Below are 57,671 nucleotides of genomic sequence, written 5' to 3' on the forward strand. Positions count from 1 at the left end.
CGATTTGCCTATGCCAATGGGGGCATCAAAAACGACACATCTGCTGGAACTGTGCCAGCAGAACGCATCATTCCGACCTGTAGCAGCTTTGACTGCGGCGGTAAATGCGATATCCGTGCCCATGTGCAAGACGGTATGGTTACCCGTATCACCACCCTACCTGATGCTGAGTTTGATCCGGAAATGCCGATCATGCGCGCCTGCGTGCGTGGACGCGGCTACCGTAAATTCGTCTATCACCCCGATCGGCTTAAATACCCGATGAAGCGCGTCGGTAAACGCGGCGAAGGTAAGTTTGTCCGTATCACCTGGGATGAAGCGACCACGTTAATTGCCGATAACCTGAAACGGATCACCGAGAAATACGGCCCCGCCTCGCGCTTCGTCCATAACAATACCGCAGTTACCGGCGGCGCGTTCTCAGGCGATAAAATGGCTCGCCGTCTGCTAAGCATGACCGGCGGCTACCTTGAGTATTATCACTCGGTCAGTATGGGTAACACCGGTGCGGCAACCCCCTATACCTACGGGGCCGCGGCCAGTGGCAACACCTTGGATACCCTGAGCGAGACGCCACTGGTGATCCTGTGGGGACATAACCCTACTGAAACTATCTTTGGCCATACCAACCACTATTTTCAGCAGATGAAGCAGAACGGCACCCGCTTTATCGTGGTGGATCCACGTTATTCAGACACCTCGTCTTCGTTGGCGGATCAGTGGATCCCGTTGCGCCCCGCCACGGACAATGCGCTGATGGATGCGATGATGTACGTCATCATCAGTGAAAACCTGCATGATCAGGCGTTTATCACCCGCTACACCTTGGGCTTTGATGAGGGTTCGATGCCGGAAGGCGTGCCAGCCAACGAATCGCTGGTCGCTTATCTGATGGGGGCTAAAGACGGCATCAAGAAAACCCCAGAGTGGGCTGAAGCTATCACCCATGTCCCGGCGCAAACCATTCGTCAGTTGGCGCGTGATTACGCCACGGCCAAACCGGCAGCGCTGATCCAGGGCTGGGGACCGCAGCGGCATAACTGTGGCGAGCGCACCGCCAGAGGTTCGACGCTGTTGGCAACCATCACCGGTAACGTTGGTATCAAAGGCGGTTGGGCTGGCGGCTATGGCGGCATTGGTAACCGTAAATTTACCACAGGCCCAGAAATGCCAGACAACCCGGTAAAAGAAAAAATCTCCATAATGAACTGGGTGCAGGCGGCGGATGATGCCAGCAAGGTCACGCCCGCAGATGGCTTGACCGGTGGCGACCAGCTCAATAGCAATATCCGCCTGCTATTTTCCTTGGCGGGTAACTATCTGGCCAACCAAAACCCGGATATCAACCAGGCCGTCAAGGTGTTGGCCGATGAGTCCAAGATCGAATTTATTGTGCAAAGCGATCTCTATCTGACGCCCAGCGCAAAATATGCCGATGTGTTATTGCCCGAAACCAGCTTTATGGAACGTTGGAATATCGGCGAAACCTGGGGAACGGCGAACTATTTGATCTTGTCTGAAAAACTGATCGAACCTGAATTTGAACGCCGTTCCGATTACGACTGGATCCGTGAAGTGGCCCAGAAACTGGGCGTGGAGCAGGAATTCAGCCTTGGGCGTAGCGAGAAGGAGTGGATCGTGCAGATCTGGGAAAACTCCCGCAAGGCCATGCCAGATGAACATTTGCCGACGTTTGATGAGCTGTTGGTGCAGCGCCGCCACCTGTTCAAAGGCAAGCCGCATATTGCCTTTGCCGATAACATTCGTGACCCACAAAACCATCCGTTCCCGACGCCGTCAGGAAAAATCGAGATTTTCTCCAAACGTCTGTATGACATGCACCACCCGGAAATTCCGGCGTTGTCCCATTACGTTCCCGCGCATGAGGGACCGGAAGACCCACTGGCGGCTAAATACCCGCTGCAGTTGATCACCTGGAAGGGCAAAAATCGGGCTAACTCCACCCAATATGCCAACCCGTGGTTACAGGAGGTGCAGACGCAGAAGCTGTGGATCAACCCCGCAGATGCCAGCCACCGGCACATTGCGCAAGGAGATTACGTTCGTATCCACAACGATCGCGGCGTGACGCTGGTTCCTGCAGAGGTTACCCAGCGAATTATGCCTGGTGTGGTGGCATTGCAAGCGGGATCTTGGTGGCAGCCTGACGCTAACGGCGTCGATCATGGCGGCTGTGCCAACGTGCTTAGCTCTGCGCGGATCACTGCGTTGGCGAAAGGTAACTCTCACCAAACGATGCTTGTGGAGGTTGCCAAAGCATGAGTAAATTTATCGAGTATGCCCCTGTCAGCGATCGCCAGCTTGGGTTCTATATTGACTCCTCTCGCTGTTCCGGCTGTAAAGCCTGCCAAGTCGCCTGTAAAGACAAGAATAACCTGGAGGTCGGGCGACGCTTTCGTCGCATTTATGAGGTCAAAGGCGGCGGTTTTGTCTCCACCGGCCAGGGCGGTTTCCATAACAACGTGTACGCCTATACCCTGTCGATATCCTGTAACCACTGCAAGGATCCGATCTGTACGGTGAACTGCCCAACCACCGCGATGCATAAGCGCCCCGGTGATGGCATCGTGCGCGTCGACACCGATAAGTGCATCGGTTGCGGCTATTGTGCCTGGTCGTGCCCGTACGGCGCACCACAGCTCAATGAGACTACCGGCCAGATGTCCAAGTGCGATTTTTGCATCGATTTACAAGCCGCTGGGGAACAACCCATCTGCGTGGCAACCTGTCCGTTGGGAGCCATCAAGTTTGGCCCTATTGATGAACTGCGGGCGAAATATGGTGATCTTTGTGATGTGCAGGGTCTGCCTGACTCCGCCATTACTCACCCTAATCTGGTCGTCAAACCGCATCAAGGTGCAGAACAGGGGAGTAAATAATCATGCATGAATGGCCTCTTATCATTTTCACCCTGCTGTTGCAGGCTTCCGTCGGTATCACCTTGTTCACCACCTTTAGCTTGGTGCTGGCCAAGCAAGGGCTGGGCAGCCAGGAAAAGCGTCGTTTGGCGCTGCCTTTCATGCTGCTCGCGTTTATCTTCGGGGCACTGGGCCTGATGGTTTCAACTGCCCACCTTGGGTATCCGCTGAATGCATTCCACGCCTTGCGGCATGTGGAAAGCTCCTGGCTGAGCCGTGAAATCATCTTTGCCAGCCTTTATCTGGCGTTTTTAGGGCTGGGGACACTGATTGCCCTGATCTCAAAACGGCTGCCGATCGTTTTACTGCTGATTGCCACGCTACTGGGGATCGTCGACGTCTTCTGTATGAGTGCCATCTATGTTCACAGCTCTGTAGTGACATGGATGCATTTCAACACCTACCTGATGTTCTTTGGTTCGGTACTCAGCCTAGGCGCGGTCGCCAGTCTGTGGTCGCTGGCGATCCGCCCCGATCTGCCCTCGCAGCTCATGAGAAAGCTGGCGGTAACGGCGGTGGCCTTGCTGATTGCCATCACGCTGTGCCGCCTGCTAGTGCAACCCGTGTATATGGAGTACCTGACCTCGGTGTGGAATAGTGACGTTGTCACCTTTCCTCATCAACCGTTGGCAGCGTTTGCTCAGTTGGCCAGCCTGCGTTTAGCCTCGTGGGTCATATTGATCGCTGGTGTGTGCGCACTGGCACTCTGCTGGCGTTCCCAACGTATCAACAAGCGGTTGCTTGCCTTGGGCAGCGGGTTGATTGTGGTCGCTGAAGTGCTGTTGCGCGTTGGCTTCTTCAATATCCAATAACCGCGGACTTCTCTAGTCACATAGGGGGCGCCAGGTGCCCCCTATGAATTACCTCATCGTTTTGACATCGTTATTAGCATACACCTGATGGCGTTTGTGCATTTCCAGCGCGTCATGGTAGTTGTCATATAAGGTCTGATAGCGTTCCGCACAGTAAACGACCAATAACGGCAACAAGGCACAAAGGTATAGCGGGATAAATTGCGGAGTGATCTGCAATGCCGCAAAAATCAGGCAGATCGCAATAGCCCACAGCTGCGAAGCCAGTAACCAGAGCAGACCACGCTGCCAACGCGCCAGCTTGCCGGTGAACGCCCAGGGAGCAACAGGCGCAGAGTTGGCGTCCAGCGTGCCATTGAGTAATTCCCCAAACAACACATAGCGCCGCGTCCGGCCAGCAAACGCCAGCATAAACAGCGTCACCGCCCCCATCAGGATCATAAACGCGACGATAAAGGCAGGATCGGCATAGCCGGGAGCCAGGCTGAATGCGGGCTTACGGGCAATCGGCAAAACCAGGGCGAAATTGGTTAGCAGATTCAATAGCAAATCTTCGGCCACCAACCTTGGCAAGCGACGCTGCCGAGGGTGATAGGCTTCGGGCTCACTATAGGACTTCAAGGCCAGCAGGATATTGAACGGGGTTGATTTGCCCAGCTGGACCACCATCAAGGCTGGCAGCACCAAGACACCAAGCAGCGCAATCAACGGATAATGCCAGTCTGGGCCGCATAGCCATATCAGGCCGCTCAGCGCTGCCGCCAGGCACAGTATGACCAAGGAAGCCCAGCCAGGCTGGTACAGCAATTTCGCCATCCCAGCTGTTTTACGCTCTTTATACTGGCCCGCGACCGCTTGCGGGTTTTTAAACACCCGCAAGGTGAATACGCTGTACGCCCAGTAGCCTTGACCATCGCGCATCATGCTCCAGACAATCGACAGACAGATTGCCCCCAACCCGGCAATCATCTCCGGCAGAGTAATGTCAATGACGTTGCGGATCAGCGACGAGGTCAGAATAGCGGAGACCAACACCACGGGGATCACGGCTCCTCGCATGTATCTTTGGCTGAAAGTAGTCAATGTTGGCATCATATCGCCCTTATCCTGCATGCTTAACACTGCTGCCAACGAGATGGTAATAGTGTTGGATATGGTAATCCTCGTCAGCCCCGTAGTGCTCCGCCAACAGGTGGCTGAGGATTTTTTTGTTGCTGATCTCCAGGTAGCGGCGATGTCCCATCTGTGCCCACCGATCCATACTCTCACGCCAGCGCACGGTATGGATAAGGTGCAGCGCCAGATTTTCCTTGATCTGCACCACGCTATATTCCGCTTTGCCACTGCTGTTCATGATCAGTGGGCAAACCGGCGAAGAGAATGGCAGGTCGGCCAATGCCTGGCGCATCAGTGCCACTCCATCATGCATCAACGGCGTATGCCAGGCACCATTGACGCCCAACTTGATGGTATTTACCCCATCGCGCGCCAGGTGATTAACCAGGGTTTTAACGGCGGTCAGTTCCCCCCCAACCACTTGCTGCTGGTGCCCGTTGTCACAGCACACGTTGAGTACGGTTCCCAGCCCAAGATTGTCGATCTGCTCGCGCAGCGCATCATGACCGTAAGGCTTGACCACATACATCGCCCCTTTACGCTTTTCTGCCAGGTTTTGCATGATCGTCGCGCGCAGCGTGATCGCGCGGAACAGCGTTTCCAGATCCATCACCCCGGCGGCATACAGCGCGGTATATTCACCTGCGCTATGCCCGGCGTAACCGGTTTCCAACACCGGGGTCCGTTCGCGTAACAACGTCAGCATGGCGGCGTTAACGGTGGTGACGGCCAACTGCTGATAAAGGGTTTTGGTCAGGCGTGTCATCGGCCCTTTCTGGCAGAGCTTGCGTACATCCAGCCCGGAAACATCGCTGGCACAATCCCACACCGCCTTGGTACCCGGTGAAACATCACAGACATCGCTGCCCATGCCGATCGCCGGGGATCCTTGTCCTGGGAAAATCATCATCCAACCGGCCGCGACGTTAGTTGCGGCCGATGTATTACCAATTGATTCGCATACCTGCATAGATATTTCCTTTTTCTCCGAAGGTGCCAAACTCACTCTCTTTACTGCCGAAGCTGGCGGCAACGCCAGTGTAAGCCTCAATGTTGTTTTTGAGCGGCGTGCTCAGGTGCAGATTCAGCACGTTGCTGCCATCCACCAGATTGACCATACCGGAGACCGACCAGTCGATACTGCCGACCTGCTCTTTATTGGTGCGTGTATAGAGGGTGAGGTAGTGTTTGCCGAGCAGGTCGCCGCCCCGCCCGACGTTATCGGTTTCTGCCGCCATCAGGCGGGAGTACTGCTGATAGCCGTTACGGATATCCGCCATGAACGATGGCGGTAGCGGTGGCAATGACTGACCGTAACCCCCATTGACGAAGCGAATGGTGTTGACGTTGTCCTGCCACTCACTGCGACTGTAGCCCTGACTCTGACCATAATATTCCGCGCCGTATTCGCTTTGATCGCCAGTGGTGTAACGCAGGCCAACGCCGATATCCGCTTGCGCACCATTGGCGCGTATTTTGTACGGCTCCTGCACATTGGCAAGTTGGCGCATGGCACGCGCGGAAGCCATGTCTAGGTGACGCCAGGTTTGCCCATGGGAAATCGCCCCCTCAACGCTGAGGATCAGCATATCCGTCAGGTTGCCGCTAGTGCCTAGCGCCACGGTTTTCCGATCGCCAACCAGTAGCGAAAAAGTTGGGTTGAACGCTTTCAAACCGGTTGCGGTGTAACTGGTATAATATCTGTCGGTACTGTTGGTACGCAGGATCGCGTCCCACTCTGAGGCGGCTTCCTGGCGTTGGTTGTTGCGCTTGAGGCGCGGAAAGGCCGCTAACGTGAAGGTTCCTTCGTTGCGGTACCATGAGCTGCTGATGCCATACGCCCCTTCATCGTAGAAATTGCGCCCGCTCCCCCCCAGGCCAAACACCCGCACGGTACGCATACTACCGTTGATATTACGCAGTAGGTCGAGCGGCGCGACCGAGAACAGATAACCACTGGTTTTACGTACCTTACCGGCATCGATATACCCACTGTCGCTGACAGCCCAACTGGCAGTGGCCTCGTTGAGTATGCCCAGCCCCTGGAAGCGTTGATCCTCCAGGGTTCCCGGCTGATGTGCCTGGAGAGCATACTCGCCACTGGCCTGCGCCTTGACGCTGAGGGCCTCGGTCAACGTGCAGCGGGCCACACCTGAAAGGTACAAATTGGCAATAGCGTTGTTACGAAATGCTGGATCGTCAAACTGCCATAATGAGTCCGAGGAATGGGACGATATCCCCTCTATACCCGCATAACCGCGTTGGACAAGACAGTCAACCGCCCAACTGCTGCTACTATAGGCGCCCACCAGCAGCAGAACCCCGCTAATCGGGGATCGCTTGCTCGCCATCAACCGTTCAACCTCAGCAGATACTCTTTCTGGAAGTTGCTTTCCGGCAACGACTCCAATCTGATGTCGCTGTAACGCATGGTGGTGTAGTTATCCTTACGCAGCGCGTCTTCCACCACGATAGTGGTTGGCCGCATCTGGCCCAACACCCGTTGATAATCGCGATAATACGAACGCTTGATCGGTACACCGTCGGCGGAAAGGAAATCGGCCCGGCTAGGGAAACCGCTGTCTTTTTCCACCCAATAACTGATCGCTGGATAGGTGACATAGGGCCAACGGCGCTGTAGTGATAGTTTGTAGCAGATCGTCTGGCCACAGGCCTCTTCACCAACCAGCCGGGAGATATAAGAGTAATCAAAGTCTGCGGCAACCACGTCACCGTTGGAAATCTGCCCCACCAGACGTTGCTGGCGGGATATGGGGATAGGGCGTCGCAGGTCTGGTGCGTAATACCACATTTTGTCCAGATCGGAGAGCAAGGCTTTACCTTTATCGCGTACTGGGGAAATAAAACGCACCAGTGCACGCGCATCCCCTTTCTCTACCTGCTCCGAGGGTTTATAGAAGCGCATGGAAATATCCAGCACCTGTTGGTTCTCCGTGATATCACGCCCTCCCTTATGTTCCAGCAGCGTCAGCGTATAGCGGAAAGGCCGATCGGGTGCCCTCACGCGGTCGGCTCGACGGATAATTTCACGGGCCCGCTGATCTTCCTGAGTCAGGCTATTCAGTTGATGACGATCCAACGGTTCTGCCGACTGAGCCACACCCGACAGCCCCAGTAAAACCAGGCATCCAGCTATTTGATATTTCATGGGAACGGTCCTTGTTTGTGGGGCTATATATCCAGCATCATGCCAAGATCGGCAATAAGGGTGCTGCCACGTATCGCGCTCGACTGCTCAGAGACCAGAAATGCGGTAATGTTGGCCACCTCTTCCGGCTCCACCTTCCAGCGGCGCGGCGCGTTATTCCAACGTTCGAACATTGTTGACCACAGCTCGTCCAGGTACGGCAGCATATCGGTATTCACCACCCCGGCGCAGATGCCGTTGACCCGGATATTGCGGTCATACAGTTCCACCTCCAGGTAGCTCACCAGATTTTCCAGTGCCGATTTAGCGATGCCGAGCGGGTATTTCTCCAATACGCGCTGGCTACCTAAACTGGAAATCACGCAGATCGTACTGCCCTGGGGCATCATCGGTACCACTTCCTGTACGCAGGCGGTGTTGCCGATCAGGTTGGTATTGAGCAACAGCTTCCAGTCGCTGCGCGTCATGTCCATAAAGGCTTTGAACGGCGCGGCGGCGGCATTCAGCACCAGATGATCGATACGTTCGATCCCCTGCTGCCTGAGCTTTTTCACCATGTCACTGATATCGCGCGGTTCGGCGATATCCGCTTTGGCCAAGGTCACCTTCACCCGGGTTTCTGCTGCCACAAAGCGTTGCAGATTGGCCGCACTTTTCCCCTGATCCTTGCGGTAGTTGAGGATCAGGTCATAGCCCTCTTGCGCCAGTTTTTCGGCAATCGCCATACCAATGCCACGGCCTGCGCCGGTAATGAGCACGGTTTGTCCCTTTGACATGTCTCTTCTCTCCCTGAGGGGTTAAACAAAGCGGAACGCTTGCGCTATAACCAGTTTCGATGCCCGGCGTGCCGGGATAATGGACGCTATCAATGCCGTCACCAGCGGCAACGCGCAGGAGAACCAGAACAGATTGAAGTCCTGATCCCACAGCACAAAGGCCAGATAGCCCTGGGTATAACCAGGCGAAGGCGGCATCGGTATGCCATTGATATTGATAAGCGCGGCGATAAGAATGCCGAAGCTGACGCTCAGCGCCGAGCCAATAATGCCAATGATGATCCCTTCCAGCACAAACAAACGGCCAATATAGGCTTGGTTAAGGCCGAGAGCGCGCAGCGTAGCGATTTCGCGGGTACGTTCGATGACGTTCATCATCAATGTGTTGCCGATCATGAACACCACGATGACGCTGACGATGGACTTGATAAACAGGAAGATCCCCTCAAACAGATTCACCACCTGATGATAGAAAATGGCCAACTCATCCCAGGAGCGCGCTTCCAGCTTGAACTGATGCTGTTCAATTAGCTGGTTGACCCGCGCCAACACGTCCTCTGTTTGGTCGGTGTCCTGCAGCATGATGATGATTTTACTGACATCCTGGGTCTGCAACAGACGCTGGGCTGTTTGCAGCGGCATCTTGATCGCCGTATCGTCGTATTCTTTGATGCCGGACTGGAACACGCCGCGTACCTGAGAAGAGATGGCGTTTTGCCCGCCTTGCGGGTTGACCACCAACATGTCGACCCAGTCGCCATAGCCCGCCGACAAAGCATTGGCGATACCAGAACCCAGGGTGATGTCCTGCTGCGCAACCCGCGACAGGTCGCTGCCCGAAATGATTTTATCCAGCGAGCCCAGCACCAACGAGGTTAGAGGTTCGATCCCCACGCCGGTAAAGAAAGTGGAAGCTCCCTTGTCATACTGGGAAATGATGCCGGTAAACGCCAGTTGCCCGGTAATGGTGGCGATCTTCGGTGCAATCACCGGATCGGCCAGCAGGAGCGTTTTCACTTCATCATAGTTATCGATGGTGTATTGCAGCGAATTGTTGGCTCCGCTGCTGAGGTAGCCTTGCTGATAAAGTTGAATATGCCCCAGGTTGGTGCGGATGGTTTGTTCACGCAGCGCCCAGAACGAGTAATCGACAAACCCACCGAAGATAAACACCGCCACCCCTCCCAGGGTGATCGCCAGTAGCGTCACCCCGGAACGGCGGCGCTGGCGAAACAGATTCAGGAAGGTGTAACGGATATCGGTAGGTTTACGGATCGCCGTCACGATCACCACCAACAAGGCGTAAATGATAATCATATTGGCAACCCAGAACAGGATATTCATCATAGCGATGCCTCCGTCAGCGGCTGGATGATGGTGTTCAGTTCAGCTGGCGTCCATTCAGGGGCCGTGCTGTGCTCGGACAGACGTTTTCCCTCTGCGCCCTGCTGTGCCAACGCCGCCCTGGCGGCCTTGGCATCGGCCACACGCTGGCAACTGGCCAGCGCATGCGCGGACATCAGCGTGATCATCGGTTGCAAATCAGCGGGCACCGCCGGGTTCTGCTGCAAATAGTCCAGGTCTTTCAAGGCCACGACGCAACGGCCATGGCTGGCGGGAACAAATGCATCCATCCGCACACGCAGAAAGCGCATCTGCCAGTCGTTCTCTTCGCTTTCCGCCGCTTCATCTATGTAGAAAAAACCCAGCTTTGAGGTTTCTGCCGCACGCATGTAATTCTTCTTGGCCAGATAATCCGTGGCCATAAACAGTTGCGCGTAGCCATAAAACATTTTGGCGATGCGGCGATCCGGGTGCTGTTGATACAAGGCTTGCAACTGGCTGGCCGCACTGATCAACGTACTCATTGGCGCTTGGGAATTAACCGCCAGGACCGCTTGTAAGCTGGGGTTGTCCTGCGTGTCCTGCAAACCAGTGGCTTGCGAAAGCCCACTGATCAACACTAATAAAGTGACAGCGTAACGCTTAAGCGATAACAAAATCATTTTCCAGTTCCCCATCCCTGATTTCCAACACCCGTTTGGCCCGATCGCGCAGCGTCAAGGAATGGGTGGAAATAACAAACGTGGTTTTCAATTCCTGATTCATGGTAAGCAGCAGATCGACGATCTCCTGCCCGGTACGAGTATCCAGATTGCCCGTGGGTTCATCGGCAACGATCAAGCGTGGGCGTTTAACCAGCGCACGGGCGATCGCCACGCGCTGCTGCTGCCCGCCGGAAAGCTCGCCGGGCGTGCGTTTATAGTGCGCCGCCAACCCCACTTTTTCGATCATGTCCATCACCTGATCTTGCGCCACGCGGCGGCTGAAGCCGTTAAGCATCAGTGGGTAATAAACGTTATCGAACACGCTCAGTACCGGCAGCAGGTTAAAGAACTGGAATACGAAGCCGATGGCATCAGCACGCAGGCAAGCGGTTTGCTGGTCATTGAGCGTGGAAAGGTCGTTACCTAGCAAATAGACATGGCCACTGGTGGGATAATCGATACCGCCCATCAGATTGAGCAACGTACTTTTACCACTGCCGGATGGCCCACATAACGCGATAAACTCGCCGTCATGGATTTCGGTGGTGATGGTTCCCAGCGCCACAATGGCACCCGGCCCTTTACCAAAGCGTTTGCCTGCCTGTTGCATCGACACCACAGGCAGAGGTTGTGCAATATGTAGGGTGTTCATGATGTTCCCCGATGATTTGACGGTAAGTGACCGGCTTGCGGTACCCAGTTCTCCAGCAACCAGGCTCCACCCTCACCGTCGAGCACACTCAACAAGCTGTGCCCGGTGATATTGCTTTGCAGTAGATACTGCCAAGCCAATGCCGGGTTCATGCAGCCGCTGTCGCCGTAGAGTTCACTGAGCGAGACGCAAGCCAGACCGGTAGGCAACTGTTCAAACGCTTGCCGCTGCACGGCACGAAATGACAGTGCCGGCGGTGTTACGCCCAACACGGCCTGGGTATCCTTAGCCAGATACCGCTTACAGTGGTCAGCCAACTGAAGAGAGCGCCGTTGGGTAGAACCCGACAAGGCTTGATAATCACTCAAATGCAGGGAAACGCCCTGGCCTGGTTGCTTCTTGAGGATCAGGCACCCGACACGCTCAACGCTGAACTGACTGTTGGCGGGGATCGGCCCCCGTTTGCTGGATGAGGGAAAGTGTTCGGCCTCGGAGAAAACCAACACCGGGAAGCTGCGAAATTGGCCACAGATGATGACGTTATCGGCCATATTACTGTTCAGGCAGTCTTGCGCCATCCGCAATGCACTCAGCAAACCATTCCGCTCGCCGCGCAATTTGCAGGTGAAATCCTTGATGCCGTAATCCCGCACGATACCTTTGGGCAGAATATCGACGCTCAACGAGTCTCGCCAGCTGTTGACCCCTTCAAATACCGAGGCCTCCCCCCAGGAATCGCAATAAATCAACGCATTACGCTCATTGCGCAGGCGAAACTCCCCTTTACTCCCCAACTGTGCCACCGCCTCAGCACAGGCTGCACTCATGTCGTTCAGCCAGCCACGATAATTGGCTTTACGCAGCGCCTCTTCAGGCAGCATTTCACTGTCAATGCCGAAACGACGGAACAACCACTGGTCGCTGCCCGCTTTGGCATTGGCCTTTTTATGCAACCAGGCTTCCCACACGTTGTACCAGCTAGGGAAAAACCGTTGCATCGGCGTGCAGGGTTCCAGCAGGGAGAACCCCACCAGATTGATGGCCGCCGCCGGTATCACTTGTTTAACCGTGTTCATCTGCATCCTCACTATTAGCGGAGATCACCATGGCGATGGCTGAACCATCGAGCCCGATGCCAGACTTGAGGATGTGCTGCCGTTTCAGTGCCAACGGTGGGCTATCGGCATGAACATGAATTTGCAGGCTGTCGTTAATCGGGTAACGCGTGGTCAATGCCAGCAGACGACGTTGTTGTAGCGCATCCGCCGCCAACATCAGGTCCAGCAAACCACAGCAGCTCTCCATGTAACCGACCTGTCCCTTGTAACTGACCACCGGAACCCCGCATTTCCCCCAGACTTTTTGCAGCGCCATGGCTTCTGCCTTGTCGCTGGCGATCACCCCATTGGCATGAGGGAAAACGCAGGCGATATCTTGCGCAGTGAGCCCGGCTTCCAGCAACGCCCGCTCAAACGTCTGGGCAATGGTGCGGAAATCCGCCGTAAAGGAACTGCTGCCCCTGGCACCGCTGCTCTGGCAAAACACTGAGCTGCGCAATTTGACAGGCGAAGTAACGTTGCGCTGACGAGCGTGTTGCTCGCTTTCAACGATCAGCGCTACGACACCGTTGGTGGGTAGAATGCAGCTGTTATGGCTGCTAAACGGTTGTGAACCCTCTTCCCCCAGCATGTCCTGGCCGCCCAGGAAGATAATGTCCTGCGTCAGCGTTTCAAACCAGCCAACGACCAGCACCCAATCAACCTCATTGGCAGCAATGGCCGAGTGGGCTAAATGGACCGCCGCTAAAGAAGAGTTGCTGGCGCAATAAAGCGAAACCGGTGGCCAACTTAGCTGATAGATCTGCGTCAGTTGTCGCGCCAGCCGATCCTGACCGTAACTCTTGGCATGCAGCCGTTTGATTTTTGGAAATAACCGCAGCTCTTCCTGATCGTTACGCTCTTGATACCCCATAAAATCAGCGATGTCGGGGCGCTCACCATGGCCTACCAGATAAACTCGAACCCGCTTTCCCTGCAATTGTTCCGTTGTCATCCCCGCGCCGGCAAGCGCCTGATTGATAACCGGCTGCAGGCGGGTCAACATCACGCCGGATGGCTGATGGTCAGCAACATGGTGCGGGTTGCAACTCAAACGCAGATCCTGCCATTCGCTTTCGGTGGCGAACCAGGGCTGTGTGCTGGCCAACCTGTTCTCGCTCAGGCCCTTGATCAGCGCCGGAAAATCCGGCGCATAAGCACTGGTGACGCCCCAACCACTCAGGACGACATTCTGAATCACGCCATGCTCCTCAGCACCACTGCATAGTGATTGCCGCCTTCCGTTGCACCGAGCACCAGAGCGTTACGGACGATTTTCTTCAGCGGTTGGGTGACAAAGGCGATATCTTCCGCACAGAAGTTTTCGGTGTAAGGGATCGGCAGGATTTCACCCCGCTTCATAATCTCCGTGACCACCGCGATATTGAGGATACCGACGCAAGACTCCACCAGACCAAACCAGGCGTTGTAGTTAACAAACGGCAGGTTACGGCGAGCATCGCCGAAGGCGCTACGGATCGCCCCAATCTCAACGGCATCACGGGCGGCAGTGCCATCACTGGTGCCACAGATCAGATCCACCTCTTCCGGCTCCATGTCGGCTTCGTGCAATGCCTGACGAATGGCCACCGCCATGGACTCGATCCGGGCTGGCATATCATCCTTGGCAAAGTAACAGCCATCACTGGATTTGCCATAGCCGACAATCTCGGCGTGAATGTGGGCACCACGATCCTGTGCATGCTGTAAATCTTCAATCAGCAGCATGCCTGCGCCTTCACCTGGGATATAGCCTTTGGCGTCCTTGCTGTAGATCTGGAAATCAGCCGGGTCACGTGTCAGTAACAGATCGCTGTTCAGCGCCTGCAGGCAGATGACGAAGGTGTTCATATTTTCGTCCGCCCCCCCTACAATCATTTGCGGTTGCAGATCTTGGCGGACCAACTCGTAGCCGTAAGTCAATGCGCCCAATCCGGCATTGATACCCGTTGCCAGCGAGGTGTTATAGCCCTTGATCCCTTCGGAAATGGAACAGAAGGTCGAAATGGCATTCATCAGCGCACCTGGAAATTCGGAGGTCCGCACTTTGGTTGGGTTTGGGAACAGGCTTTGCAGGTAGCGATCTACCGTCGAATGTGGCCCTTTGGACATGCCAAGGATCATGCCAATCGTCTGACCGTCCCGTTTGATCTTACGCCCGGCGTCATTCATGGCTTGGGTAAGAGCCAGTAAGGCAAAGGTACTGATGGTATTGGCTTTACGAGGATCAAAGCGGCGTAGTGTCTTACGGGCGTCCAATCCTTGTACCTGATGCACCCCGCCCGGTTTGTTCAGTTCACATTCCACATCCTGTTCACCGAAGCGGTTACCCATGTAGTCCGCCACTCCCTGGTTTCTCAACATGACATTGAGTAATTCACGAAATCCCTGGCGGGTATCGTCATCAAGTGCCGGTGAGAACAGTTGTGGTAGTGGCTCCTGCGCCCACATTTTTTCCAGCATGCTTTGCAAGGTGTGGCCCACGGAGCTGACCGCCCCCATGCCGGTGATCGCGACGCGCTTGGGTTGATAATGCGTTACCGGACTTTGCTCAGGCTTGACGCTGGCAATCACACAGCAGTTGTTACCGCCAAAGGCATAGTTGTTCTTCATGAACACCTTGACTTCGGCTTCCTGGAACTCGTTGGGCACATAGTTGAGATCGCAGTTTGCGCGCGGCGTAGTAAAGTTGAGCGTTGGCAGGATCTTGTTTTCCGGCAAAGTCAGGAAGCAGGCGGTCAGCTCGATGATCCCGGCGGCACCGATATTGTGCCCCACATAAGCCTTGGTTGAACTCACCGGAATATCCATGATATTCGGGAAGACCTTCTTCATGGCCAGCGTTTCGCAACGATCGTTAGCGTCCGTGCCGGTACCGTGGGCGTTGATATAGTCAATATCTTGCGGCCCGATATCTGCGTTCTGCATGGCATGGCGCATCACCTGTACAGCCCCTTCGGCCCGTGGGTCGGGGGCCGTTTCGTGATAGGCATCGCAAGAGGTGGCGTAAGAGACCATCTCACCATAGATCGTCGCACCACGAGCGACAGCATGCTCGTATTCTTCCAGCAACAAAGCGCCTGCACCCTCGCCAACCGACATCCCTGGGCTGCCGGAGAACGGGCTGGACGGCGTACGTTTCATGGCATGGAGCGCGTAAAATCCGGCAAAGGTCGGCAGATAGACAGGCTCGGTGCCAACCACCAGCACCGTGGCGTTCTTGCCGTTCTGGATCAGGTCATAGCCAATCCCCATCGCGTTGGTACTGGCCGTACAGGCGGTAGCGACCAGTTCAAAGCCCCCTTTCAGCCCCAGCAGTGAAGAGACAATGGCGCTACAGGAAGAAAAGCTGCCGGAGACCATGGCCTTCTGCAACGAGAAGCGCTCCGTCTGACGTTCAATCAGCGGCATAAAGGGCTCGGTGCCGGCAGAGGAAACGCCGATGATCAGCCCGGTTTTATCCCGTAGTTCTCCGCGTGGTAACTGGCCTTGCTGCAAAGCTTCATCGCCAACCTTATAGGCCCACAGCGAAGCATTATCCATTGAGGCAACGGTTTCAGGCGGGAGATCGGACCAACTCAAAGGCTGTAATACCTCGGAGGCGTTGGCATCCTCGAACCATTCCAGGTACTTTTTACTTGGCTTGATCCCGCAGGTTTTATTCAGCAGTGCCTGTTTGAACTCGGCAACGTTAGTGGCAATGGAAGAGAGGTGACCCATACCGGTGATCACCACTCGTTTACGCGTGACTGTCATAGTGCCTTCCGTGTCAGCAAACCAGAAATCGAATGTAGGAGCGCCATGTTGCCATGGCGCAAAATAGCGTGATGCTTAAGGGGGTGTTCGGCTTACTCGTTCTCTTCTCTGAGTTTTTGCCATTCAAGCTGTTGCAGCAGATCGCGTGGACGCGAGCTGTCGACATAACTGTGTTCAGAAGGATTAATCAGGAAGCTGTAGTTACGGGCGAAAGGCACCGCCGACGTTGTTACCGCCACCGGGCCATTAGCCGTCACCACGTGATAGCCATCAATGTCTGCCCAAGCCCAGGCGTCGGTCACGAACAAACGGCCCAGACAGGCTTGCAGATCTGCCGAATAGTCGCAGACGATCACTTCACCGATGCAGTTACCGTCAAACATCACTTTGTCGCCGCGTTGCGGGATGGCGTCCGGTTTCCCGGCAATGCTCATCCCTACGATACGGTGGCTGATTCCCTGCGCTACGCGTTCACTCAAACTTGCCAGGCCGGTGAAAGCTTCTTTGTCGTAGCGCACTGCCCATTGCATTTGCAATGCGATCGGGCAGCCGGTGTAGGCGTTGAACATGCCTGGTTCCCAGCAAGGGTTTTCCAGGCGCACTTTCCGCTGGTAGTTCAGCCCGCCGGTACGCATGTCATACCTTTCACCAGCCTCCTGCATCTGGGTCCAAACGTTGGCCAGCAGATCCTGTGGCCCCATCAGTTTGTAAGAGTACTCGCCATGTTTTCCGCTGCGCAGCAGGATCAGATCGTCCTCAACGTGCATGTGTTCCTGGTATGGCAGGCCAATCACGTCCATCCCATAGACTTCAGCCAGCAGTTCCCAGGCGTATGGCCCTTCAAAGTGCAACATGCCCCACTCTGGCGTGAGCGATTCGATAGAGTCGATATCTTCAAACTCGTCTTCATTGCCTGCCAGCTTGGCGCGCAGCATGTCGCACAGCGTTTCACCGCTGACCCACTCCGACAGCAACAGAAAACGTTCATCGTCACAGGCGATATACAGGTCGGTAATGATATTGCCTGCATCATCGAGGATCAGGCTGTACATGGCTTGCTCATCCCGGATCGATGAAACATCGCCGGAAACCAGCTGGTTGAGCAACGACCAGGCGCTGTCACCGTTGATAGCCGCGATGCCAAAATGGGAATAGTCAGACAGCAGAATGTGTTGACGCACCGCCTTGTGCTCCTCATCCGCTGCAAAATAACTCAGGGGAATGGCAACGCCGTTACGCTCCCCCATTACCGCCCCTTGCTGCCGATGAATGTCAGTGAGTTTGGTCATTCCTTGTCCGCTCCTGTTGCTGATCCGTTGGTGGTTTCCCCCTGCTTGCCAATAACAAACGAAGTGAGGGTGTTGACGCTACGCATGTAGGAAGGATCGTCACCTTCTGTCACACGGATGCCGAAGATTTCATCCAGCAACACGACGACCTCGGTGGCATCCACCGAATCCAGCTTCAACCCGCTACCAAACAGCGGTGTGTCATCGTCAATTTGATTGACTCTCTGATAAAGGTTCAGGCGTTCTATTAACCCCGTTTTGATTTTCTCCAGCACAGACTTGCGCTGTTCAATCCTTTCAATAAGCGCGATGTTGCTCATAGCGGCATTACTCCCTGTTAGTTAAACGTACATACCTTTGCCTTCAGCCAGAATGCGATCGGTGCGAAAATTGACAATCCGCCCGACGCACGCCACATTCCGGCCAACCCGCGCCTCCACTTCGTAGTGGTGGAACCCGTTCATATCGGCGAACGCCAGGCGGCTGTTGACTTCAATGGTGTCGCCCGGCGCGACCATGCTTTTGTATTTGACGTCCTGGGAGGCCAGCACGCCTAACACGCGCGCCCGTTCGGCTATCACTCGAGCTGCGCCCTCTGACGTCTGCAGCGCCCGTGAGACCTCATCAAATTTCCTCAATGGCTGCTGGGTTTCACGCTCATGCAACTGGCAGAAATCGTTCAGCAGACTCAGGTATTCACTAGACTGGCCGAAGATCTCGGCGATCATCACGCCAGGCATTACCGGGTTGTCTGGAAAATGCCCAGGAATATAGGATTCATTAAAGGTGACGTGCTTGATCACGGTAATCGAGCCCCTTTCTCCCGGTGAAAAGTCCACGATGCGGTCAACCATAAATATCGGTGCACGCCAGGACCCCATTTTTAGCAGCAGATTGGGCTGGACTAAGCTCTTGTTATAATTAGCCATACAACATTCCTGTCGGTTAACGCATCACCAGGCCGCCATCGGCCACCAAAGTCTGACCAACGATATAGCTGGATGCGTCTGAACTTAAGAAAGCCACCACGTTGGCGATCTCGTCGACGCGACCAAGACGTTTCAACGGGATAGCGGACATTACGTTGCGCACGATCTGACGCGGCACCTTTTTCACCATTCTGGATTCAATCATCCCCGGTGCCACGGCATTGACGCGGATCCCCTTTGAAGCCATTTCGCTGGCCAGGGTGCGGGTGAGGCCAATAATGCCAGCCTTGGCAGCGCTGTAATTACTCTGGCCAAAGCTGGAGGTGATGCCGGATATCGAAGATATATTTACCACCGTTGAATTGCGGGCGTGACGCAATAAGGGCAGCAGCCGTTTAGTCATGGTAAAGGTGCCATACAAATTGACTTTGATAACCTGATCAAACTCTTCATACGTCAGTGCGGAAAATATGTTGTCTTTGTAGATCCCGGCATTATTAATCAGTACATGTACTTCATGAGCCTGTTTCTCAAGCTCATCGGCCAAGTTGGACACCTCGCTGACATCGGCAACATTGCACTGCAGGATATGCAGGTTGTCACCTTGCGGATGGGAGGTTTTTAATTTTTCCAGACCGCTATTATCATGATGGTAAATAGCGAAAACCTTGGCCTGCTGCTCGAGATACTTCTCACAAATGGCCAAGCCAATATCACCACTGGCGCCAGTAATAACCACATTTTTACCCCCGATATCGGGATAGTGAGACATAGATATTCCCTTATTTTATAATTAACCCAATGCCGCTGCGGCAATGGCATGTGACTGACAATGAGAAATGCTCAGCGTGGCATGAGTCAATTTTTTTTCCTGCATCAACCTGGCAAATTCACCGCTAAAGGAATAATAAGGGCAGCCCAACTCATCGTGTCTGATTTCGATGTTGTGGAATAAGATCCCCAGACGGAACCCGGTACCAAGCGCTTTCACCGCCGCCTCTTTGGCCGCCCAGAAACCGGCCAGCCGCTCGACGTTCTCGACCAAATCCCCCAGAGCCTGCTGCTCTGCCGAGGTTAACAAACGCTGTGCCAGCCTATTGCCACTTCGCATTAATGCGGTGTTTACCCGTGCGATCTCAATAATATCCACACCAAGATTCATCCTTTCTGACTCCCATCATCAAATCCATTGAAACAGCTTCGTGTGAAAACGACATAATACGCAGATACAATATGGCAATGATGGCATCCCCTATAAGGAAATAATATTGCAATAGGGTGTTGTCTGCATTGCTTAACGAGAATGTTATCGCGAAATGTTTAAAACAATCAATAAAGCATCAGAAAAAAATACCGCCAACAAATAAAATAGAGCATTATCCTGATTATTAAGTGAAAACACAGAATAAAAACCCATATTGCCACCTTAACCGGTCGGATATGTCATTTTTTCATGAATTAAACGAAATATATTTTTGCAAGAATAATCCCGTAATGCAGGAGCATTCAAAATAGCAAGGGATTTAATTAAGCCTGAATCAAGAAATAACCTAATTTTAAAAATTTACATCTTTTATCCTATTTAAAAATAGAGGTCATTAAACTTTCACTCTCTCTGATTTAGCTCAGTGAACGATGAATTCCGGAGAATTTAGCATCATGTCTGGCATTGAGTTGGCGCATGATTTTTAAACAGAAAGCGTTTTCAAACAATAATGCACCGCTAACATTCAAATTCCGTTCCCAAAAGAGCCACTATCAAGCTAACATCGCCTTTGGCAAGCCAGAAGCTTCAGGAGGCACAACCTTCCTTTCCGCTTCGCTACTCATTTTATAATCAATAATCTCTTCGGCATATCAGGCCAGTCTGTTACTCTGCCCGACAGAACTAGGGCCCAGATTTAGCAGCAGAATCGGTCAGACTATGAAAAACACCGTAATCAGGCTGAAATATCAGACTTATCCATGATAGTTTCGTAGTTTAATAAGTTGAACTGACCATACTCTGCGGTGCAGAATACGCGCAGATGAAATGGAGGTTCGGATGTACCAGATGGGAAATGTCATTAACCAGCAGATGGCGGCGATCTCGCCCCAGGTGCTGACAGTGTTGGAACAAAAGCTGGTAACGGCTAAGGAAAAGATCGCGCTGTGCCTTAACGGTATGGGGGCCTTGATCCTGCAAAAGACCCGCGACTACCTGCATCGCAATGACAACTCCCTCCGCTTCCGCCAGTTGGTCGGGCGCACTCCCCCCTTCGAATTGCGTTTTCTGGATGAAGCCCTGGGCAAGTTCAGCCCAGCATTGCTGACGATGGTGCTTGGCCACAAAGTGAAGCACGTCACCCAGCTGTTTGTCAGCTTTTATGTGCTGGAAAAACAGGTCGCCGAGCGGTTGTTTTCCGTGGCTTCTGCAGTGGTATTTGGCCTGTTGGGCCAATATCTGCACCAACGTTCCCTACAATCACCGTCGTTAAAAGGCTGGCTCGAGTGGCAGTTGCCACAGATTGCCGCAGCCCAGCCAACGGCGGTGCTCAACCAGTTACCTGCTCTTATCCCAGCCGATCCGGCCGTTTCCCGCACCGGCTCGCTGGCGCCCCCCAAACGCCGTATCTGGCCTTGGCTAATGCTGACGCTGCTATTGGTATCGCTGCTGTTCTCACTGCGCGGCTTTAGCGTGCTGCAACCCATGCAGGCCAGCGGCCAGAGCGATGTGACCTACCGCCGGTTGGCCGATGGCAAGCAGCTCCTGCTGTCGCAGCGTAGCGTCGAGAACCTGCTGATCACCTATATCGAGAGCAATGCTCCCACTAGCGAAAAGCGTTGGTTTACGCTGGATCGCCTGCAGTTCGACACCAACCGCACCGAGTTAACCCCTGCATCACAGGAACAGCTGAGGAATATCGTCGATATTCTGCGTGCTTACCCGGATGTGGAGATCCTACTGGGGGGGTATACCGATAAGTCGGCCAATGAACAGATGGACCGGCGTTTATCGCAGGATCGTGCCGATGCGGTTCGCATGGCGTTGGTAAAAATGGGGATTGGGGAAAGCCGTATCAGCGCAGAAGGTTACGGCTCGGCTTACCCCTTGGTGCCTAACGATAGCGAAGCCAATCGTGCCAAAAACCGCAGAATCGATCTGCGGGTGGTTGAGAAGTAATCCCCCTCAGCCCTTGGCTACTGCCACCACCTTCAACGGCTGAGCATCGGGCAAGATATTCATATGCTCCAGCACCTGGGCCATAATCTTGCCAAATACCGGCCCCGCCACCGAGCCACCAAAGTGTTTGCCTGCCTTGGGGTTATTAACCATAACCACCAGGGCCACCTGCGGATCGCTGGCCGGTGCCACGCCTGCGGTGTAGTTGATATAGCCACCATCATACTTGCCGTTTGGCCCCATCTTCTCTGCAGTACCCGTCTTGATCGCCAGGCGATAGCCAGGCACTGCGGCACTTAGGCCACTCCCCCCAGGCAACGCATCGCTCTCCATCATATGCACCACGGTTTTTACCACCTCGGCGGACATGATTTGCTGCCCCATGACCGGCGGCGTCACTTTAGTGATGGAAAGCGGACGATAAACACCGAATGAACCGATGGTGGCATATTCACGCACCATCTGCAGCGGCGTGACGCGTAAACCGTAACCAAAGGAGAAGGTGGCTCGTTCAATATCTGCCCAGCGTGCGCGGTGAGCCGGCAAATAACCACTACTTTCGTTACCAATCCCCAGATCGGTTGGCCGCCCAAGCCCAAAACTGCGATAAACGGCGGGCAATACCGTGGCAGGCAGCGCCAACGCAATATGCGAAACCGCAATATCGCTGGATTTTTGCAGTACGCCGGTAATGGTCAGTTTCGACCAATGGCCCACGTCTTTGATCAGATGGCCGTTCACCGTATAAGGCGTCGTATCCAGCACGGTATCTGGCCGGATCAGCTTATGATCCAACCCCACCATGACTACCACCGGTTTAACCGTCGAGCCGGGTTCAAAGCTGTCACTGCTGCAGACATTATGTATGTCTTTCACCGGCGTATTGGCATAGTTGTTAGGGTTGAAAGAAGGATAGCTGGCCATGCCGAGGATCTCACCGGTATTCACCTTCACCAGCACAGCACAGCCGGAATCGGCCTGGTTGGCGATTACCCCATCGCGGATCTGGGAAAACAGCACGTACTGAATAAATTTGTCGATGCTTAACGTCACGTTCGGTGGTGGCACTGGGTCAACGCTTTTAATCACGCCGATGACTGCACCGCTGCCGTCCTTCTGATAAACACGCAGGCCGTTTTTACCCTGCAACAACGGGTTGAAACCCAACTCAATCCCTTCCAGCCCCTGATTATCCTGCCCCACAATGCCAATCAGCCCGGCGGCGTCTTGCCCCATGGGATAGAAGCGGCTGAAGTCCTGTTCGGTACTTACGCCGGTCAGGTGCAGCTTGTTGATATAGGCCGCATTGTCATCCTCCACCTTGCGTGCCAGATAGACAAAGCGCTTACGCGCGTTAGCCTGGATCAGATGCTGAACATCAGCAAGTGGCATTTTCAACACGTTGGCCAAACTCTGCCAGCGCTCGGTGCTGGTATCGGTTTGGGTGTCGAGGATATGTTTGGGGTCCAACACGATATCTTTGGAAGAGACGCTGACCGCCAGCGCCGCATCGTTACGATCGGTGATCATCGCACGGTTGGTGGGCACCACCTGGGTACGAATGGAACGCTGGTCAGCCTGATCGGCCAACTGTTGGTGCTCCAGCAACTGTAAATAGCCGACCCGGAACATCAAGAGAAAAAAGCAGATCAAGATGCCCGCGCAAATCCAGCCAAAACGCGCCGTCGAGTAGTTTTTACCGTTTTTCTTGGTTGGAGGAGCCACTGTTAAGCCTGCGATTTAACTTATTATTTATCAGCTAAGTCTAACCTGAGTCAGATTGCCTGAAGGTTGCAGTTTGTAAGAAAGTAAAAACAAACGCTTTTTTGTTGCTTTAATTTTACAGCTTTTTAAAACAGCCACTTAGGGATCGTCATTTGACTGAATGGCGATAGATACCTATTGGTTTGTGCAGGATTGGAAGGAACCGCACCAGTTCGCACCAGGCAGCGTGTTTCATCTGATTGAACCCGATGTTAACCAGGAACTGTATGGCCTACCGGAATACTTCAGCGCACTTAACTCCGCATGGCTCAACGAAGCAGCCCTATTCCATCAGAACGGCGCGCACGCCGGTTACACCCTGTATATGACCGATGCAGCACAAAGCACCAGTGGCGTAGACCGGATGCGTCAGGCAATGCGCGATACTTAAGGGCTAGGTAACTTCCGTAATCTGTTCATGTACGCTCCGAACGGAAAGCCGGATGGCATAAAGATTTTGCCGTTGAGTGAGGTCGCCACCAAGGATGATTTTTTCAATATCAAGAACTCCAGCCGGGATGACCTGTTGAGTGCACACCACGTACCGCCACAGATGATGAGGACCATTCCCAATAATACAGGGGGTTTTGGGGATGTGAAAAAGCGGCTCAGGCATTTGTACGCAACGAACTGACACCGCTACAGGAACGAATTAAGGAGGTTAATAAGTGGATTGGGAAAGAAGCAATCCGCTTTTCTATCTCTGATTTGCCAAATGAATAAAAACCTTAGAGGAAAAAACATCTTAACCATGGGGATAGTTAAGCCCCGCATTCGCGGGAGCTTAATTGAAAATTAAACATATTCATGCTCATGAAAGAACATCGGATCCCCATTGTTTTCACCTATCGTTGTTAAAATAGGTTGCAATTCTTCATATGTACATCCAAATTGCCAACATACAAGAATCCTTTTATCGTTTGGATATGCTTTATATGATTGTGTTCTATGTATTGTTGCTGTTCCATCAAAAAGAATAGCCTCACCTTCTTTATATTTATGTACAATTGAGAGCTCATCATAATTATCATAATCATCACGGTGAGCTGATGTTGTTTCTAAACCGCCAAAGTATGGTTGGAATGGGAAAAGAGGCGTTAAAAGAGTACCGCTCTCATTAACACCTAACTTTTCATGGTAAAAATCAGAATGCCATCGTCCTGTAGGATAACTACCAACAGTCTCAATAATATTAGCCTGTACCACTCGCATATTACCGCGATCATTTCCAATGATATCACGACTTAGTGCTAGTTCACAGCCATCAAGGACATCACGGAAAATTTTAATAGCCTCTGGCGACTTAGCGAAATACCATCTCATGCTAACTGAGTTAAACTCTTCGCTATAATCCTCATGCGCTTTTATGCCAATATCCACTTTGGCTTCCAAAGAGTCTCGCATGATGTCTAAATATAATTTTCTTATAGGCTCTAGGGCATCAAATGAAAAAGCCAATTTTGTAACACCATTAGTTAGAAATTCACTTTTTTTTGACATAATTAGTCCTTATTAAAGGCCCTCGATGTTTAAGAGCCTTGTGATAGTTTTATAGATTATGCAAACGCCATATTAAAACGAGCTTCGGAAACCATACGAGCTGGTTTGGTTTCCGCAGCCATGCGGGCTGGTTTGGTTTCCGCAGCCATGCGGGCTGGTTTGGTTTCCGCAGCCATGCGAGCTGGCTTGGTTTCCGCAGCCATGCGGGCTGGTTTGGTTTCCGCAGCCATGCGGGCTGGCTTGGTTTCCGCAGCCATGCGGGCTGGCTTGGTTTCCGCAGCCATGCGGGCTGGTTTGGTTTCCGCAGCCATGCGGGCTGGTTTGGTTTCCGCAGCCATGCGGGCTGGCTTGGTTTCCGCAGCCATGCGGGCTGGTTTGGTTTCCGCAGCCATGCGGGCTGGCTTGGTTTCCGCAGCCATGCGAGCTGGCTTGGTTTCCGCAGCCATGCGGGCTGGCTTGGTTTCCGCAGCCATGCGGGCTGGTTTGGTTTCCGCAGCCATGCGGGCTGGCTTGGTTTCCGCAGCCATGCGGGCTGGCTTGGTTTCCGCAGCCATGCGGGCTGGCTTGGTTTCCGCAGCCATGCGGGCTGGCTTGGTTTCCGCAGCCATGCGGGCTGGCTTGGTTTCTGCTGCTTTACCCACAATACGATTTGTTTGCATTTGGTCTGTCCTTTATGATGAGTATTGATATTAACTAGTGCATTAATACACCTACTGACAACACCTGAGGTACATAAGGTATTGAATTCACTTGATACTTTTATTTTCTTATTTTTGGTAAACAACTTTCGCAGTAAAATACGTTGACAAAACAATTGAGACAATAGCGAAAACAAACAGAAAATTATGAGAGAAACTATAAATTAATGTGCCTACTGATGGACCTAAAACGTAGCCAAAAGCGGATGCACCGAAAAGGAAACCAGCAACGCCACTTTGCTCGTCATGATTTACCGCCAACGATGCTGCTGACTGTATTGATGGAATCATCATTCCAAATCCCATACCTAGCATTGCGGCAGATATGTTAACTATAACAATAGAGCTGTTAGAAAACATTATGCCGCTAAAACCCAAAACGCATGAAACACACCCTGGAAATAAAAGAGACTTCACAGATGGTTTAAATACCTGAATGTATCCTAATTGAACAACAACCATAACAATAGCCATTATAGATACTGTAACCCCTGTTTTAGCGACAGTTTCTTTTGGGTCTAAAGAGAATATATCTTGTATATAAAATGATATTGTTTGTTGGAATGCGGAAAATGCAATGTATATACATGCTACACCAATGAAAATTGGTAGTACTCTTGCATCTGTTAATTTAATGCTTGTATTGTTCTCTTTCATCATCGATGGTGTAGACTCACTTGGCGCAAGGACAATGAAGCCTAAAATAGTCCCAATACACGAAATTGCAGCAGCAACATAAATTGGCAGTAGTAATGAAAATGTACCTAATGATGAGCCTAATAGTGGACCAACTACAGAGCCAATACCATATGCTGAAGCAATTAATGCCATTCCAGCACCTCGATTGGTCCGATTTGTGTTTTCTGCAATATAGGTCATAGCCGAGGGATGAATCCCCGCAGTTAGAGCACCTGTCATGCATCTTATTATTAGTAGAGAAAGAAATGCTCCAGCGACACTAAGATAATGATTTAAACTAAATTTCAGCACGAACGCTAAAAGTAATGTTCCAATGGTATAAAAAATCATTCCTGCTAAATATGAATTCCTGCTACCAAACGCCCCTATCAACTTACCCCACACACCAGAGCATAAAGTTATGACTAACGCTGCAATCGTTACAATCAAACCTACATTAAACTCTGTTAGACCAATTTCTCTACTTGCAGGACCAAGGATCGTATAAAGTAGAGTTTGTCCAATACCTACACACACTAAGCCTATCACAAGTGTTATGTGATGTATTAGCCCCGTTTCTTTCTTGCTTTCAGATACATTTATATTAGTTTGGCTCATTAGTTTTGACGTTCTTCATGTAGAAGTGAATGTTTGGTTAATGATAAGAAATTGTTAAAAATCATTATGATTCGAGACTATATGATTAGCGAAACAATTCAATAGTTTTTTAAATGCTCAATAGAAAATGAAATTTACCTCTAAAAAAAAAGTAAAATAAGAATATCTAAAGAATAAAAAACCAAAAAATCAACAATAATTGGACTTTAATATTAAACTTTAGTGATTTTTAAAGCTTTAGTCTGAAAGTGTTTTTTATCATACTGATATTTATTGATATTTTTTTTAAGGCAAAGTAATCATTAGGAATGTTTACGCTAAATTTAGTGATTAATCTTATATAAACATGTCAATGTAAATGGCGTTTTCCCCAAAATGGGCTACACGTTTTTAGGTTTGCTGTATACAAATTACTACTAACAGTTGTTTCTTATGCTCGATACTAGAGCAAGTTCACTGTTGCCGAAAAGGAAATGGCCTGGCTTACCCACGCACAAATCACGGAACTGCTCACCGCCTGCAGAAGACACAGCATTGACCTAGCGATGATCGTTGAGGTGTGTCTGAGTACCGGGGCAAGATGGCGGGAAGCTGAGAACCTTACCCGCTCTCAGGTAACGCCGCATAAAATCACGTTTGTCAGAACCAAAGGAAAGAAGAACCGCAGCGTCCCGATCAGCAAGGAGCTTTATAACAAGCTGCACAAGATGGGGGATGGCCGCCTTTTCGGCGGGTGCTATTTTAAGTTTATGTCGGTTATCGAAGGCACTAGCATCGTGTTACCAAAGGGGCAACTTACCCACGTATTACGCCACACCTTTGCAGCTCACTTTATGATGTCTGGTGGTAACATACTGGTACTGCAACGCATCCTCGGCCACTACGACATTAATATGACCATGCGCTACGCTCACCTGGCCCCCGAACACCTCGAAACCGCGCTACAGTTTAACCCGTTGGCCACGATGCCAAGTGGCGACAATGTGGCGGCATAGATAGGCAAACCCCGTATTTCCTCACCCTTTGCCACCTTAACAACCAGTTATAAAATCAATAACTTATTGATTTTATTATTGTAGTGAGAAATACGCGTTTAATGTTGCACATCGTCACTGTCTCCCAGCTGCGTTAGGCTACCGTCGTTATCCCCCGGCGTAGGCGCATTGACCGGGTCGAAAATATGGTCCAGGATTGCCCTGGCCGTTGGCCCTGCAACTACGCCATCCCCACCACCATTTTCCAAAATTAGCGCCATTGCCACCCGCGGGTTTTTATACGGCGCAAAGAGGGTATAGAAGATATGGTCACGCAGGCGTACCGGGATCATTTTGGCATTGTAAGTCTGGTTTTCTTTCAGGCTGAAAACCTGTGAAGTCCCCGATTTGGCCGCTATCTGGTAGGGCGCGGTATGGAACAGTTTATACCCGGTCCCGTTAGGCAGATTCGCCATGCCATACATACCGTTGCGCACAATCCCCCAATACGGCGATTTGGCCTCTCCAATCTGTACGGCCTGCTCTGGTGGCTGATAGCGTTCGACTTCCCGGCCCTGCTTCATCGAATACAGCAGATGCGGCGTTTTTACCCTGCCGCTGTTGATCAGTGTGGTCAGTGCTTTCACCATCTGGAGCGGCGTAGCGACCCAATACCCCTGACCAATACCCACCGAGACGGTATCACCTTGGTACCAGCCTTTTTTATGTACCCGCTGCTTCCATTCCCTACTCGGCAGCACGCCGCGATATTCCTCGTTTAGATCGATTCCCGTCGCCTTGCCATAGCCAAACTGGCTTAGCCATTGATGGATCCGGTCGATCCCCATCTCATAGGCAACCTGATAGAAGAAGGTATCGGCCGACTCCTCGATCGCCTTGGTGACGTTCAGCAGGCCGTGCCCGGTTTTCAACCAGTCGCGATAGTGCCGCTGCGTTCCCGGCAAAGTCCAGGTGGGTGCACCAAAGAAAGTGGTGGTTGGGGTGATGACCCCGGCAAACAGTGCCGATACCGCCATATAAGGTTTTACCGTTGAGGCTGGCGGGTATAACCCCTGCGTCACGCGGTTAATCAATGGTAAGTCCGGGTTGCTGAGCAGCGACTTGTAGGCCTGATAGCCAATACCTTTGACGAATGGGTTGGGGTCGTAGCTAGGGCTGGAGACCATCGCCAGAATGCCTCCGTCGCGCGGATCGGCGACCACTACCGCCGCCCGTTGCCCTTTGAGCAAGCCTTCGATGTACTGTTGCAGGTGCAGATCCAGCGTCAGATAAATATCTTTGCCCGCCTGGGGCGGCTGTTCCTTCAGCAGGCGAACGATACGCCCGTGGTTATCCACCTCCACTTCCTGATAGCCAGTGGTGCCGTGTAGCTCTTTCTCGTAATAGGCTTCCAGCCCCTGTTTGCCAATATTGTGGTCGGCCGCATAGTTTTGCGCTAATCCCTGCTGCTCCAGCTTTTTAACGTCGTTATCGTTAATGCGCGAGACATAGCCCACCACGTGCGCCAACTGTGCCCCGTAAGGATATTGCCGCTGCTGGTAGGTCTCGATGGTTACACCGTCAAAGCGATACTGGTTTACCGCAAAGCGGGCCACCTCGGTTTCACTCAGCCCAGTTTTCAGCGTGACGGGCTTGTAGCGGCTATTGTGGTGCATATCGTCACGGAAGGAGGCGATGTCATCCGGCGTCAGATCGACGATAGGCGTCAGGTTTTGCAACAGTGTTGCCATATCGGCAATCTTGCTGGGGGTCACTTCAATCTGATACAGCTGTATGTTGCGCACCAGCGGGATGCCGTTGCGATCGAAGATCAGGCCTCGATGAGGGGCAATCGGCAGCATCTTGATATCGTTCTGATTAGAGCGAGTCTGGTAAAACGCATGCTGTTTGATCTGCAACTGATAAAGGTTGTAAACCAGCAAGCCAAAACAGGCGACGACTAACACCATCGCCACGCAGGCACGGCGAATGAACAACGTTTCTTCGGCGGGATGGTCACGGAAAGGATCTTTTAATTGGGCCATGCGCGGAGTCTTACCTGCCAGACTGATAGCTAAAAAGGGTGCGAAAAGCCGGCCAGCATAGCGTTAATAACCCTGGTGCCACATTAAAAGGTTGCTAATGATTTGGCATAAATGTTTCAACATATTGGAATGTTGCTGTGATTTGTCAGACAAGCCATGACGACTATTGAGACACCCATTATTCCGATGCTACAATGTGACGCAGATCACACCAGTAACCTAAACCACTGTCTATCCAATGCGCATTCTTCCCCAAGGTCTGATACCAGGAGATGGATGCGGCGTTTGTAGCAAAGGATCACCTTCGATGAGTACCATAGCCACTGGCTTTATTATGATGCGCTGGGAATTGCTGAGCGCAGTGATGATGTTTCTGGCCAGCCAACTGAATGTGGTGTGCCGCAAGGCCAGCCGTAACGGCATGGCGTTTGTGTTCAGCAGCCTGGGGCTGTTCACTAGCTGCTGGTTTGTGATGGGGCTGATGGGGATGTCCTTCAACCTGGCAGGCATTATGCACTTCTGGGCCTCTTTCAAGGACGTCTTCATCGATGTCATGAGCCAAAACCCGACCGCCTTCCCCCTGCCATAACCACCGTTCCTGGCACCATCCGCCGATGGTGCTGCGCCATAGGTAGCCAGTGGGTTATGGGTTAGCCCGCATCCAGGGCGTTAAAGTCACGCCAACCAGCAAACCTTCCGGGCTTAACAGACGGGTGACGCTCTGGCCCCACGGCTCCAAACGGTTGGCTACCAGCAGTTGATAACCCTGATCCAGCAGCGTTTGAGTGGCCTTGCCCATATCCGCCACGTCAAACTCCATCCATGCCTGCGGCACCGGTAAATCTTGTGGCCATTGATCCTGACCAAAGCAGGATTGAGCAGCCTGCGCCAAAGGCCATAGCGCGAAGTGCTTCACGCCAGCCAAGGCATCGTGCTCGGTCAGCAGATAGTCCTCATTCCCTTCCATTGGCTTGAGCGGCAACCCCAGCGCTTGCTGATAAAACGCGGTACTTTGGCTGGTGTTTTGGGTGATCGGGCCAAAACCCGCGACAAAAAGTACCTCAACACCACAAAAGGGTTGTTCCATATCCTTTTTCCTCATGGATTAACGGCTTTGCTGCCGCAGACGTATCGGCGTATGGCCATAGAATGCCTTGAAACGATGGCTGAAATGGCTGGCCGAGCTAAAGCCGCAGTCCAGCGCAATCTGGGTTAGCGGCATCAGCGTGTTGCGCAGTAATTTTTCCGCCTGTTGCAAACGCACCTGCATCACATACTGATGCGGCGCCTGTCCGGTGCTGTGTTTGAACATGCGGGCAAAATGAAACTCGCTCAATTCCGCCTGAGCGGCCAGATCGGCCAGCACCAACGGCTGATCGAGATGGTGATAGATAAACTCCTGCACTCGCTTCAACACGGCAGGAGCCAGCCCACCACGCACGCTGGGCAGTCGCCATTGCAACTGAGTGTAGCGCTGGAGCATATGTGACATCAACAGCGTGGAGGCGCTGCTCAGTGCCAACTGGTTGGCGCTGTCTTGCCAATTGTGATTAAGCAAAAACTGGCGATACAGCAGCGTGATTTGCGGGTCTTCCGCAAACGACAGCGGCTCTACGTTGATGGATGCCGGGCTGCGATCCCAGGTCTGCTCCACCAAATGGCGTAAATGCTGGTCGGTACAATACAGATGAACAAAGGAGAGATTGCTGCGGACATCCCAGGTGGATTCGTAATGCCGCGGCATGATGCAAAAACGATCCGGGCCGCCGCCGTTCTGCCAGCCCCCTGGCACCTTCTGATAACACTCGTAGCCATCCGCCACGTACAGGCTGAGGGTGTGGTGATCGGCACTTTCCTGGGTGATACGGTCATTGCAGTTTGACCAGGCCGCCAATTGCACGCCAGATCCCAGCTGCACGCTGTTGTGCAACCGGGCTTTATGTTGGTGCAATGTTTCAAATGCCAGGTATGCCATAGCTGCCCTATTCCTGTGATCCAAGCCGTTCCAGTTTAAAGAGTGGCGGCGCGGGATGCCAGTTGTCACGGGGCGCTTTTAACAAAAAAAGCGCAAGAATATGCAATTGGCCGCAAAAGGCTGAAAGCGTTACGACACTAAAAGATGAATACTCCTGTCATCATTAACAGGAGAACTCATGAATACGCTGTTGTATCTTGCCGTAGTGCTGATTTGGGGCACCACGTGGATTGCGATTACTCTGCAACAAGGCACGGTGGCGATCCCCGTGTCGATCGGTTACCGTTTCTTGCTTGCTGCCGCCGTGATGTGGCTAGCCATGCTGGCGCTACGCCGTCTGCGGGCCATTAGCCTGCGGGACCACCTGTTCTGCATGTTGCAGGGCTGCTGTGTGTTTGGCTTTAACTTTTACTGTTTCTACCTGGCGGCGGCCTATATCAGCAGCGGGCTGGAATCGGTGATTTTCTCAATGGCGGTGTTGTTCAACGCGGTTAACAGCATGATTTTCTTCCGCCAACGCCCTAGCCCGAATCTGCTGCCTGCGGCACTGTTAGGCATGACCGGCATCGTGGCGCTGTTTTGGCAGGATCTGATGGCGACCCAGATGGCGCCAGAATTGCTTAAAGGGATCGGGTTGAGCGCTCTGGGCACCTACGGTTTTTCGCTGGGGAACATGCTCAGCACGCGCCACCAACGCCGTGGACTGGATATGCTTTCCACCAACACCTACGCCATGAGCTACGGCGCACTGCTGATGTTTGCCATCGCCCTGGCACAGGGCGCTTCATTGCAACTCGAATTCACCACTCGCTATCTGGGCTCGCTGTTCTATCTGGCGATCTTTGGCTCGGTGATCGCCTTTGCCGCCTATTTCACCCTGTTAGGCCGCATCGGTTCGGGCGCAGCTGCCTACAGCACCTTACTGTTCCCATTGGTGGCGTTAACGATCTCCACTCTGTATGAGGGTTACCAGTGGCATCTGAATGCGGTGATTGGCCTGTGCCTGATCCTGCTGGGTAACCTGGTGATGTTCTCCAAGCCGGGGATGTTCAATCTATATCGATGGAAACGTGGGGTTCAGTGACGGTATTAAAGATAAGCGTCGAGATACCGTTGCCCACTTAAGATAATCCATGAATTAACACAAAAATCATTGAGGTGTGATGTAAACCACCTCAATGATTGCCCCCTATCACGAAAGATTACAGCCCATTGCAGCAGGATTCGTATTGACCTTGTTTACTCATGCATATTAATGGCTTATTAGGTCGACAAATTCCATTCCAGGCTGGCCCACTGGCTTTTTGGTTTCCTGCAGCATCATATAATGCGCCCACCGCAACCCCTGCGGCTAGTCCAATTGCCGGCCCTAATGGGCCAGCCAAACCCGTTCCGAATGCCGTGCCAGCGATTGTGGCTCCGCCAACGGCAACCTCTCTACCTGCTTGTTCCCAGTTTACATTTCCTGCACCTGAAACCATATTAATTTCATCAAAGCTTAAGACTTTCATTTAAAAACTTCTGTTGCTTGATAATAAATAAACATCACGATTGCTATGCCAGTAGAAATAGCCAAGGACTGAAATAACGGAGACGCGTTAAAACTTCTCGCAATAGAACCTATGGCAACGCCAAGAAAAACACAAAAAAAGATAAATAGAATATTTTTCATTAACCCCCCTGAAATGTAAGTAATGAACTTTTTTTAAAATTACAATATTTATTTCAATAAGTCATAAAAATAAGAGAGATTGTTCAGACATTATAAAAATGCCTGAAGGTGCTAAGGTTTGTGATATAACACACCTACTCATTTCTCAAATGATGTCATCACAGAATAACCATCCAGAAGTTGATAGTGACTATCATTCTAAATTATTTTATCAAGGTCAAGTTATTTTTATTCGACAGTAAACACCTATCAATCATTCCTATAATAAAAACCGTTAAAGCGATATAGTAATTTTATTAGCAACAATCAAAGTAAGCAGCGGAAAATAAATCGATAGCCATGGTCTAAAACCTTGTCACCCCCGAAGGCTTTTTAGCTGCGCTCAAAAATTAGGCCTGCCGTAGGAAGTTCTCTATGCTCGTCGCCAAGGCGAGCGGTACTTCATTCATTGGGTAATGACCTGCATTCTCAAGTATTTCCAGTTCAGCCCTTGGATACCATGCAAGGTAGGTGGAACGCATCAGATCTGTGTTGAATGTCGGATCATGCTCCCCGATCAGCACCTTAACCCTGTGTGATAAACCCTGTACCTCCGCGCTGAAATCGGTGTTGCTCCATGCATTCAAGTAAGCGGCAAAAGCGGCTCTGGACGAATGCGCCATTGAATACTCAGCTTTCCAGTCGATCCACGCTCGTGAAAGGCGCTGTCCAGTACTTCGATGGATGATGATCCTTCTATTTTCGATGCTATCAGCTGCACCAGTAAACAATGCTTGCCCTACAGGATCGAAGGCTACACCGCAGCAAGGAACAGGTGCAACAGGAACTAACATACGAACGCGTTCAGGGGCCAGGGTCGCTACACGTTCAATTGCCATTCCCCCCATCGAGTGGCCTATCAAGCTAAACGTGTCGAATCCAAGCTCATCTGCAAGGGATAAGGTATCGATCGCAATTTCATCCATGCTATAAGTGCCAGTTGCGGAACTCATGCTCCCGTATCCACGGTAGTTCATAAAGATATAAGTAAATTCTTCGCGACTGAGGGCGTCCTCCATTGGCGCAAAAGCATGGCAATCACCAAACCACCCGTGAAGAACAATGACAGAATGCGGACCATACCTACTCGGTGAAACGTGTTGGACATATCGACTCCTAATAAACTGAATGTGCCAGATGATTTCGTAACAGTGGCCATTGTAGGATCCGCAGTACCAGCTCGCTTTCAGTATTGAGTCAATTATTGTAGAGTTTGGGCCATGCGTAATACGTTACTCGACCCCTACGAAGACATTCCACGAATTGCCGTAGTCACAGCAAATGACTATCCGGCGTCTTCGACTTTTCCCTCCCATACACATCGTCGCAGCCAGTTTTCCTATGCCGCCTCCGGGACGATCAGCGTGTTCACGGCACGCGAAAACCTGGTTGTTCCACCACAGCGGGCATGCTGGGTACCCGCTGGCATCGACCATGAGATGCATATGCGTGGCCCTGTCACCATGTTGAACGCATTTTTCACCCCGGACGCTGCCCGCGCTGCAGGACTACCCGATGGATGTCGGGTGGTTGGAGTGTCACCCTTGCTACAGAACCTGTTAGTACAGGCAGTGGATTTGCCAGCGCTCTATGACCTGAATAATAGAGAAGGCAAGATTATGTCTCTGTTGCTTGATGAAATTGCCGCTATGCCATCTCTGTTGCTAAATACTCCGTTGCCGGACGAGCCTCGTTTAGCCAAACTGTGCCGTCAACTGATTGAAAACCCCTCTCTTTCTATCGATATCAACACAATGGCTGCGGAGGCAGGCATGAGTCGGCGCACTTTCACCAGAGTGTTCCGAACGCAAACTGGGGTGAGCTTTAGCGAGTGGCGCCAACAAGCCTGTCTGCTGGCGGCTATCACCCGCCTTAACAATGGGGAATCAGTTACTCGCGTTGCGCTGGACCTTGGCTATGGGAGTTCAAGTGCCTTCACTGCACTATTCCGCCGTGTACTTGGCGTGCCGCCCAGCCTATACCTTGAGAAATAGCGAAAAAATCAAAGGGGTAATGTTTCTGAATGGATAGGGGCGCCGTACCACGCCCCTAGTGACTCCGACGACTGTATTTCTGCACTGATATTGTCACTTCATTCCGGTTGGACAAGTATCCGCGACATTGTTAAGCCCTTCGGTTTGATGTTCGAAGCGGATCTTGTTGGCGGGCGCGTCATGGTCAATCGTCAGAACATAGATACTGTCAAAATCACTGCCCGGCCATTTGGCCGCCTGTTGGGGATCGCCCCCTTCTGCGGTGATAATGTTTTTTACCACCTGCACCAAGTTGTGATGTTCCCAAGAGACATACACCACGGCATTGCGCAAACGATCGTCCAGCAGAGCCGTCTGCAAATCAGCAATGTCATCGGCGTGATACTGGATATTCACCGGCAGTGAGAGCCTAATGGCCGTTGGGGTAATGGTGGTCAATGCCCGCATGGAGCTGCCCAGCTTATTTTTCTTGGGGCCTGCGGCATAAATGGCTTCGGGTTTACCGAAGCGGGAGATTAAGACCTCCGGCAGTGCCAAGGCGCGGTTAAAGCCTTTGCAGGTCAACTGACCACTGTTGTTGTCTGGCTTCTCGCCGTGGCGAACGAAAACCAGGGTTTGCTCACTCCAGGCGGCCCCTGCCACGCTGGACAACAGTAGCGCCAATACGCCATTTTTAAACGCTTGCTTCATGGTTCTTTCCACCCGTATTTGTCCTTAAGAGCACCGCCAGCCAAGACCGCATACTTGCAGGACATTGTCATGACTAATGAATTATTTGCATAGGTGTATGCATATTTAGCTACCTTATCATTGAATCGGCCTTGTAATACACTTCCTCCTGTCGGCCATAAGCACATCGGCCACCCTTTTTGATTGCTTCCTGAAAGTAGGCGTAATTTGACGGCGGAGATGAAATGAACGAGAAATTTGACGGTAACGGTATTTTCCCCAAAGGGCCAAAAAATGACGCCTATGCGCAATATTTCACCGGCACCAGCTACCTGAACATGTTGACCACCGAAGGGGTAGCCATTGGCAATGTGGTGTTTGAACCAGGCTGTCGGAATAACTGGCATATCCACCATCAGGGCGGCCAGATCCTACTGGTGACCGGCGGGCGCGGCTGGTATCAGGAGTGGAATGAACCGGCTCGCCAACTTACCGCCGGGGACGTGGTCAATATCCCGGCAGGAACCAAACACTGGCACGGTGCAGCCCAGGATAGCTGGTTTGCGCATATTGCCGTGGCGGTCCCGGCCGAGGGCTCCTCCAATGAGTGGTTGGAACCGGTATCCGACGAGGATTACCGTCAACTGCCATGATAAAAAAGCCACCTGCCAAAACGGGTGGCTTGAGATTAATAACCTCAGGCGCAGCCTGCAGCGCCTCTACGTGCTGAACCGGTTACAGCTTACTACTTCGGGTAGAAATAGTTCACTACACAAAAAACCAATTTCGCCACTACATAACAGCACGAGAGAGAAACCAGTAAGTGAGAAATATTGGCTGGTGCAGCATACCAACCCAACGACCACACGCAGGCCCCTTTTAATAAAGCTGCAGCCAGATAAAAGCTAACCAAAGAGGCAAGTATACGTACAATTGCTTTCATGAAATTTGTCCAGTCAGACATAACCGGTATACATTCATTTAAAAGGTTTATGTTAGTTGACTACCATGAGCATGAACTGCCAGCGTTAGAACCGCAGTTATTTCCGGCACTGCCGCTTCTACCGCCATTTCCGTTGCCTCTCCCGTTACTTCCCTCGTTGAGGCATCCACTGTTATCGGAACGGTCACCGCCATTATTTCCTCGACCGTCAGATATCTGCCCCAACATTTCAAGCCCTAACAGTCCCATAGAAAACCCCTTGTTATTGATAATATAACAGAGTACAGCGAGTTGATTATCACCTCATCATCATAAAATTATCAATATAAAACAAAAGCGGGATTTTTAATTTTAGAGTTTAATCACAAAAACATTGTGAATTATTATCCTTGTGGTTTACTTAAATAATTTAGTTAATTTAATTACGTCACCGATTAATTAAGATAATTATAATGACATATATCGCTACGTAGGAGCGCAGCATGCGGCTCCCTTCAGAACGTTAAGGCGTCACCCAATCACTAATCCCAGCGCTGCCCCGCCCGCCAGGATCCATAATGGATGAATACGTTTATTCATACTCAGCAGCGTCGCTAACACAATTAATATTGCTAACCGCTCATTGGTCGCTGAAGCCTGGGCAATCAGCACGCCGCTGGCGGCAACCAGCCCGACCGTCACCGGCACCAGCCCAACCTGAACGATACGCCTCCAGGGTTTATCTTTAAAACGCCGCCATGCTCCCATCACCAAAATGGTAACGATGGACGACGGCCCAAACTTGGCCACAGAGGAAACTAACAGCCCGGCCCAACCCGCGACATGCCAACCAATCAGCGGCACGATCATCATATTCGGCCCCGGAGCCGCCTGCGCCATGGCAAACAACGCGCTGAATTCCTGGGCGCTCATCCATTGATGCACCTCCACCACCTGGCGCTGCATTTCCGGCAGAATGGTAAAGCCGCCACCGAACGCCATCAGCGAAAGCTCGGTAAAAATGATCGCCAATGAGATTAACACCGCCATCATGAAGGTTTCCTCCAGGCAAGCAGAATACTGAGCGGGGCCAACAACAGCATGGTTGGCAGCAATGGCAGACGCAGCCAGGCAATCGCCACCAAAGCAATGGCAACAATCGCTAATGGCAACCATTTCCCCCACAGTGGCAACAGCATTTTCAATGCGGTAGAGAGCAGCAAACCTGCCGCCGCTGCGGCTAACCCAGCGAACACATGTTGCACATGGACATCGTTTTGGTAGCGGGCATAAATCACGCCCAGGCCGACCACAATCGCCGTTGGGGCGCAGATCAACCCGAGCAAGGCACATAGCGCACCACGCAATCCGCGAAACTCCATCCCCACCGCTACGGAAAGGTTAATGACGTTGCCACCCGGCAGGAACTGGCACAATCCCAGCAGTTCGGTGAACTGTTCAGCGGTTAACCAGCGGCGTTGTTCTACCAACATGCTGCGCGCCAGCGGGAGTACCCCGCCAAAGCCGATCAGGCCAAGCATCAGAAAACCGGTAAACAGTTGAGTATTGCTTGGTGGTTTTGCAACTTCATGGCCCTGTAGCGCATTAGAATCCGACATAGCGTTTCCCACATTATCTCAGTTGTTATCTGGCATAATGCACGCGGCCAAGCCATGATGTCTAATGCATTTCAGAGCCATTATCGCTACGGTGAACGCGCTGCAGACCGAGCTTAATCGTCCCGATCGACAATCCGCGTCAGGTGGATGACCAAGTACAGCAGCTCGTCGTTGGACATCTCCATTTCCAACAGATTTTTCACATAGTCACGGATCACCAGTGCGCAACGATAGGCATCGGGATACTCTTTCGTCGCCTGCAAGAACAGGAAATCGTCTTTCGACTTCACCTGTTTGTTATCGATCATTCGTTGAATGAAAAACTGCATATGCAGCAGGAAACGTGAGTAGTTGAGTGAATCCGTGGCGATATCGATGCGAAAATGGTATTTGATGATGTTGAAGATATCCTTCAGCATCTTCACCGCCAGCAGCGTGTGCTCCATACTCTGTACGTCGGTCTGGCCATTGACCAGGTGAAAGGCAATGTTCCCCGCTTCCGCCTCCGGCAACAGGATATTCAAACGCTGGTTGATCTGCGCCAGCGCCTGTAATGCCACGGCAAACTCCTGCGGATAAAAGCGTTTTACCTCATGCAACAGTCGGTTCTGAATGATGATGCCTTTACGGCAGCGCTCAATTGCAAAGCTGAGATGATCCACCAGGGTGAAAAAGATCTGTTCGTTGACCCGGCCACCAAGCTGGCTGTTGGCCAGCCTGAGGATCATTTGCACCAGCTCAATGTGCTGTTCCGGCGTGGCCTCTATCAGGCGTAGATGGTCGTGGCCGGTTTGACCGTTCTGCACCACATAGACTTTTTCTATGCTGGCCGAGGCCAGCACATCCCCTACTTTGCTGTTAAACCCGATGCCCTTGCCCATCACGATAACTTCGCGGTTATCGCTGTCGGTAGACAGCACCAGGCTGTTATTGAGCACCTTGACGACTTTCATCATTAAACTGTGTTATCCACGTTGTTGGCCGTTCGAGGCAATCAGGCGCTGATACCAGGCGAAACTGTTCTTCTTGATACGCCGCAGATCGTGCAGATCCAGTTCACCGCGGTTGACATAGATAAAACCGTAGCGCTTGGCGTAACCCTGATGCGTGCTGACCAGATCGATCGCCGCCCACGGGCAGTAACCCAGCAGATCGACACCATCATTAATCGCCAACTGCATTTGTTCGATATGCGCACGCATGAAATCGATGCGGTAATCATCATTGATGATATCCCCAGACAATAGCTGGTCCGGCGCGCCGATGCCATTCTCAGTAATTAAAATCGGCAGATGATAGCGTTCATAAACCTTGCGCAGCGTCAGCCGCAGGCCCACGGGGTCGATCACCCAACCATAGCGCGTTTTGTCGACATACGGGTTTTCCGCTGCCCGATACACGCCCGGCTCACCCAGCATGATTTGCTGGTCCCCCGCACGAGCAGTGATATCCGAGGCATCCCCACGGCTGGCGGCGATGGTGGCGGTGGAATAGTAGTTAATCGCTACATAATCCGGCTTTCCTTGCAGCAGTAACTCCGCGTCTCCGTCTTCAATCACTGGGGCAAGGCCGCGATCCTGCAAATATCGCCAGGCCAACGCATTGTATCGGCCATGTACCGCAACATCCAGAAAGCTCCAGCAGCGCAGTGTTTCCCAGTTGTGGGCGGCGATGGCATCCAACGGATGGCAGGTTTCCTGATACATGGAAGTGGTATTGATCGCCGGGCCGATTTTCCCCTTGGGACAGCGCTGATGGCATAAAACCATGACCCGCGCCTGCGCCACCAGCATATGGTGGCTCTGTTGATAAAGTACCGGCTTGGTAGGCAGTTCGCCGCCCTTTGGTACCCCGATGGCACCAGGGTGCAGGATCATGGTGTTCTGCTCGTTGATGGTCAGCCAATATTTGACCTTATCGCCAAAGGCAGTGAACAGCACGTCCGCATACTCGACAAAGGCATCGATGGTCTGCCGATTGCTCCAACCGCCCTGTTGTTCCAGCACATAGGGCAGATCGAAATGGTAGAGCGTGACCACAGGTTCAATGCCGTGCTTGAGCAGTTCATCGATCAGGTCACGATAAAACGCCAGGCCAGGCTGATTCACCTCGCCCGTGCCGTTGGGCAAAATGCGCGTCCAGGCAACGGAGAAACGGTACGCCTTCAGCCCTAATTCGGCGAACAGCTTAACGTCTTCACGGAAGCGGTGGTAATGATCGCTGGCCACCTTAAAATCTGCCGTCTCGGCGGGATGATCGAGCATATCGACAATGGAAGGACTTTTGCCGTCTTCGTCCCATGCCCCCTCAACCTGATAAGCCGAGGTTGAGGCCCCCCACAGGAAGCCAGGCGGAAAATCGTTCAGCTGGTGGTAAATCATACATTTTTTTCCTTGGTATTCAGCGCGACAATTTGCTCACCAAAGTTCACCGGGCCAGGCTGTCGGCAGCTCAGGTGCGGATACTGCTCGCTGTTGACCACCAGCACCGGGGTGATAATGTCGTAACCCAGCGCGGTAATGGCGGCAATATCAAAGCGCACCAGCTCATCACCGTTTTTCACCCGATCGCCCACCTGCAGTTGAGAGCTGAAATGCTCACCGTTGAGATTGACGGTATCGATGCCGATATGCATCAGCACTTCCATGCCGTTATCGGCCTTAATGCCCACGGCATGCTTCGAAGGCAGGAAGGTCACGATTTCCCCGTCCACTGGAGCACGCAGCACACCTTGCTCAGGTACAATTGCCACGCCCTTGCCCAACAGCCCTTGCGAAAATACGTCGTCATTCACCTGTTCCAGCGCCACCAGTTGACCAGCCAACGGGCTTAACAGCATCGCATTGCTCTCGGAAGGAGCGCTATCTGTTGCTGCCGCCTCTTCATCTTCATCAACCGGATCCTCAAAGCCCAGGATCCAGGTCAAGGCAAAGGTCACGACAATGGCGATAACGCAGGTGATGAGGGCGTGCACGATATTCATCGGGTTTTCGCCGATAAAGGCCGGTAAGGCCGCCAACCCTGGCGAAACAAAGGCATAACGCACCAAACCGCTTACACCCGCGTAGACACCGGCACAGCCGCCGCCGATCATGGCTGCGATCAACGGTTTACGCAGTTTCAGCGTGACGCCGTATAGTGAAGGCTCGGTGATCCCCAGCAGCGCGGTGAAACCGGCGGATGAGGCTAACTGACGCAGATTTTTATTCTTGGTACGGAACGCGACACACAGGGTTGCCGCGCCCTGGGCGATGTTGGAAGCCAACATGCCGGGGCCATTAATCATCTCAAAGCCGTTTTTACTCAACTGGCCGGTAGCGATAGGCGTCATCGCCCACGCGGTGCCGGTGATCACCAGGAACGGTTGCAGCCCGCCCATTAGCATCGGGATCAGCCAACTGGCCTTGCCATCGATAATCGCCGCGCCGCTGGCCACCAGATCGTTGAGGAAAATACCGAACGGCCCTACCGCCACCAAGGCTAGCGGCGTGGTAACCAGCAGGATGATCATCGGTTTGGTGAAGAATTTAATCATGGTCGGCGAGACTTTCTCGGCAAAGCGCTCGATGTAAGACATCAGCCACACCGTGAAGATGATCGGCAGCACCGAGCCAGCATAATCGGCCAACCGCACCGGGATGCCAATAAAATCGATTGGTGAACCGGCGGCCAGCATCTGGGCAAGATTGGGATGCAACAAGGCTCCCGCGATGGTCATGGCCAGAATAGGGTTACACTCAAACTTGATCGATGCCCCATAGGCCAGCAGCACCGGCAGGAAAAAGAAGGCAGCATCGGCGATGGTATCCAGCAGATGGTAAGTTGGGCTGGCCGCGCTGATCGCCCCAGTTAACTTGAGGATCGCCAGCAGCGCCTTGATCATCCCCGCACCGGTAATAGCCGGGATCACCGGCGTAAAGGTGGTCGAAATCACGCTGATAATCTGCGTAAAGACACCGCCCTTGGCCTTGTTCTTCGGCTGCCCGCCCGGTTTGCCCAGCGGTTGGCCAATCGCTTTTTGCAACGCGCGGAAAGTCTGCTGCACGTTGTTGCCCACCACAATCTGGAACTGGCCACCGCGCTCGACCACGCTGATCACGCCGGGCAAAGCTTCTATCGCTTTCGCATCGACCCGACTATCGTCGTTAAACTCCATCCGCAGACGGGTAGCGCAGTGCGTCAGCTTGCTGACGTTAGCCTTTCCCCCGACCAGTGCCAATATGTCCAAGCCCAACTTGTTATAATCCATAGGTTTTCCCCGGCAAAAAAAAGCAAAAAAAAAGACCAAAATGAAAATGCTCCCCTTCGGTAGAAGAAGTGCATTTCTATTTTGGTCTTGCCTGCTTGCGCAGTAACACGCCATCATAAAAATGATTGAGTAGCTGATTACGCTACGGCGCAAGTAATACCGCGGACGCGATCTCCAGGCAACCGGCAACGGTAAGCTTTGTGATTCGCATCACGATTAGTCGCAGGAAAAATCGCAAGCGATCCGACGAAAAATCATCAAACTCACCCGCGACCTACTGTAGCCATGCCCTTCAATAGGTTAAACTTCTCTACCTCGGCGAGTTACCTCTGCCGACCGTTGCGCTTGAATAACAATGAACCAAGGAAGTCCACATGCAACAAGGCTCTAAACTGCGGCCACCACCCATTGATGTGATCACCATTCAGTCGCAGGTGGTCTACGGTAGCGTGGGGAATGGCATTGCCTACCGCACGTTGTTGAAGAAGAACCTGGAGGTGTTGCAGGTACCGAGCGTGTTGTTTGGTTGCCCGCCCTATTACGGCGCGCCGCACGGGGGAGCGATCTCCAGCGAATGGTTCAGCGGTTTTCTGGAAGATCTGATTGCCCGTGAAGTCGTGTGCCGCGCGCGGGCCATCATTATCGGTTATCTGGGTGACGTGGCACAGTGCCATATTCTGGCAGACTGGCTGCCGCGGGTGATTGCCCTCAATCCGGGCATCAAGATCTATATCGATCCGGTGATGGGAGACTACGGCGAAGGGGTTTACGTCGATAAACGTCTGGTTGAACGTTATCGCTCGCCGTACCTCAATCTGGCCCATGGCCTTACGCCGAACGGTTTCGAGCTGGAGCAGCTTTGCGGCATGGCGCTAAGCACGCGCGAGCAAACCGAGCAGGCTGCACGGGCGCTGCTCAAAGGCAATACGGAGTGGGTACTGGTCACCAGCGCACCTGGCGTGGCAAACGGCGATCAGGAAGTTGGCCTGTTGCTGGTCACCGCTGAAGCGGCGCAAAGCTTCACCCATGCCAAAATCGATTCGCCGGTGAAAGGGACGGGTGACATGTTCACTGCGCTGTTAATTGCCCATTTGCTGCAGGGGGAACCTTTCAGCAAGGCAGTGCCGACTGCGATCCATGAGGTATGTGCGGTATTGGAAGATGCGGCGCATCACGGCTGGCAGGAGATCGGCCACCTGCGGGCACTGAAGTGATGTGATGCCCCTCATCCTAACCCTCTCCCACAGGGAGAGGGGACCGATCGAGTAAAGCTGAAAGTAGAGTTATTCACCTTGAACACCGACTGGCTCAACTTGCTTGCAAGGGCGAGCATGGTTGCTGAAATTACCTCTTTACTTCCAAATTAGCAGGGGCTATCAGCTCCCTTTCCCTGTGGGAGAGGATTGGGATGAGGGAGTCAACGTTTTTTCTTCTTGTTGAAATCCAATTCAAAAGCAAATACCGCGCTTTGAATTTTGCGCTCGGTCAGCATCCCCATCTTGAGAAAACGACAGGACAGACGCGAGAAATGATGCTTTTCGTCTTCATCAATAACATGATCTTCATTCACGGCAATCAGTTCCATATTGACCTTAAACTTGCCGTAATCCCCTAAATCCAGCTGCGCCTTATTGAACACCAGCCCCGGCTGCATATAGCCAGGCACCGGGCCGTCGATACGCAGGCCAACACCGCCCGGCGAAAGATCGTGAATACGCAGTTGATACGGGGTGCCATCGCTGTGTTCCCCGTTACAGAAAAATTCACGCCAATAAGGCGTGGTAATGCGTAACTGGCGGCGGCGTTGGATATAAACCAGCTGCTTCGGCAGACGGGCCTCATAAACCGGCGTATCGTTATGCTCGGTCAGTTGCACCTGTTCGACAAAGAATTCAATTTTTGCATCGTGGCTTTCAATCACAATATTGAATATCCCTTCGGGGATCTGCTCTGGGGCATCGCAATTAAAAACAATGTTATCAGCGCCAACGCTTAATAATTGGCCGTTGAATTCATGCTGTTCATTAGCGACACGCAATGGCGTTCTTTGCTTATAGATGTCGCGCAAAATTGCCAGCACCTCAAAACGCTCCTGCTTGATAAACAGTCCGTTATCAATATGTTCCACCCGTCACTCCCAGCATTGTCCATCGACGCTAACGCTTTCCTTACACAATCATCACCGTCATCAATACTAAAGTCAAATTTCCCAGCGTTGCCATAATAATGGCAGTAGTCGGGAAAAACGGGCTGCCCATGCTGCCTGCCCTGCACGATCCCCGATTAAATCCTGGCGAATTTCGATGCCAACATAAGGTAATTCATGGCGTTCCGCATGTACCGGCAGCGTGTAGTCGGTTGCATCGGTCATCGCATATGGCTCATTGATACCGACCTGTAAGTCCCCTTCTGCACGCAGCAACTCCGCCAACAACAGGGCAAATTGTGGATGGCGGTTAAACAGCAGCCCAACCTGCCACGGCCGTGAATCGCCTTTAAACACCGGTGTAAAGCTGTGCATGGCGATCACCGCGCAGGGTTGATTACTGGCACGGCGAGCTGCCAGCGTATGATTGATGGCCTGGTGATAAGGCTGAAAAATTTCCTGTTCACGGGCGCCCGCTTCGGCCGCGCTGATCCCTTGGTTGCCAGGTATTGGCGTAACTTCCGATAACGGTGGGATCGAACTGGCAATACCCGGCGTACGGTTACAGTCGATCACCAAACGCGAGTAGTGCTGATGGATTAATGTCGCATCCAACTGTTGGGCCAGCAGGCGGGAAACCGCCAGCGCACCGATATCCCAACCGATATGCCGATCGATATCGCCGCTGGCCAAGCCAAGATCGCCAAGACGTTTTGGGATGGCCTGCCCCGCATGATCGCACAGCAGCAAGAAAGGAGAAGTCGCCTGTGGTAGCTCAACGCTGACGGCCGCAGGCTCATCCGCAGACAACAAGGTTGGTGTATAGGGGTGATACATAGGACACTCCGGCGAAAGAAACCGCTAATTCTAGGCGATCCTTTCACCGGCTACCAATTTCCCATGGGAGGATTTGGCGCGGCCGCACGATCCGTCAAAACGGAGCCGTTGTGTCATGGCCCATTGATTTTATGAATGAGCCGCCGATCTAAAGATGAGCGGCAATATAGCGTTGATAGCGGGTAGGCTTCAGCCGCGTCAGATCGACCAACACTAAACCATCGATACAGTGGTTAAACGCCGGATCGGTACCGAAGTCGATAAACTGCACACCGCCGGGCTCACACAGCTCGGTGTATTGCTTGTACAAGGTCGGGATCGAACAGCCGAGGTTACTCAACAGGCTTTTCAGGCGCAGCAAATCTTGCTGATAATCATCACCGGCGAACTGGGCCAATACCTGCGGCAAAGAGGCCGGATAAGGCTGTCGTGACTGAGCCATAGCATGGTCTGGAGAAAAATAGAGGCGATAGAAAGCAATCAGCAAATCGCGAGCGGCAACCGGCATACCACCTGAAATCGACACCGGGCCAAACAGGTAACGATACTGCGGATATTTGGCCAGATAGGCACCGATGCCGAGCCACAGGTAATCCAGACCGCGCTTCCCCCAATAGGCCGGTTGAATAAAGCTGCGGCCCAACTCAATCCCTTGTTCAAGGATCGGTGTCATATCGCGATCGTAATGGAACAGGCTGTTGCTGTAGATGCCTTCCAGTCCCTTGCTGGCCAACTGCGGTGCCGTAGGAATAAAGCGATAGGCACCGACAATCTCCAGTTCCTCCTCATCCCACAGCACCAGGTGATAATAATCGTCGTCATAGCTGTCTAAATCACGCCGCCGCCCCGAACCTTCCCCCACGGCACGGAAAGCGATCTCCCGCAGGCGACCAAGCTCCCGCAGGATCGGTGCTCTGGCCTCCCCCTGGCGGCGATAAAGGAAAATGGTTTTTCCATCCGGCGTAACACCCAGACGCTCGCAGGCAGCCAACGCTTTTTTCAACTCGAGGCGATCTTCCGCCAAAGCGATGGCCGATTCGCTGGTAAACAGCCCCGGCTTCCCCTGACCAAGCCGATAAACATGGCGGCGGAAACGTTCGGCAAGATCGCGTGCTTGAGTATGGCCATCGTGCCAATGGGCAAATGGAATGCGCCCGCCGATGCGGATTTTGATCCGTCCGCCCCGCTGTTTGAACATCTCACGCACCAACAGCAAGGTGGATAACGGGCGATAAATCAGCGAGGTCAAATAGAACAGGCCGCTGTTTCGAGCGCTGATATGGATGGGAACGATCGGCGCCCGCGCCTTGGCGGCCAGCCGCAGAAATCCGGTATGCCAGTGACCATCGCGTATCCCTTTGGGACTCATGCGGGATACTTCCCCCGCCGGGAACAGGATCAGTACACCCTGATTATCCAGCTGAGCTTGCATGGCTGCAATCTGCTGGCGGTTGGTACGGTTACCCAGGTTATCAACCGGCACAAACAGATTGCGTAAGGGTTCGATACAGCTCAGCAACTGGTTAGCCACTACCTTGACGTCTGGCCGAACCGCCGCCACCGTCCGCAGCAGTACCAAACCGTCCAGCGAACCAATGGGATGGTTGGCAACCAACACCACCGGGCCTTGGCTGGGGATGTTTTCCAGATCCCCATCCACCAGTTCACAGCTCAAATTAAAGTAATCCACCACCTGCTCGATCAGATCCAACCCTTTCAGGTGCGGATAGTCGGCGGCAAACTGTTTGAATTCTTTTTCACGCAGTAAGGTTCTTAGCAGGCTACGCTGCCAGGCTGAGGGAGAACGCTGTGGGAAGACATCTTGCAGCAGGCTATCCAAAGTAAACATCGGGTCATCTCCTGGCCTAGTCGCTGCAAACTTAAGCCAGCGTGATGACCTGAACATGACCGTTTGATGACGAAAAGATGAAATCAGGTGCCAGGGGCGAACATGCTCGCCCCTCTACCCTCTAGTTTACAGAGCTGCTTCAATACAGGCGTTGACCTGTTCCCGCAGCCGCAGTATGGCAGAAGCCTGGTGAGGGTAACGTTTGAAAGTGATGCGCATCCCCAGTTCCTGATCGATCAACTGCTCCACCGTGGCACGATCGGTCAGGCGCTCCAGCAGCTGCAATGCCCGCAGATCCTGTAACCCCTGATGGAACACTCGCAAACGCAGCGATTCTATCGGCATGAAATTCGGCCCCGGATAAACCACAAAAGGATCGCCAGAGGGGAAGGCGTTGCCGCTGTCGGTGACCGCATAGGGATTCAGTTTCTCCCGGGAATGACTGCTGTTATAGAAGTTGTAGCCCCAGTGGAGGAAGCCGCTGATGTTATAGAGGTAAAGCTGGATACCCAGAATGCGGTTGCGTGCCGAAGGCTGAGCAAAGAAGCGATTGGCCACCTCGGTTCTTTGCACGCAGCAGTAATAAGCCCAGAGCTGCGGGGTTTGATGCTCGAGGAACGGCTCGATATGATCGGTGGCGACTACCGGAGTTTCTACCAGCCCACGCTGATAGAAGTCAAAATCGGAGAGCGCATCGAAAGTGCGGAACCCGTCCAGCAAGGGCCGCAGTGAATCGCTGGCACGTTGGTAGGCGGCGATATCTTCCAGTTTAGGTTCATCCGAAATGTGAAACCACACCTGCCGTTGCAGATCCCGCACCCGGAACCAGCCGGTTAATGCTGGCATCAATGCCTGCAGAAACTGCTGATATTCGCTGCCGTGGGCATCGGTATGCCAACCAAACAGCAGTTGGGTTTCCCCCGCAACCTCAACCATAATTTTGGGCGCATGCGCCGCGCCCCATTGGGTAAACAGGTGGGCAATTTCGAAGTGTTCGATCCCCTCCTCCTGCGCCAATGCTACCCACTGCGCCAACCGTTCAAAATCAAATTGGTAACCTGCAGCGGTGCGTTTTACCCCAACCAACTGCACGGTGGTGCGTTCGCCGCCGATAGCAGTATCCAGCGGCGGCGTAAAGATTGGCGTTAGCAGCATATTCACGCCGTTTGCCACCGCGTTACGCACCAGGTTGCGCACCGCCTGCCAGTACTGCGGGCTGAACACCGCAATCTGATAATAGTCCGCCAGACAGTCGGTATGTAACCATTCGGTATGGAGAAGCCTCTGTTTTGGCAACGCGGCAGGTACCACATGCAGCGTCATGCTGGCTGCGGCCAACTCTTCCCCCGTCTCTTGATCGAACAGCCGCAGCGTTAGCGGATAGTCACCACCGGCAATACCCTGCGCTGGCGGCGTAAAAGTCAGCCACAGGCTGGCGTAATAACGGCAGGCGGCAAAAAAACGCCGATCCTGAATGGGCATTAGCGGGTCGGGAAATAGGCCTGGCTCGGTCGTCAGATAGTTCTCATCAGCCTCGGCATAGCAGGGAAAATGGCTGGGCACCGACTGCACATGACGCACGCTGATATCATCAGCCAATTCCCCCTCAAGTTGATAACGTAATTCCCGACGGGTTTCATTATCCTCGCGGTACAGACAATACACGCCTTGCCATGAGAGGCTTTCATTATTCAGACAACTGAATTGGTTTTGCTGTTCTACCTGCGGTGCGGCTTGGCGATGGAATATCTTCTCCAGGCAATGGGTAAATAGTAGCGTGAGACGCATAATAGCTGCCCTGTTTTATTTTACGGTGGGATTGAATTAATTTCAGGCTAGCGCGTTTTTTCGCCACAGGCAATATAGGCCAACAAAAAAAGCCAGCAAACGCCCTCTCACCCGGCAAAAAAATAATTTTTTTGTTTATTTGCATCACAAAAATGAAAGATGCCGCGGCCTGCACAATAAAAACGTTTTTAATCCCCATTATGGTGCAAGGGTTATCAGTTAATCCTATGACCCCAGCAAGCCATAACTGCCGCCCGACAACGGATTTTCGCCCTTCGACATTAACAATTCATCAACAAAAAAGGCTTTCGGTTGTTGGCTTTGACCTTTCGTTGTTAACAACAGTGAAAGATACACGCCCCATTTTTGGGCAAAATGGCCGCATTGACACATTGAAAGTTAAGGGATAGAAAGAAATCACGTTCACCAAAAAATGTATTCGCCGACACCGAGGGTAAAGCAATGTCACCTAGAAAAAACGCCGGACGTTTTCTGTTGCATTCCGCTGTTGCAGCCGCTTTATTGTTGCCGACCATGTTATATGCCGCCGACCAGATAACGTTACGTTATGCGGTTTGGGATCGAAACCAATTACCGGCCGAACAGGAAATTGCCAAGCGATTTGAGCAGGCTAACCCGAATATTAAAGTGGAAATAGAATTAACCCCCGCTGCACAATACTTTGTTAAATTAGACTCCGCCGCCGCCGGTGGTGTCGCACCGGATATATTCTGGATTAATATGCCCTATTTTGTGCAATATGCCAAAAATGGCATTATGCAACCGCTGGGTAATTATTTAAAAGACGGCACGGTCAATCTGGATAATATCGTTGCCAGCTCCGTTAAGGCTTATCAATACGACGGCCAGCAGATGGCCATCCCGCGCGATGTTGACTCCATCGCCGTGTGGTACAACAAAAAACTGTTCGATCAGGCTGGCGTAAGCTATCCCACCAGCGACTGGACCTGGGATGACATGAAGAAAAAGGCTGCCGAATTGCAAACCGGCCTGAAGGGCAGCGCCTTCCCGCTGGTGATGGATCTCAGCATCGACGGCCAGGACAGCTATATGAACCTGCTGTTCCAGAAAGGCAATCATATCGTGCCAAAAAATGGCCAACCCACTGATATCGCCAACGACAACGCCATCTGGGTCTACCAGCAGTTACAAGGGATGATGAAAGACGGCCTGATGCCGACCGCCCAGCAGATGAGCGAAGTGAAGACCGAGAACATCTTCCAGTCCAACCGCGCCGCCATGGTATATGCCGGTTCCTGGTTGGCCGCTCCGTTCGCCAACAATCCGCTGATCAATGAGCACATCGGCGTGGTGATGATGCCGAAAATCGAGCGCCAGTCTGGCGTGGCCCACAGCCTGGCCTATGCCATGTCCGCCAAGAGCGACCACAAGCAGGAAGCCTGGAAGTACATCGAGTTTATGAGCAGCGAAGCCTCACAGGCCACCCTGGCGAAGGTGGTGATCCCGGCCAACAAGGTCGCGGCTAAAGCCTGGGCGGAGGAAGTCAAAAAGGTTGACGTCACTCCGTACATCCAAACGCTGGAAGTGACCGAGGCCTATCCAACCGCAGGCACCAACACGCCGAAGTGGCAAAACATGTGGATCGGCAGCCTGAAGAAAATCTTTATGGGCGCGGATGCCCGTACGGAAATGGATAAATCGGTCAAGAAGATCGAACGCATCATGGAGCAGTAATTCCCCCCGCTACGGCCTACCTGCCCGAAGGCTGGCCGTAGCGGAAACACTGAGCAGTCAAAGGTGAGGAATGGCGACATGTCGCTGGCAGAAACGGCTACGGCCAACATAAAACAGGCAAAGAGCAAACCTCGTGCCGCATTAAGCCGCCTGGAGCGAGCCGAACGCTTCTGGGGCTGGGTGATGATCCTGCCGCTGGTGATTGGCCTGACGGTGTTTTACTTCATCCCGTTTTTACAGAACATTTTTTACAGCTTTACCGACCTCAACCAGTTTATGAGCTGGACGACCATCAGCGTTGACAATTACATCAACCTGTTTGAGGACGATGACTTCTATACCGCCGCCTTCAACACCCTGTTTTATGTGGTGGTGTGCGTGCCGGTGATCTTGCTGCTGTCGTTGCTGCTGGCGATTGGGCTGAACCAGAATATTCGTGGAAAAGCGCTGTTACGCACCCTACTGTTCCTACCGGCGGTGACCATGCCCGCCGCCGTGGCAATGGTGTGGCAGTGGCTGTTCAACAAGGATTTTGGCCTGATTAACCAAGGGCTAAACCTGCTGCACATTGTGCCGGTCGCCTGGCTGTCCGATCCGGACGTGGTACGCATCAGCGTGTCCATCATCATTATCTGGTCGTCGCTGGCGCTGAAAATCATCATCCTGCTGGCCGGTTTGCAAAGCATCCCCCGCCAGCTGTATGAAGCCGCCGATATCGACGGTATCAGCACCCTGCGCCGCTTCTTCTTTATCACGCTGCCGATGATGGTACCGACGCTGTTCTTTGTGTCGGTGATGAGCTTTATCGAGATCCTGCAAATTTTTGACGTGGTGTTCCTGATGTTCGACCGCGCCCTGGTGGAGGGTGACGTGATGACCATCACCAACCTGTTCTACAAATACGCCTTCTATCTGCAAGAGAAAGGCTACGCCTCTGCCATTACCGTGGTGCTGTTCGCCGTGACGCTGGTGATCACACTGGTGCAGATGGCGATCGGCAAACGCCTGAGAGTGAGTTGAGGAGCCATTGATGACGATAAGCAAACAAGCCCTGGTCTATCTGTTTATGACGCTAGCGGCGCTGGCCTCGGTGGTGCCCTTTATCTGGATGCTGGTGACCTCGCTGAAAACCCAGGCCGAAAGCATTCAGATCCCGCTGACCCTGCTGCCGGAAAACCCCAGCTTGCAGGCCTACGGCAAGATCATGCGTGAGATCCCTTTTGCGGATTTTTATATCAACTCGCTGCTGGCCACCTTCTCCACCGTGACTCTGCAAATGGTGATCGCCACCATGGCCGCGTATGGCTTCTCCCGCCTGCACTTTCGTGGCCGTGACGCGGTATTCCTGGTGTGCATCTCGATCCTGATGGTGCCCGGCCAGGCATTTCTGATCCCGCAGTTCCTGGTGGTGCAGAAAATGGGGCTGGTCAACAGCATTACCGGCCTGGTGCTGCCGGGGATCTTCAGCATTTATGCCACTTTCCTGCTGCGGCAGTTCTTCCTGGCGGTACCTAAGGAGATGGAAGAAGCGGCGCTGATCGACGGCTACAGCTACTTCGCCATCTTCTGGCGCATCATGCTGCCGCTGATCCGTCCCGGCATCATCGCCTGCATCATCATTAACGGTTTGTGGAGCTGGAATAACCTGATGTGGCCGCTGATCGTCAACACCACCACCGAGAAATTGACGCTGCCGGTAGGGCTGGCTTCGCTGTCCAGCCGTGCCGGAGTGGAATATCCGTTGCTGATGGCCGGTGCCTTGATGGCGGTGATCCCGATGCTGATGCTGTTCATTCTTTTCCAACGTTATTTCATCCAGGGCATCGCCAGCGCTGGCGTTAAAGGCTAACCGCGAACAATAAGGTAAACAGACATGGCCGGTATTCAATTAAACAGTGTGAAAAAGGTCTATCCCAACGGTTTCCGGGCGTTACATGGCGTGGATCTGGATATCAAGGACGGTGAGTTTATGGTGTTTGTCGGGCCTTCCGGCTGTGCCAAATCCACCCTGCTGCGCATGATCGCCGGGCTGGAAAGCGTCAGTGAAGGCCAAATCATGATCCACGACCGCTGCGTTAACGACACCATGCCCAAAGATCGCGGCATCGCGATGGTGTTTCAGAACTATGCGCTCTATCCGCATATGACCGTCTACAAGAACATGGCCTTTGGTCTGATTGGTAAAGAAAGCAAGGCTGAGATCGACCGGCGGGTGCAGGATGCCGCCGAGAAGCTGGAAATCACCAACCTGCTACACCGCAAACCCGGCCAGCTCTCCGGTGGCCAGTGCCAGCGCGTGGCGGTTGGGCGCGCCATCGTACGTAAACCCAAGGTGTTCTTGTTCGACGAGCCGCTCTCCAACCTGGATGCCAAACTGCGCGTTTCCATGCGTGTGCAGCTCATCGAACTGCATAACCGACTGAAACAAGAAGGCGCCGCCGCCACCATGGTGTACGTGACGCACGATCAGGTCGAGGCGATGACCATGGGCGACCGCATCTGCGTGATGAATCGGGGCACCATCATGCAGGTAGACAAGCCGATCAACCTGTATCACCACCCCGCCAACCGCTTTGTCGCCGAGTTTATCGGCAGCCCGTCGATGAATCTGCACGATCTGGACTTGCTGCGTAATGCTCAGGGAACACAGTTGCGTATCGATGATCACTATCTACTAACCCTGCCGCCTGCGCTGGAAAAGCAGTTGGAAGGCTATCCACACCAGCGCGTTTGCCTGGGTATTCGCCCTGAAGCCCTGCGCCTGTGCGCTGCCGGTACCCAAAACTGTTTCCCGGCCCGTATCGCCACCATCGAACGCATGGGTAACGAAGAGTTGCTGCACTGTGAACTGGCCGGATTACGCTTCGTGCTGCGGATTGCGTCTCAGCCAGACTGGGAACCGAGCATCGGCGAACAGATCCATTTGACGTTTGATTTGGCCCGCGCCCACCTGTTCGATCAGGCCAGCGGTGACAACCTGAATAATAACTCTACCCAGTCACTGGGATAATTTGGGAGTACTTTGCAATGTCTAATGACTTTACTGGCCGTCCGGTACGCGTGTTGGTGATTGGTGCCGGTGCTCGTGGGGAGATTTACTCTCGCTATGCATTGGCTCACCCAGAATTGATGCAAGTGGTAGCGGTCGCAGAGCCGCGTGATACCTATCGCCAGCAGTTTGTGGCCCAGCACGACATCTCGCCCGAAAACGTGTTTACCGACTGGCAGCAGGCCGTAGCGGCGGGCAAACTGGCCGATGCGGTGATGATTTGTACCCAGGACACTCTGCATCTAGCACCGGCCCTGGCCTTCGCCAAACAGGGTTACCACATGCTGTTGGAAAAACCGCTGTCGCCGGACGCGAGTGAGTGCCGTACCATCGTTGAAGAAGTGGAGCGCCAGGGGATCATCTTCTCCGTTGGACATGTGTTGCGCTATACCCGCTATACCCAGAAACTCAAGCAACTGCTGCGCGATAAGGTCATTGGCGACATCGTTAGCCTCCAGCATCTGGAGCCGGTAGGCTATTGGCATCAGGCTCACTCTTTCGTACGCGGCAACTGGCGTAACGACCAGCAAGCGGCCTTTATGCTGTTGCAAAAATCCTGTCACGATATCGACTGGATCCGTTACGTGATGGATACCCCTTGCGAGCAGGTCAGCTCATTTGGTGGGTTACGCCACTTCCGCCAGGAAAACCAACCTCAAGGCGCAGCGGATAACTGCCTGGACTGCAACGTTGAGGCTGAATGCCCCTATTCCGCCAAACGTATCTACCTCGGTGAGAATCACAAGGCAACGCCGGGTTTCCTACGGGTGCTGACGCCGGAAGTCGATCAGGAGCATCTGGTCGCTGCGCTGCGCAACGGCCCGTATGGCCGCTGTGTCTACCGCTGTGATAACAACGTGGTGGATCATCAGGTGGTGAATATGCAGTTTAGCGGTGGCCGCACCGCCGCCTTTACCATGACCGCCTTCACCAAAATGGAAGATCGCAAAACGCGCATTTTTGGCAGCCAGGGATGTCTGGAGGGCGATGGCCGCTATATCCGCATCACCTCCTTCCTTGACGACAGCGAAACGCTGTATGACGTGGACGAGGCCGAAGACTTGCACACCATGTCTGGTCACGGCGGCGGTGACTATTATCTGATGCAGCATTTTATCGCCGCCGTGCGCGCCAACGATCCTTCGCAAGTGTTGTCTGGCCCGCAGGAAACTTTGCAGAGCCACCTGATGGTCTTCGCCGCCGAACGCGCTCGCCGGGAAAACGCTGTTATCACCTTGGGCGAGGAGTAAAACCGTGGCTACTCATGCTATGCGTTACGGTTTTGATATTGGCGGCACCAAAATTGAAATGGCCGTCTATGACGCCCAGTTGAATCAGGTGCTGTGCCAGCGCGTCAGTACGCCCACCGGCAACTACCGCGAGTTTCTCGCCTGCATCGCGCAGTTGGTCAGCCAAGCCGATCGCAGCCTGCACACCCAAGGCAGCATAGGCATTGGCTTGCCGGGGATCACCGACCCACGCAGCCGCAAGCAGTTGGCGGTAAACGTACCCTGCCTGACCGGCCACTGTCTGGCGGACGATCTGACCCAAGAGCTGTCGCGACCGGTAGAGATTGAAAACGATTGCCGCTGTTTTGCACTTTCGGAGGCCAGCACGCCCCAGACCGAACGGTTGGAAGTGGTATTTGGTGCCATCATCGGTACCGGCGCTGGCGGTGGGCTGGTGATGAACAAACGGCTACACAAGGGCCGCAATGGGCTGGCTGGCGAATGGGGGCATACGCCTATCTCGGCCCAGTTGGCGCAGCGTTACGATCTGCCGCTGTTTGTCTGCAACTGCGGTCTGACCGGCTGTTTTGAGCGTTACGTCTCCGGCAGCGGTCTGCTGGCCCTGAGCCAACACTTTGGCCATAGCGCGGCCAACGTCCCGGCACTGATCGCCAGTTACCGTCAGGGCGATCCATTAGCGCAACACCTGATGGGGATCTACATCGATATCCTGGCCAGCGCGTTGGCCAGCCTGCAACTGCTGCTGGATGTGGATGCTTTCGTGTTAGGGGGCGGGCTTTCTAACGTGAGTGAACTCTATGCACAGTTGCCCGCCGCCATGTGCCGCTGGCTACTGCCAGGGACGGAACCCGCGATGGTTTATCCCCCAGTATATGGCGACAGCAGCGGCGTACGCGGTGCGGCACTGTTGCGCCAAAGCTGGCAATAAAAAATTTAAGGAAAGCTCACCCGCATTATTCACCGTGGGTAGCTTTCATCCACGACGGAATTAATTGGCGCCTCCACGGAGATATTAGCCGAATAAATAAGGCATTACCGGTTTTCAGTTTATTTTCATGCTGCTTTCAGTTGATGACCAACCGAAAGATATCATGACAATAACCAATTGAAATATAAGATTATATTTAAATTTTTCCATTGCGTTGCGCGGTTTCGTTTGCTGTAATTTGCAACGAAAGACTGAAAATACGCCTGTAACGGTTGCTGTGGCCCCTATGCCACGGCCGGGGTTTGCTACGGGTAAATCAGGAGTCAGCTATTCATGATCAATACCGTAAAACGGCGGGAATTAATTATCGACCAGCTATGCCGTGAGGGTACGGTGCGCGTGGAGCAATTGAGCAGCCAGTTTGCCGTCTCTACCGTCACCATTCGCAGCGATCTGCGCCATCTGGAAAAAAGTGGCTGTGCGGTACGGGCCTACGGCGGCGCGATGCTCAATAAACAGTTCGCCTTCGATCGCCCGCTACAGGACAAGGGGCGCATCAACCGCGATGTGAAATTCGCCATTGCCTGTGCCGCCGCCGCGTTAGTGAACGACGGTGATGCGATCATTCTCGACTCGGGTTCCACCACTAGCCAGATGGCTACCCAGTTGGCAGGTAAGAAAGACCTGGTGGTGATGACCAACGCCTTGAATATCGCCTTCGAATTGGCCAGTAACGAACAGGTGGATTTGATGGTGGTCGGCGGCAGCGTACGGCGCAAGTCTTGGTCGCTGTACGGTCCTGCTGCCGAGCAGCATATTCGCCAATATCGCTTTGATAAGTTCTTCCTCGGCGTTGACGGCTTTGATTTGGTGGGTGGCATCACCACGCCAGATCCCGGTGAGGCGCAGCTCAACCGCGCCATGTGTGAAGTGGCTCGCGAAGTGA

General features: G+C 52.9%; 52 protein-coding genes and 2 pseudogenes (1 of these 54 running past the window's edge). 18 read left to right on the top strand and 36 right to left on the bottom strand.

The annotated features are described in order from the left end of the window. The 3 genes from N6G83_RS34400 to N6G83_RS34410 form a co-directional block, all read left to right on the top strand. Positions 1 to 2,283 (top strand): DMSO/selenate family reductase complex A subunit (locus tag N6G83_RS34400; RefSeq protein ID WP_260524104.1); only part of this gene is annotated, 2,283 nt, incomplete at its 5' end. Further along, on the top strand, positions 2,280 to 2,900 hold the full coding sequence (locus N6G83_RS34405) for a DMSO/selenate family reductase complex B subunit (RefSeq protein WP_065685822.1): 621 nt from the start codon (positions 2,280 to 2,282) through the stop codon (positions 2,898 to 2,900). The genes N6G83_RS34400 and N6G83_RS34405, both read left to right, overlap by 4 nt. Positions 2,901 to 2,902: 2 nt before the next feature. Continuing rightward, positions 2,903 to 3,751 carry a dimethyl sulfoxide reductase anchor subunit family protein gene (locus tag N6G83_RS34410; protein WP_211136254.1) on the top strand — a complete coding sequence of 283 codons (849 nt, stop codon included), beginning with the start codon at positions 2,903 to 2,905 and terminating at the stop codon, positions 3,749 to 3,751. Between the two features lie 48 nt (positions 3,752 to 3,799). Here the strand turns inward: N6G83_RS34410 and N6G83_RS34415 are convergent, their stop codons facing one another. The 16 genes from N6G83_RS34415 to acpS all read right to left on the bottom strand — a co-directional run bounded on the left by N6G83_RS34415 (position 3,800) and on the right by acpS (position 19,745). Then, positions 3,800 to 4,846, bottom strand: a complete 1,047-nt coding sequence (locus tag N6G83_RS34415; protein ID WP_211136255.1) for a hypothetical protein — start codon at positions 4,844 to 4,846, stop codon at positions 3,800 to 3,802. A 7-nt stretch (positions 4,847 to 4,853) separates the two neighbouring features. After that, the gene (locus N6G83_RS34420) at positions 4,854 to 5,837 is read right to left on the bottom strand and encodes an ACP S-malonyltransferase (protein WP_211136256.1); all 984 of its coding nucleotides are present in this window, start codon (positions 5,835 to 5,837) and stop codon (positions 4,854 to 4,856) included. Beyond that, positions 5,812 to 7,218 (bottom strand): hypothetical protein, encoded by a 1,407-nt coding sequence (locus N6G83_RS34425; RefSeq protein ID WP_211136257.1) that lies wholly within the window; start codon positions 7,216 to 7,218, stop codon positions 5,812 to 5,814. Before N6G83_RS34425 ends, N6G83_RS34420 begins: the two co-directional genes overlap by 26 nt. Further along, complete coding sequence (locus N6G83_RS34430) at positions 7,218 to 8,036, bottom strand: outer membrane lipoprotein-sorting protein (protein WP_074031089.1); 819 nt, start codon at positions 8,034 to 8,036, stop codon at positions 7,218 to 7,220. Before N6G83_RS34430 ends, N6G83_RS34425 begins: the two co-directional genes overlap by 1 nt. Positions 8,037 to 8,059: 23 nt before the next feature. Next, positions 8,060 to 8,812, bottom strand: coding sequence for an SDR family oxidoreductase (locus tag N6G83_RS34435; RefSeq protein WP_024530303.1), 753 nt, complete (start codon positions 8,810 to 8,812; stop codon positions 8,060 to 8,062). Between the two features lie 21 nt (positions 8,813 to 8,833). Beyond that, entirely contained in the window at positions 8,834 to 10,159 is a 1,326-nt protein-coding gene (locus tag N6G83_RS34440) for an ABC transporter permease (RefSeq protein ID WP_081375822.1), read from the bottom strand. Next, the gene (locus tag N6G83_RS34445; protein ID WP_260524105.1) at positions 10,156 to 10,680 is read right to left on the bottom strand and encodes a hypothetical protein; all 525 of its coding nucleotides are present in this window, start codon (positions 10,678 to 10,680) and stop codon (positions 10,156 to 10,158) included. Before N6G83_RS34445 ends, N6G83_RS34440 begins: the two co-directional genes overlap by 4 nt. Before the next feature lie 118 nt (positions 10,681 to 10,798). Next, entirely contained in the window at positions 10,799 to 11,512 is a 714-nt protein-coding gene (locus N6G83_RS34450; protein WP_211136259.1) for an ABC transporter ATP-binding protein, read from the bottom strand. Further along, positions 11,509 to 12,588: an ATP-binding protein gene (locus tag N6G83_RS34455; protein ID WP_260524106.1), complete on the bottom strand. Its 1,080-nt coding sequence runs from the start codon at positions 12,586 to 12,588 to the stop codon at positions 11,509 to 11,511. The genes N6G83_RS34450 and N6G83_RS34455 overlap by 4 nt, the downstream gene beginning before the upstream one ends. Then, on the bottom strand, positions 12,575 to 13,810 hold the full coding sequence (locus N6G83_RS34460) for a beta-ketoacyl synthase N-terminal-like domain-containing protein (RefSeq protein WP_211136829.1): 1,236 nt from the start codon (positions 13,808 to 13,810) through the stop codon (positions 12,575 to 12,577). Before N6G83_RS34460 ends, N6G83_RS34455 begins: the two co-directional genes overlap by 14 nt. Beyond that, positions 13,807 to 16,365 carry a beta-ketoacyl-[acyl-carrier-protein] synthase family protein gene (locus tag N6G83_RS34465; RefSeq protein WP_211136830.1) on the bottom strand — a complete coding sequence of 853 codons (2,559 nt, stop codon included), beginning with the start codon at positions 16,363 to 16,365 and terminating at the stop codon, positions 13,807 to 13,809. Before N6G83_RS34465 ends, N6G83_RS34460 begins: the two co-directional genes overlap by 4 nt. A 92-nt stretch (positions 16,366 to 16,457) precedes the next feature. Then, complete coding sequence (locus N6G83_RS34470; RefSeq protein WP_199063570.1) at positions 16,458 to 17,654, bottom strand: aminomethyltransferase family protein; 1,197 nt, start codon at positions 17,652 to 17,654, stop codon at positions 16,458 to 16,460. Beyond that, positions 17,651 to 17,974 carry an acyl carrier protein gene (locus tag N6G83_RS34475; RefSeq protein ID WP_024530312.1) on the bottom strand — a complete coding sequence of 108 codons (324 nt, stop codon included), beginning with the start codon at positions 17,972 to 17,974 and terminating at the stop codon, positions 17,651 to 17,653. Before N6G83_RS34475 ends, N6G83_RS34470 begins: the two co-directional genes overlap by 4 nt. A 21-nt stretch (positions 17,975 to 17,995) precedes the next feature. Beyond that, positions 17,996 to 18,583 carry a 3-hydroxyacyl-ACP dehydratase FabZ family protein gene (locus N6G83_RS34480; RefSeq protein ID WP_024530313.1) on the bottom strand — a complete coding sequence of 196 codons (588 nt, stop codon included), beginning with the start codon at positions 18,581 to 18,583 and terminating at the stop codon, positions 17,996 to 17,998. 16 nt (positions 18,584 to 18,599) lie between these two features. After that, positions 18,600 to 19,355, bottom strand: coding sequence for an SDR family NAD(P)-dependent oxidoreductase (locus tag N6G83_RS34485; RefSeq protein ID WP_211136831.1), 756 nt, complete (start codon positions 19,353 to 19,355; stop codon positions 18,600 to 18,602). 21 nt (positions 19,356 to 19,376) lie between these two features. Next, the gene (gene acpS / locus N6G83_RS34490; RefSeq protein WP_074031078.1) at positions 19,377 to 19,745 is read right to left on the bottom strand and encodes a holo-ACP synthase; all 369 of its coding nucleotides are present in this window, start codon (positions 19,743 to 19,745) and stop codon (positions 19,377 to 19,379) included. Positions 19,746 to 20,627: 882 nt separating this feature from the next. On the opposite strand from acpS, the gene N6G83_RS34495 reads away from it, so the two are divergent. Beyond that, entirely contained in the window at positions 20,628 to 21,746 is a 1,119-nt protein-coding gene (locus N6G83_RS34495; RefSeq protein WP_199063568.1) for an OmpA family protein, read from the top strand. Between the two features lie 6 nt (positions 21,747 to 21,752). Here the strand turns inward: N6G83_RS34495 and N6G83_RS34500 are convergent, their stop codons facing one another. Beyond that, entirely contained in the window at positions 21,753 to 23,471 is a 1,719-nt protein-coding gene (locus N6G83_RS34500) for a penicillin-binding transpeptidase domain-containing protein (RefSeq protein ID WP_199063567.1), read from the bottom strand. A gap of 169 nt (positions 23,472 to 23,640) precedes the next feature. Between N6G83_RS34500 and N6G83_RS34505 the strand changes: the two are divergent. Continuing rightward, positions 23,641 to 24,233, top strand: a pseudogene (locus tag N6G83_RS34505) (phage portal protein); the annotation flags it as partial. Between the two features lie 72 nt (positions 24,234 to 24,305). Here N6G83_RS34505 and N6G83_RS34510 read toward each other — a convergent pair. The 3 genes from N6G83_RS34510 to N6G83_RS34520 form a co-directional block, all read right to left on the bottom strand. Further along, a complete protein-coding gene (locus N6G83_RS34510) occupies positions 24,306 to 25,010 on the bottom strand; it encodes a hypothetical protein (RefSeq protein WP_024530320.1) in 705 nt (234 codons plus the stop codon). Positions 25,011 to 25,066: 56 nt separating this feature from the next. After that, positions 25,067 to 25,669 (bottom strand): glutamate-rich protein 5, encoded by a 603-nt coding sequence (locus N6G83_RS34515; protein ID WP_260524107.1) that lies wholly within the window; start codon positions 25,667 to 25,669, stop codon positions 25,067 to 25,069. Positions 25,670 to 25,777: 108 nt separating this feature from the next. Continuing rightward, positions 25,778 to 27,004, bottom strand: coding sequence for an MFS transporter (locus N6G83_RS34520; RefSeq protein ID WP_260524108.1), 1,227 nt, complete (start codon positions 27,002 to 27,004; stop codon positions 25,778 to 25,780). Between the two features lie 449 nt (positions 27,005 to 27,453). Here N6G83_RS34520 and N6G83_RS34525 point away from each other — a divergent pair. Beyond that, positions 27,454 to 27,999 (top strand): annotated as a pseudogene (locus N6G83_RS34525) (tyrosine-type recombinase/integrase); the annotation flags it as partial. Positions 28,000 to 28,097: 98 nt separating this feature from the next. Here N6G83_RS34525 and mrdA read toward each other — a convergent pair. Beyond that, positions 28,098 to 30,023, bottom strand: a complete 1,926-nt coding sequence (gene mrdA, locus N6G83_RS34530) for a penicillin-binding protein 2 (RefSeq protein WP_211135781.1) — start codon at positions 30,021 to 30,023, stop codon at positions 28,098 to 28,100. A gap of 307 nt (positions 30,024 to 30,330) precedes the next feature. Between mrdA and N6G83_RS34535 the strand changes: the two genes are divergently transcribed. Next, on the top strand, positions 30,331 to 30,612 hold the full coding sequence (locus tag N6G83_RS34535; RefSeq protein ID WP_024530953.1) for a YjcB family protein: 282 nt from the start codon (positions 30,331 to 30,333) through the stop codon (positions 30,610 to 30,612). A 54-nt stretch (positions 30,613 to 30,666) separates the two neighbouring features. Here the strand turns inward: N6G83_RS34535 and N6G83_RS34540 are convergent, their stop codons facing one another. Further along, entirely contained in the window at positions 30,667 to 31,110 is a 444-nt protein-coding gene (locus tag N6G83_RS34540; RefSeq protein ID WP_024530954.1) for a glyoxalase/bleomycin resistance/dioxygenase family protein, read from the bottom strand. Between the two features lie 18 nt (positions 31,111 to 31,128). After that, positions 31,129 to 31,998 carry a helix-turn-helix domain-containing protein gene (locus N6G83_RS34545; RefSeq protein WP_024530955.1) on the bottom strand — a complete coding sequence of 290 codons (870 nt, stop codon included), beginning with the start codon at positions 31,996 to 31,998 and terminating at the stop codon, positions 31,129 to 31,131. A gap of 178 nt (positions 31,999 to 32,176) precedes the next feature. On the opposite strand from N6G83_RS34545, the gene N6G83_RS34550 reads away from it, so the two are divergent. Beyond that, a complete protein-coding gene (locus tag N6G83_RS34550; protein ID WP_121606905.1) occupies positions 32,177 to 33,082 on the top strand; it encodes a DMT family transporter in 906 nt (301 codons plus the stop codon). 118 nt (positions 33,083 to 33,200) lie between these two features. Here the strand turns inward: N6G83_RS34550 and N6G83_RS34555 are convergent, their stop codons facing one another. The 3 genes from N6G83_RS34555 to N6G83_RS34565 all read right to left on the bottom strand — a co-directional run bounded on the left by N6G83_RS34555 (position 33,201) and on the right by N6G83_RS34565 (position 34,938). After that, complete coding sequence (locus N6G83_RS34555) at positions 33,201 to 33,509, bottom strand: colicin V family bacteriocin (RefSeq protein ID WP_211135780.1); 309 nt, start codon at positions 33,507 to 33,509, stop codon at positions 33,201 to 33,203. Then, the gene (locus N6G83_RS34560; RefSeq protein WP_211135779.1) at positions 33,506 to 33,670 is read right to left on the bottom strand and encodes a hypothetical protein; all 165 of its coding nucleotides are present in this window, start codon (positions 33,668 to 33,670) and stop codon (positions 33,506 to 33,508) included. The genes N6G83_RS34555 and N6G83_RS34560 overlap by 4 nt, the downstream gene beginning before the upstream one ends. Before the next feature lie 389 nt (positions 33,671 to 34,059). Continuing rightward, positions 34,060 to 34,938, bottom strand: coding sequence for an alpha/beta fold hydrolase (locus N6G83_RS34565; RefSeq protein ID WP_211135784.1), 879 nt, complete (start codon positions 34,936 to 34,938; stop codon positions 34,060 to 34,062). On the opposite strand from N6G83_RS34565, the gene N6G83_RS34570 reads away from it, so the two are divergent. After that, positions 34,930 to 35,703 carry a helix-turn-helix domain-containing protein gene (locus N6G83_RS34570; RefSeq protein ID WP_211135778.1) on the top strand — a complete coding sequence of 258 codons (774 nt, stop codon included), beginning with the start codon at positions 34,930 to 34,932 and terminating at the stop codon, positions 35,701 to 35,703. The genes N6G83_RS34565 and N6G83_RS34570 overlap by 9 nt on opposite strands. Positions 35,704 to 35,796: 93 nt before the next feature. Here the strand turns inward: N6G83_RS34570 and N6G83_RS34575 are convergent, their stop codons facing one another. Continuing rightward, complete coding sequence (locus tag N6G83_RS34575) at positions 35,797 to 36,393, bottom strand: histidine phosphatase family protein (RefSeq protein ID WP_211135777.1); 597 nt, start codon at positions 36,391 to 36,393, stop codon at positions 35,797 to 35,799. A 224-nt stretch (positions 36,394 to 36,617) separates the two neighbouring features. Between N6G83_RS34575 and N6G83_RS34580 the strand changes: the two genes are divergently transcribed. Next, entirely contained in the window at positions 36,618 to 37,025 is a 408-nt protein-coding gene (locus tag N6G83_RS34580) for a cupin domain-containing protein (protein WP_211135776.1), read from the top strand. 800 nt (positions 37,026 to 37,825) lie between these two features. Here the strand turns inward: N6G83_RS34580 and N6G83_RS34585 are convergent. The 5 genes from N6G83_RS34585 to N6G83_RS34605 form a co-directional block, all read right to left on the bottom strand. Further along, entirely contained in the window at positions 37,826 to 38,347 is a 522-nt protein-coding gene (locus N6G83_RS34585) for a chromate transporter (RefSeq protein ID WP_211135775.1), read from the bottom strand. Further along, positions 38,344 to 38,913, bottom strand: coding sequence for a chromate transporter (locus tag N6G83_RS34590; RefSeq protein WP_074031052.1), 570 nt, complete (start codon positions 38,911 to 38,913; stop codon positions 38,344 to 38,346). Before N6G83_RS34590 ends, N6G83_RS34585 begins: the two co-directional genes overlap by 4 nt. Before the next feature lie 113 nt (positions 38,914 to 39,026). Next, positions 39,027 to 39,866: a BglG family transcription antiterminator LicT gene (licT, locus tag N6G83_RS34595; RefSeq protein ID WP_024530963.1), complete on the bottom strand. Its 840-nt coding sequence runs from the start codon at positions 39,864 to 39,866 to the stop codon at positions 39,027 to 39,029. A gap of 12 nt (positions 39,867 to 39,878) precedes the next feature. Continuing rightward, on the bottom strand, positions 39,879 to 41,294 hold the full coding sequence (locus N6G83_RS34600; protein WP_211135774.1) for a glycoside hydrolase family 1 protein: 1,416 nt from the start codon (positions 41,292 to 41,294) through the stop codon (positions 39,879 to 39,881). Next, positions 41,291 to 43,162, bottom strand: a complete 1,872-nt coding sequence (locus N6G83_RS34605) for a beta-glucoside-specific PTS transporter subunit IIABC (protein ID WP_074031048.1) — start codon at positions 43,160 to 43,162, stop codon at positions 41,291 to 41,293. Before N6G83_RS34605 ends, N6G83_RS34600 begins: the two co-directional genes overlap by 4 nt. Before the next feature lie 374 nt (positions 43,163 to 43,536). Between N6G83_RS34605 and N6G83_RS34610 the strand changes: the two genes are divergently transcribed. Next, positions 43,537 to 44,376: a PfkB family carbohydrate kinase gene (locus N6G83_RS34610; protein WP_211135773.1), complete on the top strand. Its 840-nt coding sequence runs from the start codon at positions 43,537 to 43,539 to the stop codon at positions 44,374 to 44,376. Between the two features lie 203 nt (positions 44,377 to 44,579). Here N6G83_RS34610 and N6G83_RS34615 read toward each other — a convergent pair whose 3' ends face one another. From N6G83_RS34615 to N6G83_RS34630, 4 genes are all read right to left on the bottom strand, one after another. Next, complete coding sequence (locus N6G83_RS34615) at positions 44,580 to 45,290, bottom strand: flagellar brake protein (RefSeq protein ID WP_024530967.1); 711 nt, start codon at positions 45,288 to 45,290, stop codon at positions 44,580 to 44,582. A 72-nt stretch (positions 45,291 to 45,362) separates the two neighbouring features. Beyond that, a complete protein-coding gene (locus N6G83_RS34620; protein ID WP_024530968.1) occupies positions 45,363 to 46,145 on the bottom strand; it encodes an N-formylglutamate amidohydrolase in 783 nt (260 codons plus the stop codon). Positions 46,146 to 46,293: 148 nt separating this feature from the next. Next, entirely contained in the window at positions 46,294 to 47,994 is a 1,701-nt protein-coding gene (locus N6G83_RS34625; RefSeq protein WP_024530969.1) for a lysophospholipid acyltransferase family protein, read from the bottom strand. A gap of 126 nt (positions 47,995 to 48,120) precedes the next feature. Further along, positions 48,121 to 49,782 (bottom strand): DUF4091 domain-containing protein, encoded by a 1,662-nt coding sequence (locus N6G83_RS34630; RefSeq protein ID WP_211135772.1) that lies wholly within the window; start codon positions 49,780 to 49,782, stop codon positions 48,121 to 48,123. A 462-nt stretch (positions 49,783 to 50,244) separates the two neighbouring features. On the opposite strand from N6G83_RS34630, the gene N6G83_RS34635 reads away from it, so the two are divergent. The 7 genes from N6G83_RS34635 to agaR form a co-directional block, all read left to right on the top strand. Then, positions 50,245 to 51,498 carry an ABC transporter substrate-binding protein gene (locus N6G83_RS34635; protein WP_074031042.1) on the top strand — a complete coding sequence of 418 codons (1,254 nt, stop codon included), beginning with the start codon at positions 50,245 to 50,247 and terminating at the stop codon, positions 51,496 to 51,498. Positions 51,499 to 51,576: 78 nt separating this feature from the next. Then, positions 51,577 to 52,518: a carbohydrate ABC transporter permease gene (locus N6G83_RS34640; RefSeq protein WP_211135770.1), complete on the top strand. Its 942-nt coding sequence runs from the start codon at positions 51,577 to 51,579 to the stop codon at positions 52,516 to 52,518. A gap of 10 nt (positions 52,519 to 52,528) precedes the next feature. Continuing rightward, positions 52,529 to 53,347: a carbohydrate ABC transporter permease gene (locus tag N6G83_RS34645; RefSeq protein WP_021177895.1), complete on the top strand. Its 819-nt coding sequence runs from the start codon at positions 52,529 to 52,531 to the stop codon at positions 53,345 to 53,347. A 24-nt stretch (positions 53,348 to 53,371) separates the two neighbouring features. Next, on the top strand, positions 53,372 to 54,508 hold the full coding sequence (locus tag N6G83_RS34650) for an ABC transporter ATP-binding protein (protein ID WP_024530973.1): 1,137 nt from the start codon (positions 53,372 to 53,374) through the stop codon (positions 54,506 to 54,508). A gap of 17 nt (positions 54,509 to 54,525) precedes the next feature. Beyond that, complete coding sequence (locus N6G83_RS34655; protein WP_024530974.1) at positions 54,526 to 55,797, top strand: Gfo/Idh/MocA family protein; 1,272 nt, start codon at positions 54,526 to 54,528, stop codon at positions 55,795 to 55,797. Positions 55,798 to 55,816: 19 nt separating this feature from the next. Then, positions 55,817 to 56,725, top strand: coding sequence for an ROK family protein (locus N6G83_RS34660; protein ID WP_211135783.1), 909 nt, complete (start codon positions 55,817 to 55,819; stop codon positions 56,723 to 56,725). A 333-nt stretch (positions 56,726 to 57,058) separates the two neighbouring features. Next, positions 57,059 to 57,671: the 5' portion of a transcriptional repressor AgaR gene (gene agaR, locus N6G83_RS34665; protein WP_024530976.1), read on the top strand. 158 nt of this gene lie beyond the right edge of the window; 613 of the gene's 771 nt are visible here — the first part of the coding sequence; the start codon lies at positions 57,059 to 57,061; its stop codon lies off the right edge, out of view.

The organism is Serratia sp. PL7, assembly GCF_945957435.1.

Bases quoted from the DNA above. Each gene is read 5' to 3' on its own strand.
- N6G83_RS34585 (WP_211135775.1), bottom strand. From the start codon at position 38,347: ATGATGGCGGTGTTAATCTCATTGGCGATCATTTTTACCGAGCTTTCG.
- N6G83_RS34450 (WP_211136259.1), bottom strand. From the start codon at position 11,512: ATGAACACCCTACATATTGCACAACCTCTGCCTGTGGTGTCGATGCAA.
- N6G83_RS34535 (WP_024530953.1), top strand. From the start codon at position 30,331: ATGAGTACCATAGCCACTGGCTTTATTATGATGCGCTGGGAATTGCTG.
- N6G83_RS34425 (WP_211136257.1), bottom strand. From the start codon at position 7,218: ATGGCGAGCAAGCGATCCCCGATTAGCGGGGTTCTGCTGCTGGTGGGC.
- N6G83_RS34660 (WP_211135783.1), top strand. From the start codon at position 55,817: ATGCGTTACGGTTTTGATATTGGCGGCACCAAAATTGAAATGGCCGTC.
- N6G83_RS34580 (WP_211135776.1), top strand. From the start codon at position 36,618: ATGAACGAGAAATTTGACGGTAACGGTATTTTCCCCAAAGGGCCAAAA.
- licT (WP_024530963.1), bottom strand. From the start codon at position 39,866: ATGAAAGTCGTCAAGGTGCTCAATAACAGCCTGGTGCTGTCTACCGAC.
- N6G83_RS34470 (WP_199063570.1), bottom strand. From the start codon at position 17,654: ATGACCAAACTCACTGACATTCATCGGCAGCAAGGGGCGGTAATGGGG.
- N6G83_RS34640 (WP_211135770.1), top strand. From the start codon at position 51,577: ATGTCGCTGGCAGAAACGGCTACGGCCAACATAAAACAGGCAAAGAGC.
- N6G83_RS34445 (WP_260524105.1), bottom strand. From the start codon at position 10,680: ATGAGTACGTTGATCAGTGCGGCCAGCCAGTTGCAAGCCTTGTATCAA.
- N6G83_RS34480 (WP_024530313.1), bottom strand. From the start codon at position 18,583: ATGGCTAATTATAACAAGAGCTTAGTCCAGCCCAATCTGCTGCTAAAA.
- N6G83_RS34630 (WP_211135772.1), bottom strand. From the start codon at position 49,782: ATGCGTCTCACGCTACTATTTACCCATTGCCTGGAGAAGATATTCCAT.
- N6G83_RS34625 (WP_024530969.1), bottom strand. From the start codon at position 47,994: ATGTTTACTTTGGATAGCCTGCTGCAAGATGTCTTCCCACAGCGTTCT.
- acpS (WP_074031078.1), bottom strand. From the start codon at position 19,745: ATGAATCTTGGTGTGGATATTATTGAGATCGCACGGGTAAACACCGCA.
- N6G83_RS34540 (WP_024530954.1), bottom strand. From the start codon at position 31,110: ATGGAACAACCCTTTTGTGGTGTTGAGGTACTTTTTGTCGCGGGTTTT.
- N6G83_RS34430 (WP_074031089.1), bottom strand. From the start codon at position 8,036: ATGAAATATCAAATAGCTGGATGCCTGGTTTTACTGGGGCTGTCGGGT.
- N6G83_RS34610 (WP_211135773.1), top strand. From the start codon at position 43,537: ATGCAACAAGGCTCTAAACTGCGGCCACCACCCATTGATGTGATCACC.
- N6G83_RS34555 (WP_211135780.1), bottom strand. From the start codon at position 33,509: ATGAAAGTCTTAAGCTTTGATGAAATTAATATGGTTTCAGGTGCAGGA.
- N6G83_RS34645 (WP_021177895.1), top strand. From the start codon at position 52,529: ATGACGATAAGCAAACAAGCCCTGGTCTATCTGTTTATGACGCTAGCG.
- N6G83_RS34520 (WP_260524108.1), bottom strand. From the start codon at position 27,004: ATGAGCCAAACTAATATAAATGTATCTGAAAGCAAGAAAGAAACGGGG.
- N6G83_RS34570 (WP_211135778.1), top strand. From the start codon at position 34,930: ATGCGTAATACGTTACTCGACCCCTACGAAGACATTCCACGAATTGCC.
- N6G83_RS34650 (WP_024530973.1), top strand. From the start codon at position 53,372: ATGGCCGGTATTCAATTAAACAGTGTGAAAAAGGTCTATCCCAACGGT.
- N6G83_RS34575 (WP_211135777.1), bottom strand. From the start codon at position 36,393: ATGAAGCAAGCGTTTAAAAATGGCGTATTGGCGCTACTGTTGTCCAGC.
- N6G83_RS34510 (WP_024530320.1), bottom strand. From the start codon at position 25,010: ATGTCAAAAAAAAGTGAATTTCTAACTAATGGTGTTACAAAATTGGCT.
- N6G83_RS34435 (WP_024530303.1), bottom strand. From the start codon at position 8,812: ATGTCAAAGGGACAAACCGTGCTCATTACCGGCGCAGGCCGTGGCATT.
- N6G83_RS34550 (WP_121606905.1), top strand. From the start codon at position 32,177: ATGAATACGCTGTTGTATCTTGCCGTAGTGCTGATTTGGGGCACCACG.
- N6G83_RS34620 (WP_024530968.1), bottom strand. From the start codon at position 46,145: ATGTATCACCCCTATACACCAACCTTGTTGTCTGCGGATGAGCCTGCG.
- N6G83_RS34560 (WP_211135779.1), bottom strand. From the start codon at position 33,670: ATGAAAAATATTCTATTTATCTTTTTTTGTGTTTTTCTTGGCGTTGCC.
- N6G83_RS34455 (WP_260524106.1), bottom strand. From the start codon at position 12,588: ATGAACACGGTTAAACAAGTGATACCGGCGGCGGCCATCAATCTGGTG.
- N6G83_RS34590 (WP_074031052.1), bottom strand. From the start codon at position 38,913: ATGTCGGATTCTAATGCGCTACAGGGCCATGAAGTTGCAAAACCACCA.
- N6G83_RS34405 (WP_065685822.1), top strand. From the start codon at position 2,280: ATGAGTAAATTTATCGAGTATGCCCCTGTCAGCGATCGCCAGCTTGGG.
- N6G83_RS34440 (WP_081375822.1), bottom strand. From the start codon at position 10,159: ATGATGAATATCCTGTTCTGGGTTGCCAATATGATTATCATTTACGCC.
- N6G83_RS34415 (WP_211136255.1), bottom strand. From the start codon at position 4,846: ATGATGCCAACATTGACTACTTTCAGCCAAAGATACATGCGAGGAGCC.
- mrdA (WP_211135781.1), bottom strand. From the start codon at position 30,023: ATGGCCCAATTAAAAGATCCTTTCCGTGACCATCCCGCCGAAGAAACG.
- N6G83_RS34475 (WP_024530312.1), bottom strand. From the start codon at position 17,974: ATGAGCAACATCGCGCTTATTGAAAGGATTGAACAGCGCAAGTCTGTG.
- N6G83_RS34420 (WP_211136256.1), bottom strand. From the start codon at position 5,837: ATGCAGGTATGCGAATCAATTGGTAATACATCGGCCGCAACTAACGTC.
- N6G83_RS34495 (WP_199063568.1), top strand. From the start codon at position 20,628: ATGTACCAGATGGGAAATGTCATTAACCAGCAGATGGCGGCGATCTCG.
- N6G83_RS34600 (WP_211135774.1), bottom strand. From the start codon at position 41,294: ATGATTTACCACCAGCTGAACGATTTTCCGCCTGGCTTCCTGTGGGGG.
- N6G83_RS34410 (WP_211136254.1), top strand. From the start codon at position 2,903: ATGCATGAATGGCCTCTTATCATTTTCACCCTGCTGTTGCAGGCTTCC.
- N6G83_RS34515 (WP_260524107.1), bottom strand. From the start codon at position 25,669: ATGCAAACAAATCGTATTGTGGGTAAAGCAGCAGAAACCAAGCCAGCC.
- N6G83_RS34485 (WP_211136831.1), bottom strand. From the start codon at position 19,355: ATGTCTCACTATCCCGATATCGGGGGTAAAAATGTGGTTATTACTGGC.
- N6G83_RS34655 (WP_024530974.1), top strand. From the start codon at position 54,526: ATGTCTAATGACTTTACTGGCCGTCCGGTACGCGTGTTGGTGATTGGT.
- N6G83_RS34605 (WP_074031048.1), bottom strand. From the start codon at position 43,162: ATGGATTATAACAAGTTGGGCTTGGACATATTGGCACTGGTCGGGGGA.
- N6G83_RS34635 (WP_074031042.1), top strand. From the start codon at position 50,245: ATGTCACCTAGAAAAAACGCCGGACGTTTTCTGTTGCATTCCGCTGTT.
- N6G83_RS34545 (WP_024530955.1), bottom strand. From the start codon at position 31,998: ATGGCATACCTGGCATTTGAAACATTGCACCAACATAAAGCCCGGTTG.
- N6G83_RS34465 (WP_211136830.1), bottom strand. From the start codon at position 16,365: ATGACAGTCACGCGTAAACGAGTGGTGATCACCGGTATGGGTCACCTC.